The 57,357-nt window shown below is 71.8% G+C and carries 51 protein-coding genes (1 of these 51 running past the window's edge); 40 read left to right on the plus strand and 11 right to left on the minus strand.

Translation table 11 applies throughout. From position 1 onward, the window contains the following. From ACIBST_RS26220 to ACIBST_RS26290, 15 genes are all read left to right on the plus strand, one after another. Positions 1-1,497 carry the 3' portion of an alkaline phosphatase D family protein gene (locus ACIBST_RS26220; RefSeq protein ID WP_397175332.1) on the plus strand. Its footprint begins 174 nt before the window's first position, so the window shows 1,497 of its 1,671 coding nt (coding positions 175-1,671); the start codon falls outside the window, past its left edge; the stop codon is at positions 1,495-1,497. 87 nt (positions 1,498-1,584) lie between these two features. Next, entirely contained in the window at positions 1,585-2,019 is a 435-nt protein-coding gene (locus ACIBST_RS26225) for a MarR family transcriptional regulator (RefSeq protein WP_352361412.1), read from the plus strand. 9 nt (positions 2,020-2,028) lie between these two features. Further along, entirely contained in the window at positions 2,029-3,225 is a 1,197-nt protein-coding gene (locus ACIBST_RS26230) for an MFS transporter (protein WP_397175334.1), read from the plus strand. A gap of 47 nt (positions 3,226-3,272) precedes the next feature. Then, on the plus strand, positions 3,273-3,896 hold the full coding sequence (gene pdxT / locus ACIBST_RS26235; protein WP_397175336.1) for a pyridoxal 5'-phosphate synthase glutaminase subunit PdxT: 624 nt from the start codon (positions 3,273-3,275) through the stop codon (positions 3,894-3,896). Between the two features lie 3 nt (positions 3,897-3,899). Continuing rightward, positions 3,900-4,649, plus strand: a complete 750-nt coding sequence (locus ACIBST_RS26240; protein WP_352322550.1) for a YebC/PmpR family DNA-binding transcriptional regulator — start codon at positions 3,900-3,902, stop codon at positions 4,647-4,649. A 177-nt stretch (positions 4,650-4,826) separates the two neighbouring features. Then, positions 4,827-6,485 (plus strand): carbohydrate ABC transporter permease, encoded by a 1,659-nt coding sequence (locus ACIBST_RS26245; protein ID WP_397175338.1) that lies wholly within the window; start codon positions 4,827-4,829, stop codon positions 6,483-6,485. 11 nt (positions 6,486-6,496) lie between these two features. After that, entirely contained in the window at positions 6,497-7,669 is a 1,173-nt protein-coding gene (eis, locus tag ACIBST_RS26250) for an enhanced intracellular survival protein Eis (RefSeq protein WP_397175340.1), read from the plus strand. A 105-nt stretch (positions 7,670-7,774) separates the two neighbouring features. Beyond that, positions 7,775-8,296 carry a crossover junction endodeoxyribonuclease RuvC gene (ruvC, locus tag ACIBST_RS26255; RefSeq protein ID WP_397175465.1) on the plus strand — a complete coding sequence of 174 codons (522 nt, stop codon included), beginning with the start codon at positions 7,775-7,777 and terminating at the stop codon, positions 8,294-8,296. A 77-nt stretch (positions 8,297-8,373) separates the two neighbouring features. Beyond that, positions 8,374-8,994, plus strand: a complete 621-nt coding sequence (ruvA, locus tag ACIBST_RS26260; protein ID WP_358285749.1) for a Holliday junction branch migration protein RuvA — start codon at positions 8,374-8,376, stop codon at positions 8,992-8,994. Positions 8,995-9,042: 48 nt separating this feature from the next. After that, positions 9,043-10,074: a Holliday junction branch migration DNA helicase RuvB gene (gene ruvB / locus ACIBST_RS26265; RefSeq protein ID WP_397175341.1), complete on the plus strand. Its 1,032-nt coding sequence runs from the start codon at positions 9,043-9,045 to the stop codon at positions 10,072-10,074. A gap of 212 nt (positions 10,075-10,286) precedes the next feature. Further along, positions 10,287-10,673: a preprotein translocase subunit YajC gene (gene yajC, locus ACIBST_RS26270; RefSeq protein WP_397175343.1), complete on the plus strand. Its 387-nt coding sequence runs from the start codon at positions 10,287-10,289 to the stop codon at positions 10,671-10,673. 91 nt (positions 10,674-10,764) lie between these two features. Further along, positions 10,765-12,519, plus strand: a complete 1,755-nt coding sequence (gene secD, locus ACIBST_RS26275; protein WP_397175466.1) for a protein translocase subunit SecD — start codon at positions 10,765-10,767, stop codon at positions 12,517-12,519. 1 nt (position 12,520) lies between these two features. Next, complete coding sequence (secF, locus tag ACIBST_RS26280; RefSeq protein ID WP_397175345.1) at positions 12,521-13,510, plus strand: protein translocase subunit SecF; 990 nt, start codon at positions 12,521-12,523, stop codon at positions 13,508-13,510. Between the two features lie 231 nt (positions 13,511-13,741). After that, positions 13,742-14,260 (plus strand): adenine phosphoribosyltransferase, encoded by a 519-nt coding sequence (locus tag ACIBST_RS26285; RefSeq protein WP_364340890.1) that lies wholly within the window; start codon positions 13,742-13,744, stop codon positions 14,258-14,260. A 172-nt stretch (positions 14,261-14,432) separates the two neighbouring features. Beyond that, positions 14,433-16,622 (plus strand): bifunctional (p)ppGpp synthetase/guanosine-3',5'-bis(diphosphate) 3'-pyrophosphohydrolase, encoded by a 2,190-nt coding sequence (locus ACIBST_RS26290; protein WP_357703285.1) that lies wholly within the window; start codon positions 14,433-14,435, stop codon positions 16,620-16,622. Positions 16,623-16,637: 15 nt separating this feature from the next. On the opposite strand, the gene ACIBST_RS26295 is transcribed toward ACIBST_RS26290, so the two are convergent. From ACIBST_RS26295 to ACIBST_RS26305, 3 genes are all read right to left on the minus strand, one after another. Continuing rightward, positions 16,638-17,726, minus strand: coding sequence for a cupin domain-containing protein (locus ACIBST_RS26295; protein WP_397175346.1), 1,089 nt, complete (start codon positions 17,724-17,726; stop codon positions 16,638-16,640). 40 nt (positions 17,727-17,766) lie between these two features. Next, entirely contained in the window at positions 17,767-18,996 is a 1,230-nt protein-coding gene (locus ACIBST_RS26300) for a DUF349 domain-containing protein (RefSeq protein WP_397175347.1), read from the minus strand. 62 nt (positions 18,997-19,058) lie between these two features. Next, positions 19,059-19,946, minus strand: coding sequence for a peptidylprolyl isomerase (locus tag ACIBST_RS26305; protein ID WP_397175349.1), 888 nt, complete (start codon positions 19,944-19,946; stop codon positions 19,059-19,061). 123 nt (positions 19,947-20,069) lie between these two features. Here ACIBST_RS26305 and ACIBST_RS26310 point away from each other — a divergent pair, with 123 nt between their 5' ends. Genes ACIBST_RS26310 through aspS form a run of 3 tightly spaced genes read left to right on the plus strand, consistent with a single transcriptional unit; the run spans position 20,070 to position 23,739 of the window. Beyond that, positions 20,070-20,747 (plus strand): MBL fold metallo-hydrolase, encoded by a 678-nt coding sequence (locus ACIBST_RS26310; protein WP_397175350.1) that lies wholly within the window; start codon positions 20,070-20,072, stop codon positions 20,745-20,747. Beyond that, entirely contained in the window at positions 20,747-22,006 is a 1,260-nt protein-coding gene (gene hisS, locus ACIBST_RS26315; protein WP_397175351.1) for a histidine--tRNA ligase, read from the plus strand. Before ACIBST_RS26310 ends, hisS begins: the two co-directional genes overlap by 1 nt. Continuing rightward, a complete protein-coding gene (gene aspS / locus ACIBST_RS26320; RefSeq protein ID WP_358285771.1) occupies positions 22,003-23,739 on the plus strand; it encodes an aspartate--tRNA ligase in 1,737 nt (578 codons plus the stop codon). Before hisS ends, aspS begins: the two co-directional genes overlap by 4 nt. Before the next feature lie 60 nt (positions 23,740-23,799). Here the strand turns inward: aspS and ACIBST_RS26325 are convergent, their stop codons facing one another. Then, positions 23,800-24,690, minus strand: a complete 891-nt coding sequence (locus ACIBST_RS26325; protein WP_397175353.1) for a peptidylprolyl isomerase — start codon at positions 24,688-24,690, stop codon at positions 23,800-23,802. A 169-nt stretch (positions 24,691-24,859) separates the two neighbouring features. Between ACIBST_RS26325 and ACIBST_RS26330 the strand changes: the two genes are divergently transcribed. The 18 genes from ACIBST_RS26330 to ACIBST_RS26415 all read left to right on the plus strand — a co-directional run bounded on the left by ACIBST_RS26330 (position 24,860) and on the right by ACIBST_RS26415 (position 43,199). Then, a complete protein-coding gene (locus ACIBST_RS26330) occupies positions 24,860-25,360 on the plus strand; it encodes a hypothetical protein (protein WP_397175355.1) in 501 nt (166 codons plus the stop codon). 9 nt (positions 25,361-25,369) lie between these two features. Beyond that, positions 25,370-26,671, plus strand: a complete 1,302-nt coding sequence (locus ACIBST_RS26335; RefSeq protein ID WP_364340872.1) for a replication-associated recombination protein A — start codon at positions 25,370-25,372, stop codon at positions 26,669-26,671. 31 nt (positions 26,672-26,702) lie between these two features. Beyond that, on the plus strand, positions 26,703-27,449 hold the full coding sequence (locus ACIBST_RS26340; RefSeq protein WP_397175357.1) for a cyclase family protein: 747 nt from the start codon (positions 26,703-26,705) through the stop codon (positions 27,447-27,449). A 184-nt stretch (positions 27,450-27,633) separates the two neighbouring features. Further along, a complete protein-coding gene (locus ACIBST_RS26345) occupies positions 27,634-28,008 on the plus strand; it encodes a DUF948 domain-containing protein (protein WP_352327837.1) in 375 nt (124 codons plus the stop codon). After that, complete coding sequence (locus ACIBST_RS26350; protein ID WP_352327836.1) at positions 28,005-28,235, plus strand: hypothetical protein; 231 nt, start codon at positions 28,005-28,007, stop codon at positions 28,233-28,235. Before ACIBST_RS26345 ends, ACIBST_RS26350 begins: the two co-directional genes overlap by 4 nt. Before the next feature lie 22 nt (positions 28,236-28,257). Beyond that, complete coding sequence (gene alaS, locus ACIBST_RS26355) at positions 28,258-30,930, plus strand: alanine--tRNA ligase (protein ID WP_397175359.1); 2,673 nt, start codon at positions 28,258-28,260, stop codon at positions 30,928-30,930. Between the two features lies 1 nt (position 30,931). Next, positions 30,932-31,414, plus strand: a complete 483-nt coding sequence (gene ruvX / locus ACIBST_RS26360) for a Holliday junction resolvase RuvX (protein WP_352327834.1) — start codon at positions 30,932-30,934, stop codon at positions 31,412-31,414. A 97-nt stretch (positions 31,415-31,511) separates the two neighbouring features. Then, entirely contained in the window at positions 31,512-32,915 is a 1,404-nt protein-coding gene (mltG, locus tag ACIBST_RS26365) for an endolytic transglycosylase MltG (protein WP_397175361.1), read from the plus strand. 211 nt (positions 32,916-33,126) lie between these two features. Then, complete coding sequence (gene mltG / locus ACIBST_RS26370) at positions 33,127-34,284, plus strand: endolytic transglycosylase MltG (RefSeq protein WP_397175362.1); 1,158 nt, start codon at positions 33,127-33,129, stop codon at positions 34,282-34,284. A gap of 82 nt (positions 34,285-34,366) precedes the next feature. Next, complete coding sequence (locus tag ACIBST_RS26375; protein WP_397175364.1) at positions 34,367-35,311, plus strand: shikimate dehydrogenase family protein; 945 nt, start codon at positions 34,367-34,369, stop codon at positions 35,309-35,311. 300 nt (positions 35,312-35,611) lie between these two features. Further along, positions 35,612-36,241, plus strand: a complete 630-nt coding sequence (gene infC / locus ACIBST_RS26380; RefSeq protein WP_397175468.1) for a translation initiation factor IF-3 — start codon at positions 35,612-35,614, stop codon at positions 36,239-36,241. Between the two features lie 124 nt (positions 36,242-36,365). Continuing rightward, the gene (gene rpmI, locus ACIBST_RS26385; RefSeq protein ID WP_397175366.1) at positions 36,366-36,560 is read left to right on the plus strand and encodes a 50S ribosomal protein L35; all 195 of its coding nucleotides are present in this window, start codon (positions 36,366-36,368) and stop codon (positions 36,558-36,560) included. A gap of 24 nt (positions 36,561-36,584) precedes the next feature. After that, positions 36,585-36,971: a 50S ribosomal protein L20 gene (gene rplT / locus ACIBST_RS26390; protein WP_397175368.1), complete on the plus strand. Its 387-nt coding sequence runs from the start codon at positions 36,585-36,587 to the stop codon at positions 36,969-36,971. Between the two features lie 76 nt (positions 36,972-37,047). Continuing rightward, the gene (locus ACIBST_RS26395; protein WP_397175370.1) at positions 37,048-37,851 is read left to right on the plus strand and encodes a TrmH family RNA methyltransferase; all 804 of its coding nucleotides are present in this window, start codon (positions 37,048-37,050) and stop codon (positions 37,849-37,851) included. Positions 37,852-37,901: 50 nt separating this feature from the next. Continuing rightward, positions 37,902-38,993 (plus strand): ATP-binding protein, encoded by a 1,092-nt coding sequence (locus ACIBST_RS26400; protein WP_352364892.1) that lies wholly within the window; start codon positions 37,902-37,904, stop codon positions 38,991-38,993. 150 nt (positions 38,994-39,143) lie between these two features. Beyond that, entirely contained in the window at positions 39,144-40,184 is a 1,041-nt protein-coding gene (gene pheS / locus ACIBST_RS26405; protein ID WP_397175470.1) for a phenylalanine--tRNA ligase subunit alpha, read from the plus strand. Then, positions 40,184-42,739, plus strand: a complete 2,556-nt coding sequence (locus ACIBST_RS26410; protein ID WP_397175372.1) for a phenylalanine--tRNA ligase subunit beta — start codon at positions 40,184-40,186, stop codon at positions 42,737-42,739. The genes pheS and ACIBST_RS26410 overlap by 1 nt, the downstream gene beginning before the upstream one ends. A gap of 226 nt (positions 42,740-42,965) precedes the next feature. Beyond that, positions 42,966-43,199, plus strand: a complete 234-nt coding sequence (locus ACIBST_RS26415; protein WP_352327924.1) for a hypothetical protein — start codon at positions 42,966-42,968, stop codon at positions 43,197-43,199. A 66-nt stretch (positions 43,200-43,265) separates the two neighbouring features. On the opposite strand, the gene ACIBST_RS26420 is transcribed toward ACIBST_RS26415, so the two are convergent. The 4 genes from ACIBST_RS26420 to ACIBST_RS26435 all read right to left on the minus strand — a co-directional run bounded on the left by ACIBST_RS26420 (position 43,266) and on the right by ACIBST_RS26435 (position 47,384). Further along, a complete protein-coding gene (locus tag ACIBST_RS26420; protein ID WP_397175374.1) occupies positions 43,266-44,573 on the minus strand; it encodes an MFS transporter in 1,308 nt (435 codons plus the stop codon). A gap of 98 nt (positions 44,574-44,671) precedes the next feature. Further along, entirely contained in the window at positions 44,672-45,031 is a 360-nt protein-coding gene (locus ACIBST_RS26425) for a nuclear transport factor 2 family protein (RefSeq protein WP_397175376.1), read from the minus strand. 51 nt (positions 45,032-45,082) lie between these two features. Further along, complete coding sequence (locus ACIBST_RS26430) at positions 45,083-45,496, minus strand: hypothetical protein (RefSeq protein WP_397175378.1); 414 nt, start codon at positions 45,494-45,496, stop codon at positions 45,083-45,085. Between the two features lie 226 nt (positions 45,497-45,722). Next, positions 45,723-47,384 carry a class I adenylate-forming enzyme family protein gene (locus tag ACIBST_RS26435; protein WP_397175380.1) on the minus strand — a complete coding sequence of 554 codons (1,662 nt, stop codon included), beginning with the start codon at positions 47,382-47,384 and terminating at the stop codon, positions 45,723-45,725. Between the two features lie 262 nt (positions 47,385-47,646). On the opposite strand from ACIBST_RS26435, the gene ACIBST_RS26440 reads away from it, so the two are divergent. The 4 genes from ACIBST_RS26440 (at position 47,647) to ACIBST_RS26455 (ending at position 52,350) form a co-directional block, all read left to right on the plus strand. Next, positions 47,647-49,308, plus strand: coding sequence for an endo-1,4-beta-xylanase (locus ACIBST_RS26440; protein WP_397175382.1), 1,662 nt, complete (start codon positions 47,647-47,649; stop codon positions 49,306-49,308). Between the two features lie 121 nt (positions 49,309-49,429). Further along, on the plus strand, positions 49,430-49,999 hold the full coding sequence (locus ACIBST_RS26445; protein WP_397175384.1) for a dienelactone hydrolase family protein: 570 nt from the start codon (positions 49,430-49,432) through the stop codon (positions 49,997-49,999). A 228-nt stretch (positions 50,000-50,227) separates the two neighbouring features. Next, positions 50,228-51,277 (plus strand): TOMM precursor leader peptide-binding protein, encoded by a 1,050-nt coding sequence (locus tag ACIBST_RS26450; protein WP_397175386.1) that lies wholly within the window; start codon positions 50,228-50,230, stop codon positions 51,275-51,277. After that, positions 51,274-52,350 carry a hypothetical protein gene (locus tag ACIBST_RS26455; protein WP_397175388.1) on the plus strand — a complete coding sequence of 359 codons (1,077 nt, stop codon included), beginning with the start codon at positions 51,274-51,276 and terminating at the stop codon, positions 52,348-52,350. The genes ACIBST_RS26450 and ACIBST_RS26455 overlap by 4 nt, the downstream gene beginning before the upstream one ends. A 46-nt stretch (positions 52,351-52,396) precedes the next feature. Here ACIBST_RS26455 and ACIBST_RS26460 read toward each other — a convergent pair whose 3' ends face one another. From ACIBST_RS26460 to ACIBST_RS26470, 3 genes are read right to left on the minus strand one after another with little or no spacing between them, the layout of a single operon-like run. Beyond that, entirely contained in the window at positions 52,397-55,564 is a 3,168-nt protein-coding gene (locus ACIBST_RS26460; protein WP_397175389.1) for a helicase HerA domain-containing protein, read from the minus strand. Then, positions 55,546-56,181: a hypothetical protein gene (locus ACIBST_RS26465; RefSeq protein WP_397175391.1), complete on the minus strand. Its 636-nt coding sequence runs from the start codon at positions 56,179-56,181 to the stop codon at positions 55,546-55,548. Before ACIBST_RS26465 ends, ACIBST_RS26460 begins: the two co-directional genes overlap by 19 nt. 3 nt (positions 56,182-56,184) lie before the next feature. Then, a complete protein-coding gene (locus ACIBST_RS26470; protein ID WP_397175393.1) occupies positions 56,185-57,336 on the minus strand; it encodes an endonuclease domain-containing protein in 1,152 nt (383 codons plus the stop codon). Positions 57,337-57,357: the final 21 nt, after the last annotated feature.

Genomic DNA, 57,357 nt, shown 5'->3' on the forward strand with positions numbered 1-57,357 from the left:
GAGGGGTTCGTGCTGTGGACCAGGCTGGCGCAGAACCCGCTGGCCGAGGACGGCTTCGGCGGCATGCCGCAGCGCCCGTTCCCGGTGCGGTGGCAGGTCTACGCCGACGAGCGCGGGCGGCGCGTCGTCCGGTCGGGGGTGGCCGTCGCCGTGCCGGAGTGGGGGCACAGCGTGCACGTCGAGGTCGACCGGCTGAGCTCGGACCGGGACTACTGGTACCGCTTCCGCGTCGGCCCGTACGTCTCGCCCATGGGACGCGCGCGCACGGCCCCGCACCCGCTGTCCTACGGCGGCGCGCTGTCGATGGCCTTCGTCTCCTGCGCCCAGTACGAGCACGGCTGGTTCACCTCCTACCGCAGGCTGGCCGAGGAGCACCCGGACCTGATCCTGCACCTGGGCGACTACCAGTACGAGTACACCAAGAACACCTACACCATCCCGGGCGGCAACGTCCGCGACCACGAGGGCCCCGAGACCGAGACCCTGGCCGGCTACCGCCAGCGGCACGCCCAGTACAAGGCCGACCCCGACCTGCAGGCCGCGCACGCCGCCGCGCCCTGGCTGGTCGTCTGGGACGACCACGAGCTGGACAACAACTGGGCCGACGAGGTGCCGGAGAAGCCGGAGGTGCCCCAGCCGGACTTCCTGGCCCGCCGCGCCGCCGCCTTCCGCGCCTACTACGAGAACATGCCGCTGCGCCGCACGTCGATCCCGCGCGGCATCGACATGCAGCTCTACCGGCGGATCCGGTGGGGCAGGATGGCCACCTTCCACATGATGGACACCCGCCAGTACCGCGACGACCAGGGCTGCGGCGACGGCTACCGCGACTGCCCGGCCGCCGTGGACCCGGCGCGCTCGATCACCGGCACCGCGCAGGAGCAGTGGCTGATCGACGGCTTCCACCGCTCGCGCGCCCAGTGGGACATCCTGGGCCAGCAGGTGTTCTTCGCCCAGCGCGACAACAACGCCGGCCCCGCCAAGATCACCTCGATGGACGCCTGGGACGGCTACGTCGCCTCCCGCCGGCGCATCACCCAGGGCTGGGTGGACGCCGAGGTCCGCAACCCGGTGGTGCTGACCGGCGACGTGCACGCCCACTGGGCCAGCGACCTCAAGCTCGACTACGACGACCCGACCGGGCCCACCGTGGGCTCGGAACTCGTGGCCACCTCCATCACCACGGGCGGCGACGGCGCGGACTCCGACCCGGCGACGCATCCGTACCTGACGATCAACCCGCATCTGAAGTTCTACAACAACCAGCGCGGATACGTGCTGACGAAGATCGAGCGCGACCTGCTCACGGCCGACTTCAAGGTCGTGCCGCAGGTGCGCGAGCCTGGGGCGCAGGCGTACACGCGGGCGACGTTCGTGGTGGAGGACCGGGTGCCGGGGGTGCGGCAGACGTACCTGCGGCCGCTGGACCCGGCGATCGGCGCCAGGAAGCAGGTGACGGTGGAGGACACCGTCCGGCTGGAGACCGAACGCCCGTAGCCCTGAGGCAGGCGGCGTCCCCGGGGGCTGGGGCGCCGCCTTTTCTTCGCCCGGAATATTAGCCAGGCTAAGTTAGTTGGGCTAAGTATGAGGGACGATCCCACCCAGATGGCCGAGCAGGTCTCCAAGGTGCTGCGCCACCTGGTCCTGCTGCTGCGCCGCTCCAGCGCCGGCCAGCCCGTCACCACCCAGCAGTACGCCGTGCTCGGCTCGCTCGAACACGGCCCGCGCCGGATGACCGAGCTGGCCGAGGAGCACGCCGTCCAGTTGCCCACCATGACCGTGCAGATCAACCGGCTGGAGTACGCGGGCCTGGTGGCGCGCGGCTCCGACCCGGCCGACGCCCGCGTCAGGACGGTCGAGCTCACCGGCGAGGGCCGCGACCGGCTGCACGCCGTGCGCCGGGCCAGGATCGCCCGCCTCGCCCAGGACCTGGCCGCGCTCACCGACGACGAGCGCGACGTGCTCGCCGCGGCGCTGCCCGTCCTGGCCAAGCTCGGCATCGACAGAACCACCCAGTAAGGGGACAACATGCAAACCGGCGGCGGAATCCTGCGCCAGCCGATGTCCGTCTGGGCCACCGCGTTCGCCGCGGTCGTGGCCTTCATGGGCATCGGCCTCGTCGACCCCATCCTGCCCTCCATCGCCCAAGGGCTGCACGCCACGCCCAGCCAGGTGTCCCTGCTGTTCACCAGCTACTTCCTGGTCACCGCCGTGGCCATGCTGATCACCGGCTGGGTCTCCAGCCGCATCGGCGGCAAACGCACACTGCTGGCCGGGCTGGCGCTGGTCGTGGTGTTCGCCGCGCTGGCCGGCACCTCCGGCAGCGTCGCCGAGCTCGTCGGCTTCCGCGCCGGCTGGGGTCTCGGCAACGCCCTGTTCGTGGCCACCGCGCTGGCCGTCATCGTCGGCGCGGCCAGCGGCGGCGCGGAGTCGGCCATCATCCTGTACGAGGCCGCGCTCGGTCTCGGCATCTCCGCCGGCCCGCTGGTCGGCGCGCTGCTCGGCGACTGGAACTGGCGGGCGCCGTTCTTCGGCACCGCCACCCTGATGGCCGCCGGTTTCGTGCTGATCGCCACCCTGCTCAGGACGGGGCCGAAACCCGCGGTCAGGACCAGGCTCAGCGCCCCCATCCGGGCCCTGGCCCACGGCGGGCTGTCCACGACCGCCTTCACCGCCCTGTTCTACAACTTCGCCTTCTTCACGATCCTCGCCTTCACCCCGTTCATCCTGCACATGTCGCCGTACGGCATCGGCGCGGTGTTCTTCGGCTGGGGCGTCTGCGTGGCGCTGGCCTCGGTGTTCGGCGCGCCGCCGCTGCAGCGCAGGATCGGCTCGGTGAACGTGCTGCACCTGGCCCTGGGCCTGCTCGCGATCTTCCAGGTCGGCATCGCCGTGTCGGGGACGGCCGGGGCGCACACCGGGATCATCGTGTTCACCGTCCTGTCCGGCATCCCGATCGGGCTGAACAACACCGTCTTCACCGAGTCGGCCATGGAGGTCTCCGACGCCCCGAGGCCCGTCGCCTCGGCCGGGTACAACTTCGTGCGCTGGATGGGCGGCGCGCTGGCGCCGTTCGTCGCGACCAAGCTCGGCGAGGAGATCGGCATCGCCGTCCCGTACGTCGTCGGCGCCGCCTGCTGCGCGATCGGCATGGCCTTCCTGTACGCCCGCCGCCACCACCTGAGCGCCCTGGCCCGCGTGGACGCCGTCCAGGCCGTCGCCTGACCGGGCTTTTACGCCAGAGTGCTCTGGCAGGAAGATGCCGGGCCATCATGGTGTTGAATTGTCGGAAACCGGACCTTGACGGAAGGATCGCTGTGCCCACGATCGGTGTACTCGCTCTCCAGGGGGACGTGCGCGAGCATGCGCGCATGCTCCAGGAGGCCGGCGCGTCGGCCGTCGCCGTGCGCCGCCCCGCCGAGCTCGACGCGGTCGACGGCCTGGTGATCCCCGGCGGCGAGTCGACCACCATGTGGAAGCTCGCCGACACCTTCGACATGCTGGAACCGCTGCGGATGCGGATCAAGGAGGGCCTGCCCGCCTACGGCTCGTGCGCCGGCATGATCATGCTGGCCGACCGCATCGAGGACGGCATCGAGGGCCAGCAGACCATCGGCGGCATCGACATGGTGGTCAGGCGCAACGCCTTCGGCCGCCAGGTGGACTCGTTCGAGTCGGACCTGGACTTCGCGGGCGGACGCGTACACGCTGTGTTCATCCGTGCTCCGTGGGTGGAATCGGTCGGCGCCGACGTTCAGGTGCTGGGCACGGCCGAGCCTGGGGATAGGATCGTCGCGGTCCGTCAAGGGCCGTTGCTCGCGACCTCGTTCCACCCCGAGCTGACCGGGGACACGCGCGTGCACCGTTACTTCGTAGACATGGTGAGGGAGCTCTAGGTAATGTCCGGCCACTCCAAATGGGCGACGACGAAGCACAAGAAGGCCGCGCTCGACGCCAAGCGCGGCAAGCTGTTCGCGAAGCTCATCAAGAACATCGAGGTGGCGGCACGGACCGGTGGCCCTGACCCGGACGCCAACCCCACACTCTTCGACGCCATCTTCAAGGCCAAGAAGAACTCCGTGCCCAACGACAACATCGAGCGGGCGCGCAAGCGCGGCGGCGGCCTGGAGGCCGGCGGCGCCGACTGGCAGACCATCATGTACGAGGGCTACGCGCCCGGCGGCGTCGCGGTGCTCATCGAGTGCCTCACCGACAACCGCAACCGCGCCGCCTCCGAGGTCCGCGTCGCGCTGACCCGCAACGGCGGCTCGCTGGCCGACCCGGGCTCGGTGTCGTACATGTTCAACCGCAAGGGCGTCGTGATCGTGCCCAAGAACGGCCTCGACGAGGACACCGTCCTGATGGCCGTGCTCGACGCGGGCGCCGAAGAGGTCAACGACATGGGCGACTCCTTCGAGGTCGTCTCCGAGGCCGGCGACCTCGTGCCGGTCCGCAAGGCGCTGCAGGAGGCGGGCATCGACTACGACTCGGCCGAGTCGAGCTTCCTGCCGACGATGAGCGTGCCGCTCGACGAGGAGGGCGCCAAGAAGGTGTTCCGCCTGATCGACGCGCTGGAGGACAGCGACGACGTCCAGAACGTCTACGCCAACTTCGACGTCTCCGACGACGTCCTGGCCGCCCTGGACTGACCCCGCGCCACCGAGGGCCCGGGGGCGACTCCGGGCCTTCGCCCTTTTCCGGGGCCGGTTTCCGCCCTTGACCTGGCACTTGCCGGGCACTTGCCGGGCCCGGGGGTGTTCGACACCAAATGCCCACCCGGCCGTTACGCGTGCGCCCGCGCCCCGACGCGGCTAGGGTCGGGCGACGTGAATTCCCCCATCCCACCGACCCCGGTCCCCATGCCCCCGGTCGCCCGGCCCCCGGCGCCCTACCGCGCGCTGGGCTGGCTGCTGGCCGTGCCCGCGCTGCTCGGCACCCTGATCACGCTGGTCCTGCCGACGGTCCAGACGATCGTGCTCAGCCTGCACAGCGGCGGCGTGCTGCAGCCGAGCAGGTTCGTGGGCCTGGACAACTACGGCAAGGTGCTGGGCGGGGAGGACTTCTGGCGGGCGCTGGGCTTCACGCTCTCGCTGACCGTGGGGCCGCTGCTGGTGGCCGTGGTCGTGGGGCCGCTGCTCGCCCTGGCGCTCGACCGCGGCGGCCCCGTGGTGCGGCGCGCGGGCCTGGTCGCGATGTCGCTGGCGATCGTCACGTTCTCGCCGATCGGCGTGGCGGCGGCCTGGCTGCGCGGGACGTCGCCCGACGGTCCGGGCCTCGCCACCCTGGTCGAGGGCCTGCGGGACCCCGCCACGGCCCCGGGGACGCTGCGGCTCGTCGTCGTGGCCGCCACCTTCGGGATGGTGTGCGCGCTGGCGCTGACGGCGTTCCTGCCCGCGCTGCGCGGCGGCACCGCCGGGCGCGCCACGCTCGTGGTGGGGGTGCTGGTGGCGCTGGCGACCATCGCCGTGGGGGCGCAGGCGTTCTCGATCGGCATGGCGCTCACCCGGGGAGGCCCTGAGCGCGCCACACAGACCCTCGCGGGCCTCCAGTACGACTTCGCCTTCAGAATGGCCCAGTTCGGCCCTGGGGCGGCCGTCGCGGCCCTGACGGGCGTGCTTCTCGGCGGGCTCGGCATCGTCGCGGTGGTCGTCGCGGTGGCCGCCCGCCTCCGTGTCACCCTGCTGCCGAAGCGGGATCGGCGTGGAGCGTTCCCCGACCCGGGCTCCGGGCCCGCGCGGGCCGGCGGCGGTGGCGCCGTCGTCGGCGTCGTCGCGCTGGTGCTGGTGGTGGCCGTCGGGCTGGTCTGCGCCTGGCCGTGGATCTCCGGCGTGCTCGCGGGCGGCGACGGCGCCGGCTCCGGCGGGCTGCGCGCGCAGGTCAACACGTGGATCCCGGCCGTGGCCGGCGCGCTGGTGTCGGTCGGCGTCGCCTACCTGGCCGCCCTCGGCATCGGCGGCCTGCGTCCCCTGGGCGCGCGCAGCGAATGGCTGCTGCTGCCGTTCGCCCCCTGGCTGTTCGTCGGCACCGGGCCCCTCGGCGTGGCCGACTGGCAGAACATGCGCAACCTGCGCCTCGTGGACACCTTCTTCGCCCTGTTCCCGCCGCTGCTGGTCAGCGTCCCGGCGCTGCTGGTGCTGACGCTGCTGTGCAAGGGGCTGGCCGAGCGCGACGACAGGGACTTCTTCGGCGGCGTCCTGCTGCCGTCGCTGCCCATGGCGGGCGTGCTGGCCGGCGCCGTCACGCTGGTCAACGCCCAGGACGTGCTCTGGCCGCTGCTGGTGGCCCAGAGCCCGGAGCTGTTCACCGTGCCCGTCACGCAGCTGGGCCGGCTCGGCGGCTTCCACGACGTCCCCGACGTCGGCGCGAGCACCCCGCTGGTCGTCGTCGCCGTCGCGCTGGCCGCGGTCGTGGCCGCCCAGCTCCGGTACCTCGACAGGCTCGCCATCAGCGTAAACGGTTCGCGACCCGCCCGTACCAGCCCGTAGGTTGAGGGGTTGTGGAAATTCGCGATCTCACCCCCGACGACCTCGACGACGTTCTCGACCTGCGTAAACGCTCCTTCGGCCCGATCTCCGGCGCGGAGGCCGAGCGGTGGCGCCACACCGTGACGCCCACGCTCGGCGAGGGCCGCTACCTGGGCGCGTTCGAGGGCGGCAGGCTCGCCGCCTCGGCCCGGCTGCGCGGCTTCACCCAGTGGTGGCACGGCCGTCCGCAGCCCATGGCCGGCGTCGCGGGGGTCACCGTCAACCCGGAGGATCGCGGCCACGGCGTCGGCACCGCCATCATGCGCGCCGTCATCGACCGCGCCGCCGCCCACGGCGACGCCGTCTCGGCGCTCTACCCGGCCACCACGCCCCTGTACCGCTCGCTCGGCTACGAGCACGCCGGAGCCCGGCACATGATCACGCTGCCCGCCGAGTCGCTGCGCCGCATCCGGCCGTCCGGCGAGGTCGAGCTGCGCAGGATGGGCCCCGGCGACGCCGCCGAGGTCCTCTCCCTGCTCCACCGGACGCACGCGGCGGCCCGCTCCAGCGGCCCCGTCGCCTGGGACGAGAACGCCTGGCGCGTCTGGCTGTCCAACGAGGACGACTTCCTCTACCTGGCCCCCGACGGCTACCTCGTCTACCGCTGGAACGGCGACGACATGCACGTCGAGAACCTGGTCGCCGGGTCGGGGGAGACGGCCAGGGCGCTGTGGTCGATGGTGGGCAGCTCGTCGTCCATCGCCAGGAAGGTCACCGCGCCGGTCGCCCCCGACGACCCGGTGCTGTGGCTGCTCGGCGAGCGCTCGACCGACCACGTCACGCAGGTGCGCTGGATGTTGCGGGTGCTCGACGTGGCCGCGGCCGTGGAGCGCAGGGGATTCCCCGCCGCCGTCACGGGCGGGGCCGTGGTCAGCGTGGACGACCCGCTGCGCGGCGGCGGCTCCTACCGGCTGGAGTTCTCCGGCGGCTCCGGCACGGCCGTCCCGGCCGACGGCGGCGGCGGGGGCGGGGGCGGCGGGGGCGGCGGGGGCGCGGCGCTTAGCGTGGGCGGCTTCTCCGCCCTGTACGCGGGCGTGCCCACCGCGACGCTGCGCAGGACCGGCCTGATGTCCGGCGACGACCGTCACGACGAGCTGCTCGACACGGCCTTCGCCGCCAAGCCGTACATGCTCGACTACTTCTGACGGGCCCGCCCGCCGTTCGCGGCGGGCGATTCACGGTGCGCGGCCAGCTCAGCCGGGGTAGAGTCTCGTGCCGAACAGATGTTCGGCGGCGCGGGAGGCAAGCCGGTGCGGGTGATGGGCGTCGATCCGGGGCTGACCCGGTGCGGCCTGGGCGCGGTCGAGGGCCGGCCGGGCGCGCCGCTGTCGCTGGTGGCCGTCGGGGTGGTGCGCACGGGTTCCGGCGAGGAGCTCGGCACCCGGCTGGTCGGCATCGAGGCCGGCATCGAGCGGTGGCTCGACGAGGTCCGTCCCGACGCCGTGGCCGTGGAGCGCGTCTTCGCCCAGCACAACGTCCGCACGGTCATGGGCACCGCGCAGGCGGCCGGGATCGCCGTGCTGTGCGCGGCCCGGCGCGGGCTGCCCGTCGCGCTGCACACGCCCTCGGAGGTCAAGGCCGCCGTCACCGGCAGCGGCACGGCCGACAAGAAGCAGGTCGGCACGATGATCACCCGGTTGCTGCGGCTGGCCGAGATGCCCAAGCCGGCCGACGCCGCCGACGCGCTGGCCCTGGCCATCTGCCACATCTGGCGCGGCGGCGCCCAGCACCGGCTGGCCGAGGCCATGGCCCGCGCCGGCAAGGGGCGCTGACCCGTGCGGCAGGCACGGGCCGACCGTTTCATGGAGTTCGTGGCGTTCGTGGAGTTCGTGAAGAAGGAGATCGAGTCGTGATCGCGTCGGTGGCGGGCAGGGTGGCGTCGGTCGCGCCCGACGGGGCCGTGATCGAGGTCGGGGGCGTCGGCATCCTCGCCCACTGCACCCCCGGCACGCTGGCCACGCTGCGCGTGGGCGAGCAGGCCAGGCTGGCCACGTCGCTGGTGGTGCGCGAGGAGTCGCTGACCCTCTACGGCTTCGCCGGCGACGACGAGCGGGCCGTCTTCGAGATGCTGCAGACGGCCAGCGGCGTCGGCCCCAAGCTGGCGCTGGCGATGCTCGCCGTCCACACGCCCAACGCGCTGCGGGTGGCCGTGGCCGCCGCCGACCTCAAGGCGCTCACGCGGGTGCCGGGCATCGGGCAGAAGGGCGCCCAGCGCATCGTCCTGGAGCTGAAGGACCGGCTCGGCACCCCCGAGGAGGCCGTCAACGCGGCGATCGGCGGGGAGCGGCGCGCCGCCCTGTGGCGCGAGCAGGTGCATTCCGGCCTGGTGGGCCTGGGCTATTCGAGCAAAGACGCCGACGAGGCCGTGGCCGGGGTCGCGCCCGAGGCCGAGGCCGACCTCGCCGCCGGTCGCCAGCCGCAGGTGGCCGCGCTGCTGAAGGCCGCGCTGCGGTCCCTCAGCGTGAGATGATCATGAAGTTCGAGACGACGCCCCGGCGCGCGGGAAGGAGCGGTGGCCATGGACTATGAGCGCGAGCTGGTCTCCGCCGACGCCGGCGGCGACGAGCTGCAGATCGAGGCGGCGCTGCGGCCCAAGCGGCTGGGCGAGTTCATCGGCCAGGGCCGGGTGCGCGAGCAGCTCTCCCTGGTGCTGGAGAGCGCCATGCGCCGGCAGCGTCCGCCCGACCACGTGCTGATGAGCGGGTCGCCGGGCCTGGGCAAGACCACCCTGGCCATGATCATCGCGGCCGAGCTCAACATGCCGCTCCGCATCACCTCAGGCCCCGCCCTTGAGCGGGCCGGCGACCTCGCCGCCATCCTGTCCACGCTGACGGAGGGCGAGGTGCTGTTCATCGACGAGATCCACCGCATGGCCAGGCCCGCCGAGGAGATGCTCTACCTGGCCATGGAGGACTTCCGGGTCGACATCGTCGTGGGCAAGGGGCCGGGCGCGACCGCGATCCCGCTCGACATCGCGCCGTTCACGCTGGTCGGCGCCACCACGCGGGCCGGGCTGCTGCCGGCGCCGCTGCGCGACCGGTTCGGGTTCACCGCCCACATGGACTTCTACGAGGTCGGCGAGCTGGAGCAGGTGCTCCACCGGTCGGCGCGGCTGCTCGGCGTCGTCCTGCCGGAGGAGGGCGCCCACGAGATCGCCCGGCGCTCGCGCGGCACGCCCCGCATCGCCAACCGGCTGCTGCGCCGCGTCCGCGACTTCGCCGACGTGCGCGCGGGCGGCGTGATCGACCGGGACATCGCCTCGGCGGCGCTCAATCTTTACGAAGTCGACGCCGAAGGGCTCGACCGGCTCGACCGGGCGGTGCTCGGGGTGCTGCTGCGCAAGTTCGGCGGCGGTCCCGTCGGCCTTTCCACCCTCGCCGTGGCCGTGGGGGAGGAGCCCGAGACCGTCGAAGTGGTGGCCGAGCCGTTCCTCGTCCGTCAGGGGCTGCTGGCCAGGACCCCGCGCGGCCGGGTCGCGACCGCTTCCGCCTGGACACACATGGGTATGACACCGCCGCCGGACGCTTTCGGGGCCGCCGTTTCACCGTGATCACGAAACGGTTGCAACCATTTCAAATCGGGAACTTCCCCGCGCGCCGAATCGCTGCCTCGTTGCCGCGTTTCATAACAAGCGCCTACACTCCGTGGCTTGGCTGGCTGTGTAGGCTGACGGGCTGAGCGGCGCGGCCCGAGAGCTACGCAACGGAATTTCCGGCGCGAGGCCGGTGTCAAATTCTTGAACGACTATGGAAGGTCGCCCCTATGGACATGGGACAACTCGGAAGCATCCTGCCGCTGATCCTTCTGGTGGTGGTGTTCTACTTCCTGCTGATCCGTCCGCAGCGCAAGCGCCAGCAGGAAGCGCAGCAGATGCAGAACTCCTTGACCCCGGGCGCCCGCGTCATGACCACGACCGGCCTGTTCGCCACGGTCGTCGCGGTGGACAACGAGGACGTCGTGCTGGAGGTCGCGCCCGGCATCGAGACGCGCTGGGTCAAGGCGGCCATCGGCCGTGTGGTCCAGCCCGGTGACGCCCCGGTGGTGGCCGACGAGCCGGCCACGACCGACCTGGCCGACGGTGACGCCAAGGAGTCCGACGCGACCGTCGAGCCCAACGGCGATCAGGGCTCCAGCAGCAAGCAGTCCTGACTAAGCTCTGCGACAAACCCCTATCTGAGAGAATCGACGACCAGTGGCCCGACCGACCAGCCGCCACAGCCGACCAGGGCGCACGCTCTTGGTGCTGCTGGCGCTCATCCTCGCCCTGGGCGGGACGATGTTCCTGCAGAAGGCGTTCACGCCCAAGCTGGGACTCGACCTCGCCGGCGGAACGACGGTGACGTTGTCACCCGTGACCCAGTCCGGTCAGTCTCCGCCTGAAGAGATCCTCGACCGCGCGGTCAACATCATCCGCGACCGGGTCAACGGCACCGGCATCTCCGACGCGGAGGTCGCCAAGTCCGGCGACAACATCATCATCTCCATCCCGGGCGTCGGACAGAGCGAGGCCATCAAGCTGGTCGCCACCACGGCGGAGCTGCGCTTCCGCCAGGTGCTCGCCATGGAGGCCACGCAGGTCCCGCAGAACCTGACCACCGAGGCGCCCACGCCGGGCGCCTCGCCGTCCGCCAAGCCGTCCTCGTCGGCCAGGCCGTCGGGCAAGCCGTCCGGCACGCAGTCGGCGACCACGCCGAGCGCGTCCCCGACGGGCAAGGCGCTGTCGTCCGCGCTGACCGCGCCGACGCCGGGCGCCACGCCCGAGGCCACGCAGACCGGTCGCGACCAGACGGCCCAGAACCAGAACCAGACGGGCCAGAAGCAGAACACCAAGGGCAAGAACGCCACGCCGACGCCGTCGCCGAGCACGCCGCCCACGCAGCCGAACCAGGACCCCAACGCCGGCATCAACACGCAGGGCATCGACCCCGCGGTGCTGCAGCAGTTCCACAAGCTCGACTGCGCCGACCCCAAGAACCGCGGCCAGGGCGTCCAGGACGACCCCAACAAGCAGTACGCGGCCTGCGAGACCGACGGCAGCTACAAGTACGTCCTCGACGTCGCCAAGGTCGTCGGCACCGACATCGACACCGCCTCGGCGGGCGTGCGCCAGGGCACCGTGGAGTGGATCGTCCAGCTCGACTTCAAGAGCAAGGGCGCGGGCGAGTGGAGCAAGCTCACCACCACCGCCTACAACGCCCAGGAGCCGCGCAACAAGGTGGCGGTCGTCCTCGACGGCGTGGTCATCACGGCCCCCAACATCATCAGCCCGATCCCCGGCGGCCGCGCCGAGATCACCGGCGGCTTCGACCAGGTCAGCGCCACCAACCTGGCCGACCAGCTCAAGTACGGCGCCCTCCCGCTGAAGTTCCAGCGCAGCTCGATCGACACCGTGTCCTCGACGCTCGGCGCCGACCAGCTCGAAGGCGGCCTGATCGCGGGCATCATCGGCCTCGGCCTGGTGGTCGTCTACTCGCTGCTGTACTACCGCGGCCTCGGCATCGTCGCGGTGCTGAGCCTCGTCGTGGCCTCGATCCTGACGTACACGGCGGTGGTCGTGCTCGGCCACAACGCCGGCTTCCGGCTCTCGCTGCCGCACATCATCGGCCTGGTGGTCTCGATCGGCATCACCGCCGACTCCTTCATCGTGTATTTCGAACGCATACGTGATGAGATGAAGGAAGGTCGGCGGACGCTTCGCGCGGCCGTCGAGGTGGCCTGGGTCCGTGCCCGGCGCACGATCCTGATCGCCGACGCCGTCATGTTCATCGCCGCCATCGTCCTGTACTTCCTGGCGGTGGGCGGTGTGGCCGGGTTCGCCTTCGCGATGGGCCTGACCACGCTGATCGACATCGTGGTGGTGTTCCTGTTCACCAAGCCGTTCATCGCCCTGCTGGCGAGGCTGAAGTTCTTCGCCAAGGGGCACCCGCTGTCCGGCCTCGACGCAGAGCGCATGAGCACCGAGCCGGCCGCCACGACCACTCCGCAGGAGGCCTGAGATGGGACTGGGGCGTCGCCTCTACCGCGGCGAGATCGATGTCGACTTCGTCGGCAAGTGGAGGCTCTGGTACAGCCTGTCCGGCCTGCTGCTGCTCGTCTCCCTGGCCGGCATCCTGTTCAACGGGCTCAACCTGGGCGTCGAGTTCAAGGGCGGGACGGTCTTCACCTTCCCGGCCAGCAGCGGCACCGTCGAGGAGGTCCGCGAGGACTTCCGCACGCAGGGCGCCCACCAGGTGATCGTGCAGCGGGCCCGCGACAACTGGCGGGTCACCACCGAGACCCTGACCGAGTCGACGCTCAACCAGATGCAGACCACGATCGCCAAGGAGTACAAGGTCCCGGTCAAGGACGTCAGCGTCCAGTCGATCGGCGCCTCCTGGGGCGGTGAGGTCTCCCAGAAGGCCTGGATCGGCCTGGGCGTCTTCATGCTCGCGATCATCCTGTACCTGTCGATGGCGTTCGAGCCGAAGATGGCGTTGTCGGCGATCGTCGCGCTCATCCACGACCTCGTCATCACCGCCGGCGTCTACGCCTGGTCGGGCTTCGAGGTCACGCCGGCGACGCTGCTGGGCTTCCTGACCATCCTCGGGTACTCGCTCTACGACGCGGTCGTGGTGTTCGACATGATCAAGGAGGTCACGGCCAAGCTGGGCACGACCTCCAAGATGACGTACTCGATGGCGGCCAACAACGCGCTCAACCACACGCTGATCCGGTCGCTGAACACCTCGCTGGTCGCGATCCTGCCGGTGGCGGCGATCCTGTTCATCGGCACCACGCTGCTCGGCGCGGGCACGCTGAAGGACCTGTCGCTGGCCCTGTTCGTCGGCATGATCGTCGGCACCTACTCGTCCCTGTGCGTGGCCACGCCGATGCTGGTCACGCTCAAGGAGCGGGAGCCGAAGTACCAGGCCATCGCGCGCCGGCTCGCCTCCACCACCGGCAAGGGGGCGAAGGGTTCCAAAAGCGCAGCCGTAGCGAAGGGCTGAGCCCGCGTCCGCGGCTCGTCCCGGCGCCCCCGTCCGTCAGGGCGGGGGCGCCGTCGCGTTCAGAGGGGCCTTGCGGCGCCGGAGGAGGGCCGCGGGGTTCCCTGTGCCGGGCCTGTCCCGGCGGGCGTCTCAGGCCCGTCACAGGCCGTCCGGGACGTCCTGCGGTCCGAGGAGGGTCCGGAGTAGGCCATCATGGAGCGCGGCACCCACGAGGAAGGCGATGGAAGCACGATGAGCGAGCTCAGCCAGTTGATCCTGGACCGGATCAGGGACGTCCCCGACTATCCCAAGCCCGGCGTGCTGTTCAAGGACATCACCCCGCTGCTCGGCGACCCCGTCGCGATGGCGGCCGTGGTGGACGAGCTGGCCGGCCTCACCGAGGTGGACAAGATCGTCGGCATCGAGGCCAGGGGCTTCATCCTGGCCGCGCCGGTGGCCTACCGGGCGGCGGCCGGGTTCGTCCCGGTGCGCAAGAAGGGCAAGCTGCCGGCCGCGACGCTGGAGGAGTCCTACGACCTGGAGTACGGCTCGGCCACCATCGAGGTGCACCGCGACGCCTTCGCGCCCGGCGACCGGGTGCTCATCGTCGACGACGTGCTGGCGACCGGCGGCACGGCCAAGGCCACCATCGAGCTCGTCGAGCGGGCCGGCGCGCACGTGGTCGGCATCGCGGTGCTGATGGAGCTGGCGTTTCTCAAGGGACGCGAGCGGCTGCCGGCCGTCGACCTGCACTCCCTGGTGATCGTCTGAGACGGCCCGAGCGAGTCCGGGTCCACAGCCTGGATACACTGGGGGGATCTGGACTCGAACGTGAGGAGTCTGAGTGCCCCGTGATGTGGTCGCGCCCGACGTAACCGACGCTGGTAATGCCGACGCGCCCGGCGTTCCTGCGGTGCGTCGACGGCGGTTTGGGGGTGGGGCCATGAATCCGGTGCTGGAGCCGCTGTTCCGCACGGTCCGGGCCACCCATCCCAAGGCCGATCTGCGCCTGATCGAACGCGCCTACGACATGGCCGCCTACCACCACCGCGACCAGAAGCGGAAGTCGGGCGACCCGTACATCACCCACCCGCTCGCCGTGGCGACGATCCTGGCCGAGCTGGGCACCGACGACGAGACGTTGTGCGCCGCGCTGCTGCACGACACCGTCGAGGACACCGCCTACAGCCTCGACGAGCTGCGCGGCGACTTCGGCGACACGATCGGCTCGCTGGTCGACGGCGTCACCAAGCTCGACAAGGTCAAGTTCGGCGACGCGGCGCAGGCCGAGACCGTGCGCAAGATGGTCGTGGCGATGTCGCGCGACATCCGCGTGCTGATCATCAAGCTCGCCGACCGGCTGCACAACATGCGCACCATGCGCTACCTGCCCGAGCACAAGCGCCACCAGAAGTCCCGCGAGACGCTGGAGATCTTCGCGCCGCTGGCCCACCGGCTCGGCATGAACACGATCAAGTGGGAGCTGGAGGACCTCGCGTTCGCCATGCTCTACCCCAAGCGCTACGACGAGATCGCGCGCATGGTGTCCGAGCGCGCGCCGCGGCGCGACCTGTTCCTGCAGGAGGTCATCGAGAAGGTCTCCGGCGACCTGCGCGAGGCCAAGATCCGCGCGGTGGTCAAGGGCCGGCCCAAGCACTACTACTCCGTCTACCAGAAGATGATCGCCCGCGACGTCGCCTTCGACGACATCTACGACCTGGTGGGCATCCGGGTCCTGGTCGACAGCGTGCGCGACTGCTACGCGGCGCTGGGCACGATCCACGCGCGCTGGAACCCGGTCCCCGGCCGGTTCAAGGACTACATCGCGATGCCCAAGTTCAACATGTACCAGTCGCTGCACACCACGGTGATCGGTCCCGAGGGCAAGCCGGTCGAGCTGCAGATCCGCACGCACGCGATGCACCACAGGGCCGAGTACGGCGTGGCCGCCCACTGGAAGTACAAGGAGGAGGTCGGCGCGCCGGGGCCCACCGGCAAGGTCAAGCCCGGCAGCGACATGGCCTGGCTGCGCCAGCTCCTCGACTGGCAGAAGGAGACCTCCGACCCGGGCGAGTTCCTGGAGTCGCTGCGCTTCGACCTGTCGGTCTCCGAGGTCTACGTGTTCACCCCGAAGGGCCAGGTCATCGCCCTGCCCGAGGGCGGCACGCCGGTCGACTTCGCCTACGCCGTCCACACCGAGGTCGGCCATCGCTGCATCGGCGCGCGGGTCAACGGGCGGCTGGTGCCGCTGGAGTCGCGGCTCGGCAACGGCGACACCGTCGAGATCTTCACCTCCAAGTCGCCCGACGCCGGGCCGTCGCGCGACTGGCTGAAGTTCGTCAAGTCCGGCCGGGCCCGCAACAAGATCCGGCAGTGGTTCTCCAAGGAGCGCCGCGAGACCGCGATCGAGGCGGGCAAGGAGGCCATCGGCCGCGCCATGCGCAAGCAGGGCCTGCCGCTGCAGCGCCTGATGTCCGGCGAGGCGCTGCTGGCGCTCGCCCGCGACCTGCGCTACCCCGACGTCTCGGCGCTCTACGCGGCCGTGGGGGAGGGGCACATCGCCGCGCAGGCGGTCGTGCAGAAGCTCGTGGCCTCGATCGGGGGCGTGGAGAGCGCCGAGGAGGACATCGCCGAGACGTCCCTGCCGACCCGGCTGCGCGGCCGTCCGCGCGGCGGCGGCGCGGGCGTGGTCGTGGCGGGCGACGCCGACGTGTGGGTGCGCCTGTCCAAGTGCTGCACGCCGGTGCCCGGCGACGAGATCGTCGGCTTCGTCACCCGCGGCCACGGCGTGTCGGTGCACCGCGCCGACTGCACCAACGTCCAGCAGCTCAGGGAGCAGCCCGACCGGCTGGTCGAGGTGAGCTGGTCGCCCGGCGACGACAGCGTGTTCCTGGTGGCCATCCAGGTCGAGGCCCTCGACCGGCCGCGCCTGCTGTCCGACGTCACGCGCACCCTGTCCGACCAGCACGTCAACATCCTCAGCGCGTCCGTGACGACCTCGCGCGACCGGGTGGCGATCAGCAAGTTCACCTTCGAGATGGGCGACCCGAAACACCTGGGCCACGTGCTCAAGGCGGTGCGCAGCATCCAGGGCGTCTTCGACGTCTACCGGGTGAGCGGCGCCGGCAGCTGAGCGACCGGCCGGGGGTCAGCCCTTCAGGTCGGGCAGGTTGACCACGATGGCCTCCTGCGTGCTGCGCGCGATCACCACGACGGCCTCCCGCTCGGGGTCGGGGTTCTCCTCGCGGTGCGGGGTGTAGGGCGGCACGTAGACGTAGTCGCCGGGGGCCGCCTCGATGCGCCGCTCGCGGCCGTCCTGGAGGAAGACGAAGCGCGGCGTGCCGCTGACGACGTAGATGGCGGTCTCGGAGGCGCCGTGGTGGTGGTCGGAGGAGCGGGTGGCGGGCGCGACGTGCGTCTGGCCCATCCACAGGGCCGAGGAACCGGCCGTGGCCCCGCTGACGGCGGCCAGCCTGCGCATCCCGGCGCTCTGCGCCGTCTCGCCCGACAGCGCGTCTGAGGCGATGTGACGCAGCGGCAGGTGGAAGGGGTCGCCCTCGGCCCGGTAGCCCTCCCAAAGGCGCCCTCCGGCCCGTTCCAGGACGCCTGAGGCCACCGAGGTCAGCAGCGCCGGGTCGGAATGGGCCGCCAGCAGCTCGTCGGCCAGCGCCGGGTCGTGCCCGCGCAGCTCGCGCAGCAGCCACTTGCCGTTGCCCCGCCACCTGCCGCCCACGTCGAGGGCCAGCCTGGCGGTCTCCTGGACCACCTGCCAGCGGATGAACAGCTGCTCGCCGGGGTCGGTCGCGCCGGCCAGGTCGTCGAGCAGGTCGGACAGCGCGTACCGGGCCTGCTCGGCGCGGGCGGCGGCCAGGTCGCCCGGACCGGCGGCCAGCCGGTCGCCGAGCGCCGCCTGAAGGTCGCTGGCCCGGCCGCCGGTGCGGTCGACCAGCACCGCGCCGTCGGCGCACATGCGGGCCACGCCCGGCTTGCGCTCGGCCAGGTCGCGGTCGACGTAGGCGTCGAGGCTGGTCTCGCTGTGGACGTACAGCTCGACGGGCCAGCCGTGCCAGCGCAGGGACTCGCGGTAGGGCACGGCCAGCCCGTCGAGCACCACCACGACGTCGAGGTCGGAGGTGCTGGTGCGGCGCTCGGTGAGCACGCTGCCGCCGACGAAGGCGTACAGGGCGCCGGGGAACAGGTCGTCGACGAGGGCGCGCGCGACGCTGACGGGGTCCATGCCGTCAGCGTAGGACCCCGGCCGCCTTCCGAAGATCGGTTCAGCTGAACTCGGTCAGCGTGCGCTCGGCCTCCTCCAGCCACGAACGGCGGGCGACCAGCGCCTCCTCGGCCTCCTTGACGTCCTTGGCCCGGCCGGCGGCCTGCGCCTTGGACAGCCGCTTCTCCAACTGCTCGATGGAGGCGCGCAGCTGGTCGACCGTGCTCTGGGCGCGGGCCCTGGCCTCGGGGTTGGACCGCTTCCACTCGGCGTCCTCGGCCTTGCGCACGGCCTCGTCGATCTTGCGCAGCCCGCCTTCGAGCCGGTCGCGCTGCTCGCGCGGCACCGGCCCGGCGGCCTCCCAGCGCTCCAGGACGTGCCGCAGCGCCGCCCTGGCCGTGCGCGCGTCGGTGACGGGGAGGATCTTCTCGGCCTCGGCCAGCAGCTCCTCCTTGACCTCGGCGTTGGCCGCCAGCGAGGCGTCGCGCTCGGCGAAGACCGCGGAACGGGCCTGGAAGAACTGGTCCTGGGCGGCCTTGAAGCGGCCCCACAGCTCGTCCTCGGCCTCGCGCGAGGCGCGCCCGGCGGTCTTCCACTGCTGCATCAGCTCGCGGTAGATCGCCGCGGTCGTGCCCCAGTCGGTGGAGCCGGCCAGGGCCTCGGCCTCGGCCACGATGCGCTCCTTGGCCGCGCGCACGCCCTCGCGCTGCTCGTCCAGGCCCGCGAAGTACTGCTTGCGGCGCTTGGCGAAGGCGGTGCGGGCGGCCGACAGGCGCTTCCACAGCGCGGCCTCGGTGACCCGGTCGATCCGGTCGGCGGCCTTCCACTCCTCCACGAGCTGGCGCAGCCGTTCGCCGCCCGACTTCCAGTGGGTGGTCTCGTCGGCGATGCGCTCGGCCTCGTCGACGATGCGCTCCTTGACCGCCCTGGCCTCGGCGCGCGCCTGGTCGCGGGCGGCCTTGACCTCCTCGCGGCGATGGCCGACCAGCTCGGTCAGGCCGTCGAGGCGGGCCGTCAGCGCGGCCAGGTCGCCCACGGCGTGGGCGTCGGCGACGGCCTCGCGCAGCTTGGCGATGCTCGCCTCGGCCTGCGCGGGCGCCAGGTCGGTGCCCTTGACCCGCTGTTCGAGGAGCTGCACCTGGCCGGACAGCTCGTCGTACTTGCGATGGAAGTAGGCCAGTGCCTCTTCGGGTTCACCGGCCTGCCAGGAGCCGACGGCCCGCTCTCCCTCAGCCGTACGCACGTAGACGGTGCCGTCGTCGTCTACCCGGCCCCACGGGTCGGTGCTCACCGTGTCCTCCCGCACTATCCATCAGACCCTTCGGGACTACTTCGTCCCTAGTTTGTATTACGTCAGCTCTTGCCGGCGATTGTCACGTCTTTGATTTCGAGGGTTTGCTTCGGTGCTCCGGTCCCATCTCCCATGTCAGCGATGACGCCCGCTTTGTTCACCTTGTCCAGGATGTCGAGCCCCTTGGTGATCGTACCCACCGGCGTGTAATCCGGGGTGAGTCCGAGATCGCCGTAAACGAGGAAGAACTGGCTCCCCGTGCTGCCCGGCGCCGAGGTCTTCGCCATCGCCACCGTGCCGCGCTTGTACGCGGCCCCCTGGAGGTTCTCCTCGGCCATCACGTAGCCGGGGCCGCCCGCGCCGTCCTGGCTCTTGCCGTCGGCCTTGGCCGTCGGGTCGCCGCACTGCAGCATGGGGAACTTGTCGCTGCCGAGCCGGTGGCACTTGCTGCCGTCGTAGAACTTCTTGCTCGCCAGGAAGGCCAGCGAGTTGGTCGTGCACGGCGCCTTGGCGTTGTCGAGCTCGACCACGATGTCGCCCAGGTTCGTGTTGAGCGTCATCGTCTTCTTGGCCGGCTCGGTCTTGACCTTGGCCGGCGGCATGCCGACGTCCTTGACCTGGCCGCCGGCGGCCTCCTTGACGTAGTCGCAGGTGCCGGTCGCCGCGTTGTACGGCTTGGGCCCCGTGCTGGCCGCGGCCGACGCGGTGTCCTGCGGGGCCGAGGCCGAGGGCGAGGCGGACGCCTCGGTCGTCGAGCCGCCGCCGCCGAGCAGCGCGACCGCGGCCACGATGCCGCCCACCACGACCACCACGCCGACCGTGGAGCCGATGATCGCGGTGCGCTTGGCCTTCTGCTCGCGCTCGATGCGGCGCTGCATCTGCCGCTCGTAGTGCTCACGTGCCAGCTGCTTCTGCCGGTCCTTGCCCGTGGCCACCGCTTTGCCTCCCATAGTCAATCAACTGAGGTGGGCGAATCGTATCGGCCAATGGGTAATGATTCGCAGCCCGGCGACCCGCACCGGTACCCTTCGGTTACATTCCCATTGGCTTTTCGACGAGATCACCTGAGGCAGATGCTCATCGCAGGCTTCCCCGCAGGGGCCCTCCAGACCAATTGTTACGTCGTCGCGCCCGCGGCCGGCGAGGAGTGCGTGATCGTCGATCCGGGCCAGGACGCGGCCGAAGGCGTCGACGAGCTGCTGCGCGAGCACCGGCTCAAGCCGGTCGCGGTGCTGCTCACGCACGGCCACCTCGACCACGTGTGGTCGGTCGCCCCCGTCTGCGGCGCGCGCGACGTCCCCGCGTGGATCCACCCCGACGACCGCCACCTGCTGAGCGACCCCTCGGCCGGCTGGGGCGGCGGCGTCTCGCTGTTCGGCGACATCCGGCTGAGCGAGCCCGACGACGTGCGCGAGCTGTCCGACGGCGCGCGGCTCAGCCTGGCGGGCCTCGATCTCGTGGTCGACCACACCCCGGGCCATACCAGGGGGTCGGTGAGCTTCCGGCTGCCCGGCGACGAGATCATGTTCTCGGGCGACCTGCTGTTCGCCGGCTCCATCGGCCGCACCGATCTTCCCGGCGGCGACTACGCGACCATCCTGAGCAGCCTGGCCACCAAATGCCTGCCGCTGCCTGACGATACGGTCGTCCTGCCGGGCCACGGACCACAGACCACGATCGGCCGCGAGCGCGCCACCAACCCTTACCTGAAGGAAGCGGCGCCGCAGGCCGGTCCCACACGAGGGATCTAATGAGCTTCCAAGCACCCAAAGGCACCTTCGACTGGCTGCCGCCCAGCTCCGAGGCCATCCTGGCCGTGCGCGAGGCGCTGGCCGCGCCGCTCCGGCAGGCGGGCTACGGCTACGTCGAGACCCCCGTCTTCGAGGACACCGAGCTGTTCAAGCGGGGCGTGGGCGAGTCCACCGACGTGGTGTCGAAGGAGATGTACACCTTCCCCGACAAGGCGGGCAGGTCGCTGACCCTGCGCCCCGAGGGCACCGCCTCGGTCGTGCGCGCCGTGCTCCAGCACAACCTGCACAACGGCCAGCTCCCGGTCAAGCTGTGGTACTCCGGCAGCCAGTTCCGCTACGAGCGTGCCCAGAAGGGCCGCTACCGCCACTTCTGGCAGGTCGGAGCCGAGGCCCTCGGCTCGGAGGACCCGGCGCTCGACGCCGAGCTGATCCTGCTGGGCGCGCGCGGCTTCGCCTCGCTCGGCCTGCGCCAGGTCAGGCTGCTGCTCAACTCGCTCGGCGACAAGAACTGCCGCCCCGCCTACCGGGCCGCGCTCCAGGACTTCCTGCGCGGGCTCGACCTCGACGAGGAGACCAGGGCCCGCATCGACATCAACCCGCTGCGGGTGCTCGACGACAAGCGGCCCGAGGTGCAGGCCCAGCTCACCGGCGCGCCGCTGGTGGTCGACCACCTGTGCGCCGCCTGCAAGGCCTACCACGAGGAGGTCCGCTCGCTGCTGACCGCCTCGGGCGTGGCCTTCGAGGACGACCCCCGGCTGGTGCGCGGGCTCGACTACTACACGCGCACCACGTTCGAGTTCGTGCACGGCGGGCTCGGCTCCCAGTCGGCCGTCGGCGGCGGCGGCCGCTACGACGGGCTCAGCGAGATGCTGGGCGGGCCGCCGCTGCCCAGTGTCGGCTGGGCGCTCGGCGCCGACCGCACGTACCTGGCCATGGAGTCGGAGGGTCTGCTCGGCGAGGCCGCGCCGGGCCGCGTCCAGGTGTACGGTGTCCCGCTGGGCGACGACGCGCGCCGCCGCATGTTCCTGCTCGTCTCCGAGCTGCGCGAGGCGGGCGTCAGCGCCGACATGGCCTTCGGCGGCAAGGGGCTCAAGGGAGCGATGAAGGGCGCGGACCGATCCGGCGCCCGCTTCGCGCTGATCCTGGGCGAGCGAGACCTCGCGGCCGAGGCCGTGCAACTGAAGGACCTGACCACCGCTGAACAGACCCAGGTGCCGCTGGCCCAGGTCGCCGACGTTTTGAAAGGGAAAGTGCAGTGATCCGCACGCATACGGCCGGGTCGCTCCGTGAGGAGCACGCCGGGCAGCAGGTGACGCTCGCAGGATGGGTGGCCCGCCGCCGTGACCACGGCGGCGTGGTCTTCATCGACCTGCGCGACGCCTCCGGCTCGGCGCAGGTGGTCTTCCGCGAGGAGGACCACGCCCACGACCTGCGCGCCGAGTACTGCGTGCAGGTGGTCGGCCAGGTCAGGGTGCGCCCGGAGGGCAACGAGAACCCCGAGCTGCCCACCGGCGCGATCGAGGTCGTGGCCGAGCGGGTCGAGGTGCTGAGCGAGTCCGCGCCGCTGCCGTTCCCCATCGAGGGCAACGTCGGCGTGTCGGAGGAGGCCCGGCTCAAGTACCGCTACCTCGACATCCGCCGCCAGCAGGTGGCCGCCGCCATGCGCACCCGCTCCAAGGCCACCTACCTGGCCAACGAGGTGATGCACGAGCTCGGCTTCGTCTACGTCGAGACCCCGACGCTGACCCGCTCGACCCCCGAGGGCGCGCGCGACTTCCTGGTGCCGGTCCGCCTCCAGCCCGGCAACTGGTACGCCCTGCCGCAGTCGCCCCAGCTGTTCAAGCAGCTCCTGCAGGTCGCCGGCCTGGAGCGCTACTACCAGCTCGCCAAGTGCTACCGCGACGAAGACCTGCGGGCCGACCGCCAGCCCGAGTTCACCCAGATCGACGTCGAGATGTCCTTCGTCGACCAGGAGGACGTCATCGAGGTCGGCGAGAAGCTGGTCGGCCGCCTGTGGCGGGAGATCCTCGGCTACGAGATCCCCATGCCGCTGCCGCGCATGACCTACGCCGACGCCATGGCCCGCTACGGCTCCGACAAGCCCGACCTGCGCTTCGGCCAGGAGCTCGTCGAGATGACCGACTACTTCTCGGCCACCTCCTTCCGCGTCTTCCAGGCCGACTACGTCGGCGCGGTGGTCATGCCGGGCGGCGCCTCGCAGACCCGCAAGGAGCTCGACGGCTGGCAGGAGTGGGCGCGCAGCCGCGGCGCCAAGGGCCTGGCCTACGTGCTGGTCCAGGAGGACGGCACGCTCGGCGGCCCGGTCGCCAAGAACCTGTCGGAGCAGGAGCTGTCCGGCCTGGCCGCCAAGGTCGGCGCCGCCCCCGGCGACGCGATCTTCTTCGCCGCCGGCGCCCGCTCGGCCTCCCGCGACCTGCTGGGCGCGGCCCGCCTAGAGATCGGCCGCCGCTGCGGCCTGATCGACGAGTCGCAGTGGTCGTTCCTGTGGGTGGTCGACGCCCCCATGTTCGAGGAGGACGGCGAGGGCGGCTGGACGGCCGTGCACCACCCGTTCACCGGCCCCAAGCCGGAGTGGGCCGACAACTTCCAGGACCACCCGGGCGAGGCCCTGGCCTACGCCTACGACATGGTCTGCAACGGCATGGAGATCGGCGGCGGCTCGATCCGTATCCACCGGGCCGAGATGCAGCAGCGGGTCTTCGACGTGCTCGGCATCTCCAAGGAGGAGGCCGAGAGCAAGTTCGGCTTCCTGCTCGAGGCGTTCAAGTACGGCCCGCCCCCGCACGGCGGCATCGCCTACGGCTGGGACCGGATCTGCATGCTGCTGTCCGGCGGCGACTCGATCCGCGACGTGATCGCGTTCCCGAAGACCGCCTCCGGCTTCGACCCGCTGACCGGCGCGCCGACGCCGATCACGGCCGACCAGCGCAAGGAGGCGGGCGTCGACGCCCAGCCCAAGTCCGAGGCCTGACACGACGACGGCGGGCGCCCCCCTTGTCCGAGGGGAGCGCCCGCCGTCGCGTTCCGCGTGCTACCTCACGGTGACGCGCTTGATGATGATCGGGTTCTTCGGCGCGGTCGAGCCGCCGTCGCCCACGATGTCGTCGCCGTTGACGATGACGCCGTCCTTGGCGACCTTCTCGATGATCTCCAGGCCCGAGCGGACCATGCCGAGCACCGAGTACTGCGGCTCCAGCTGGCCGTTCTCGTCCGACAGCGAGATGGCGAACTGGCTGCTGTTCTGCCCCGCCGCGCCGTCGGGCTGGGTCAGGAACACCACGCCCCTGGTGTAGGACATGCCGCCGACGGCCTCGTCGCCGTACACGTAGCCGGCCGTGCCCTGGCCGTCGGTCGGGTTCCTGCCGTCGGCCTTGGCCTGCGGGTCGCCGCACTGCAGCAGGAACAATCCGGCCGTCTCCGGCGTCACCAGGCGGTGGCACTTGGTGTTGTCATAGAAGTGCTTCTTGGCCAGGAACGCCATCGAGTTGACCGAGCACGGGGTCGCGTTCGCGTCGACGTCGATCACGATGTCACCGTGGTTGGTGCTCACGGTCATCGTCTTGAGCTTGAGGTTGGGCCGCTTGCCCGGCAGGCCGACGAACTTGTTGGGCGCGGAGTCGTCCCGCTTGTAGGTGCACGACACCTTGCCCGCCTGCTTGGGCGGCGCGGTGCTCGGCAGCGCCGTCGGCGCGGGGGAGCTGGTGCTGGCGGAGGGCGAGGGCGTGCTCGCCGCCTCGGCCGTCTTCTTGTCGTCGCCCATCAGGGTGGTCGCGGCGAAGATGCCGCCCGCCACCACGACGACGGCCACGCCCGCGCCGATGAAGGTGTTCCGCCTGGCTTTGGCGGTCTGCTCGGCCGCGCGCCTCGCCTGCCGCTCCTTGTGCTCCCGGGCCAGCTCGCTCTGGCGGTCGTCGCCGCTCACCGGTTGTCTCCTTCATCTTTGCCGACACATGACCAAACAACTCCGCGAATGCTACCGGCCTCCGATATGTGCCGGGCGTAAGTGGCGTAAGCCGCAGAGTGGGGCAAGTGAGGAGAGAACCATTTCGCAGGCAGATACGTAGTCCCGGTGAGCCCTCCAAGGAGTGATCGTGTTCGACCAGATACTCGGCCTGCCGGCCCATCCGCTGATCGTGCACCTGGCCGTGGTCCTGACGCCGCTGCTCGTCCTCGTGGGCGGGGCGTACGCGCTGGCGCCGCGCGTGCGGGCCGTGACGGCGTGGGCGGTGGTGCTGCTGGCCGTGGCCGCCCCCGTGGCGGTCCTGGCGGCCAAGGAGAGCGGGGAGAGCCTCAAGCGGGCCCGCTTCACCGGCGTGGACGGCCCGCTCGGCGCGCGCGTCGCCGTCCACGAGGGCTTCGCGACGCCGCTGCTGCTGGCGGCGGCCGGGCTCGCCGCCGCCTGCCTGGCCCTGGTGTACGCCACCACCCCCGCGCGCGGCTCGCTCACCTCGGACCGGTTCGGCAGGCCCGTCACGCTGGCGCTGTCGGCGCTGACGGTCGTCCTGGCCGTCGTGGCGGGCTACTTCTGCTTCCGGGCGGGCGACTCCGGGGCCAGGGCCGTGTGGGCCGCGGCGGGTCTGACCGGCGTGTAATCTCGCGTTGTGGATAGCCTGTTCGATTCGGCGGCTGAGGAGGCCACCCCGCAACCCCTCGCGGTGCGGATGCGCCCGCGCACCCTCGACGAGGTGATCGGCCAGCGGCATCTGCTGGGCTCCGGCACCCCGCTGCGGCGGCTGGTCGAGAGCGAGGCCCCCATGTCGCTGTTCCTGTGGGGCCCGCCCGGCACCGGCAAGACGACCCTGGCCTACGTCGTCTCCAACGTCACCAAGCGCCGCTTCGTCGAGATCTCCGCCGTCTCGGCCGGCGTCAAGGACGTCCGCGCCGCCATCGACAACGCCCGCCGCGAGCTGGGCATGAGCGGCCGGCAGACCGTGCTGTTCGTCGACGAGGTCCACCGCTTCAACAAGGCCCAGCAGGACGCGCTGCTGCCGGCGGTGGAGAACCGCTGGGTCACCTTCATCGGCGCCACCACCGAGAACCCGTACTTCTCCGTCATCTCGCCGCTGCTGTCGCGCTCGCTGCTGCTCACGCTGGAGTCGCTGTCCGACGACGACGTGCGCGCGGTCCTGGAGCGCGCGGTGGCCGAGCCGCGCGGCCTGGGCGGGCGGGCCCGGCTCGCGCCCGAGGCCCTCGACCACCTGGTGCGCCTGGCCGGCGGCGACGCGCGCAGGTCGCTGACCTACCTGGAGGCCGCCGCCCTGCTGGCCGACGACATCACCGTCGAGGTGGTGGAGAAGGCCGCCGACAAGGCGGCCGTGCGCTACGACCGCCAGGGCGACCAGCACTACGACGTGATCAGCGCGTTCATCAAGTCGATGCGCGGCTCCGACGCCGACGCGGCCCTCCACTACCTCGCCCGCATGATCGAGGCCGGCGAGGACCCGCGCTTCATCGCCCGCCGCATCGTCATCTTCGCCTCCGAGGACGTCGGCATGGCCGACCCCACCTGCCTGCAGACGGCGGTGGCCGTGGCCCAGGCGGTGCAGCTCATCGGGCTGCCCGAGGGGCAGATCAACCTGGCCCACGCCGTCATCCACTGCGCGATGGCGCCCAAGTCCAACGCGGTCGTCAAGGCCATCGGCGCGGCGGTCGGCGACGTCCGCAAGGGCCTGATCGGCCAGGTCCCCGGCCACCTGCGCGACGCCCACTACCCGGGCGCGGCCAAGCTCGGCCACGGCGGCGGCTACAAGTACCCCCACGACTTCGACCACGGCCTGGTGCGCCAGGACTACGCGCCCGAGCAGGTGCGCGACCGCCGCTACTACGAGCCCACCAGGCATGGCGCCGAAGCCCCGGTGGCCGACCGCTGGGCCCGCATCCGCGACTTCCTGCGCGGCTCCTGAGCCCGGCCCGCGCGCTAGATTGATCGCCACCATGACCGACCACCGCGCGAGCTTCGACGCCCGCATCACCTTCGGCAACGGCGGCGACCTGGCCGTCCACGGCTTCCGCGTCGACCTGCCCGGTCCCGACGCCTCCGACGACGAGATCGCCGCCCTGTTCGTGGCCTCGCTCGGCCTGCTGATGACCGACGGCGTCGAGCTCGACAACGTCGAGATCTTCGCCGAGCCGCACAAGGGCACCAGGGGCGGGCCCTCCGACCGCGCCGCGCAGGCCGCGCCGTCGGCCGGGGGAGCGCTGGTCGAGCTGACCCGCCCGCCCGGCGGCGGCACCTGCCTGGTCGCGCCCGGCGGCGGCCTGACCGGCCTGCCCCTGGCCCGCACCGCCGAACTGCCCGCCGTGGTGGTGCGCGTGGCGGGCGCCGGGGTGCGGGAGGTGGGCGTGGGCGCGGTGGCCGCCTTCGACGTGCGCGGCAGGGCGGTGCTGCTGCACACCGGCGCGCCCGGCGGCGGGCGGCTCACCCCGGAGGCCGCCGCGTGGCTGGCCGGGCGCGGCGCGTCCCTGGTCGGCACCGACGCCGACGGCCTCGACGGCCCCGAGGGCGTCGCGGGTTCGGCTGCTCTCGACGTGCTGCTGGCGGCGGGCGTGCCGGTCGTGGAGCGGCTGGCCGGGCTCGACCGGCTGCCGCCCACCGGCGCGGTGTTCACGGCCGCGCCGCCGCGCTCGGAGGGCGCCGGGCGGGTTCCCGTACGCGCCTTCGCCCGCGTCCCCGAGGCGTGACAGGAAGCCTCACAGGAGGCGGGCCAGGCGGTGGAACGCCTGGTCGGAGCGGCATGTGCTCGGTCACGGAAGTGTCCGCAGGTGGCCTCGCCGCCGGATCCGGCCCGTTTTCCTCACTAACGTTGTCGCCGGGACGCGATAGGGTTCATGCCGTTCCGGCCCAGCGTACGAGGGAGATGAGCGGATGCTTACCGCTGGAGAGGTCGCCGGGCTGATCGCGGCCACGGGCTGGATTGTCCTGGTCTGCGTTCTCGCCATGGTGCTCGTCAAGCTCGCCAGGCTGCTCACCGAGACCACCAAGGCGGTCTCCGACCTGAACAACCGCCTGGTGCCGCTGCTCGACGACGTGAGCGTCACGGTCAACGAGACCAACAGGCAGCTCGTCGCCGTCGAGGCCATCGCCCAGGACGTCAAGCAGGTCAGCGCGCACGCCGCCAAGCTCAGCGCGGTGACGCAGACCATCTTCACGGGCCCGTTGATCAAGGTGTCGTCGCTCGGCTACGGCGTGCGGCGCGCCATCGAGGCCCGCCGGCCCGCCCGGGTGAGGCGGTCCCGGTGATCAGACGGCTGTTCTACCTCTCGCTCGGCGCGTTCCTCGCCTTCTGGGTGATGCGCAGGCTGCAGGCGCTGCACCCGACCCACGTCGTACGGCGCACCGCCGACGGCGCGGCGGGGATGCTCGCGCGGGTGAGAGACTTTACCTCTGACGCGCTCGGCGAGGCCGCCGAGCGCGAAACCCAGTTGCGGGCGCGCTTCGGGCTCGACAACGCTGAAATCGACAACTGACTACCAGCAAAGGATGGCCACAATGGAGTCGGCAGAGATAGCCCGCCGCTTCCTGCGCTTCTTCGAGGAGCGTGGGCACAAGGTCGTGCCCTCGGCCAGCCTGATCGCTGAGGACCCCACGCTACTCCTGGTTCCTGCCGGTATGGTGCCGTTCAAGCCGTACTTCCTGGGGCAGCGCAAGCCTCCGGCGTCACGGCTGGCAACCGCGCAGAAGTGCGTGCGCACGCCCGACATCGAAGAGGTCGGCAAGACCACCCGGCACGCCACCTTCTTCCAGATGCTCGGCAACTTCTCCTTCGGCGACTACTTCAAGTCCGAAGTGATCCCGTTCGCGTGGGAGCTGCTCACCAGGTCCGAGTCCGACGGCGGTTTCGGCTTCCCCGAGGAGCGGCTGTGGGCCACCGTCTACCTTGAGGACGACGAGGCCTACGACATCTGGCGCAACAAGGTCGGCGTCCCCGAGAACCGCATCCAGCGCCGCGGCCTGGAGGACAACTACTGGCACATGGGCGTGCCCGGCCCCGGCGGCCCCTGCTCGGAGATCTACTACGACCGCGGCCCCGAGTACGGCAAGGAGGGCGGCCCCGTCGCCGACGAGGACCGCTACCTCGAGGTCTGGAACCTCGTCTTCATGCAGTACCAGCTCAGCCAGGTCCGCACCAAGGTCGACTTCGACATCTCCGGCGAGCTGCCGGCCAAGAACATCGACACCGGCATGGGCCTTGAGCGCATGGCGACGATCCTGCAGGGCGTCGACAACCTCTACGAGATCGACACCACCTACAAGATCCTCGACAAGGCGGCCGAGCTCACCAAGACCCGCTACGGCCGCGACCACCGCGCCGACGTGAGCCTGCGCGTGATCGCCGACCACGTGCGCACCGGCACCATGCTGGTCGCCGACGGCGTCATGCCCGGCAACGAGGGCCGCGGCTACGTGCTGCGCCGCATCCTGCGCCGCTCGGTGCGCAACCTGCGCCTGCTCGGCTCCGGCGACGAGCGCTACATGCACGAGCTGACCGACGTCGCGATCAACGTGATGGGCGAGCAGTACCCCGAGCTCAAGGCCGACGCGCCGCAGATCCACGCGGTCATCGACGCCGAGGAGACGTCCTTCCTCGGCACGCTCCGCACCGGCACCGCGATCTTCGACGTGGCCGTCGAGGAGACCAAGCGCAAGTCCGGCTCGACGCTCTCGGGCGACCAGGCCTTCCAGCTCCACGACACCTACGGCTTCCCCATCGACCTCACCCTGGAGATGGCGGCCGAGCAGGGCCTGAAGGTCGACGAAGAGGGCTTCCGCCGCCTGATGAAGGAGCAGCGGCAGCGGGCCAAGGCTGACGCGGCGGCCAAGAAGACCGGCAACGCCGACATCTCCGTCTTCGGCCACCTGCTGGAGAAGGCCGGCAAGATCGACTTCCTGGGCTACGACGAGACCGAGGCCGAGACCACCGTCGTCGGCATCCTGGTCGACGGCGTCAGCGTGCCGGCGGCCGGCGCGGGCACGACCGTCGAGATCGTGCTCGGCCGCACCCCGTTCTACGCCGAGGGCGGCGGCCAGCTCGCCGACCAGGGCGTCATCCGCACGGCGGGCGCCGAGGTCGAGATCCTCGACGTGCAGTCGCCGCTCAAGGGCCTGATCGTCCACCGCGGCAAGATCCGCAGCGGTGAGCTGAAGGCGGGCGACGAGGCGCAGGCCGAGATCGACGTCGAGCGCCGCCGGGCCATCTCGCGCAGCCACAGCGCCACCCACCTGGTCCACCGCGGCTTCAAGAACGCCCTGGGCGAGACGGCCGCGCAGGCGGGCTCGGAGAACTCCCCTGGCCGCTTCCGCTTCGACTTCACCGCGGCGGGCGCCGTCCCGGCCAGCGTGCTGCGCGACGTCGAGGACGAGGTCAACGCCGTCCTGATCAACGACCTCAAGGTCAACGCGTTCTACACCTCCCAGGCAGAGGCCAGGGCGATGGGCGCGCTGGCGATGTTCGGCGAGAAGTACGGCGACGAGGTCCGCGTGGTCGAGATCGGCGACTACTCGCGCGAGCTGTGCGGCGGCACCCACGTTCACAGCTCCGGGCAGCTCGGCCTGGTCAAGGTGCTGGGCGAGCAGTCGGTCGGCGCGGGCGTGCGCCGGGTCGAGGCGCTGGTCGGCATCGACGCCTTCCGCTTCCTGGCCCGCGAGAGCGTGCTGGTGGCCCAGCTGTCCGAGCAGCTCAAGGCGCGCCGCGAGGAGCTGCCCGAGCGCATCGAGGGCATCGTCACCCGCCTGCGCACCGCCGAGAAGGAGCTGGAGAAGGTCCGCTCGGCGCAGGTGCTCCAGGTGGCCGGCGAGCTGGCGTCCCAGGCCCGTGACCTGCACGGAGTCTCCGTGGTGACACACCGCGCGCCTGATGGCACCGGCGCCGACGACCTGCGTAAGCTCGCGCTTGATGTGCGTGGCAGATTCCCGGCCGACCGGCCGGCGGTCGTGGTGATCGCCGGCGCCCCCTCCGACCGGCCCGTGGTGGTCGCCGCGGTCAACGAGGCGGGGCGCGAGCGGGGGCTCAAGGCCGGAAGGCTGGTCGGCGTCGCCGCCAAGGCTCTTGGGGGTGGCGGTGGCGGCAAGGACGATGTCGCGCAGGGCGGCGGTACGCGGCCCGAGGCGATCGGCGACGCGCTCGGCCTGGTCGAACAGGCCATCGGCGAGCAGATCGGATGACATGAGGTTCGGTTCGCGGATCGGCGTCGACGTCGGTTCCGTACGCATCGGCGTGGCGCGCAGCGATCCCAGCGGGACGCTGGCCACGCCGGTCGAAACCGTGCGCCGGGGCAAGGGCGACCTCGACCGCCTCGCCGAGATCGTCGCCGAGCACGAGGCGATCGAGGTGATCGTGGGGTTGCCCACGTCGCTGTCCGGGCGTGAGGGGCAGGCGGCCGGGCTGGCCCGCGCGTTCGCCGCCGAGCTGGCCGGCCGGCTGGCGCCCACGCCCGTGCGGCTGTTCGACGAGCGGCTCACCACGGTCGCGGCCCAGCACGGGCTGCGGGCCAGCGGCGTACGCGCCAAGAAGCAGCGCGGGGTCGTCGACCAGGCGGCCGCCGTCGTGCTGCTCCAGGACGCCCTCGACTCCGAACGCGCCACCGACAGACCACCAGGCAGGCCCGTCGAACCGCCCCCCGCGGCGGCCGACGGACCTGCCTCATGACCGGGCGGCGCCACGAGGCCCGTCATGAGGCCCGTCACGGGGGCACGGTTCGTGCCCCGATGCCGCCCGCCGGGCGTCCGACCGGCGAGGTGGCCGGGTGAACACCACCCCCGACGACGACGCCGGCGAGGTGATCCCGTTCGCGCGGGCGGACGCCGAGCAGGAGACGCAGCCGCCCCCGGCGGCCGAGGAGCACCCTGGAGACGGCCCGTGGTCGGCGGGCGAGCACCCTGTCGGGAGCGGCCCGCGGTCGGCGGGCGAGAACTCTGCCGGGAGCGGCTCGCGGCCGGTGAGCGGCGACTCCGCCGGGAGCATGCCTCACCCGGAGGGCGAGGAGTCTGCCGGGAGCACCCCGGCAGGTGAGGAGTCTGCCGGCGGCGGCCGGCACCCGGTGGGTGAGGAGTCTGCAGGCGGTGGCCAACGGCCGGTGGGTGAGGGGTCTTCCGGGAGCAGTCGGTCGTCGCGCCGTGGCAGGGCGCTGGGCAAGGCCGGGCTGGTCTCCGCCGCGCTGATCGCCGCCCTGGTGGCGGCGGGCGCGGGCGTGCTGACGGTGGTCAGGCCGTACCTGAGCCCCGAGGACTTCGAGGGCACGGGCAGCGGGACGGTCACCGTGCGCATCCCGCCCGGGGCGAACGCCGAGGACATCGGCACCGCGCTGGCCGACGCCGGCGTGGTGGCCAGCTCGCGTTCGTTCGTGAACGCGGCCCAGGAGCGGGCCGTGGCCAACCGGCTGCGTCCCGGCCACTACCGGCTGCGCAAGGGCATGGCCGCGGGCGCGGCGCTCGACCTGCTGCTCGCGCCCGCCTCCCGGCTGGTCAGGCGGGTGGCGGTGCCGGAGGGGCTGCGCGCGGGCGAGGTGCTGCGGCGTGTCGCCCAGCTGGCCGCGCTGCCGCTGAAGGAGCTGCAGAGCGTGGACAAGAGCCTGCTCGGGCTGCCTTCGTACGCGCCCGGGATCGAGGGTTTCCTGTTCCCCGCCACCTACGACGTCGAGCCCGGCGACAAGGCGGTGGACGTGCTGGCCGCCATGGTGGAGCGGTGGGGCGTGGCCGCCCGGCAGATCCACCTGGCGGAAGGGGCCCGGCGGCTCGGCCTGACCCCGCTGGAGGCGCTCACGGTCGCCAGCCTCGTGCAGGCGGAGGGCGGCACCGACGCCGATTACCCCAAGATCGCCAGAGTGATCTACAACAGACTCAAGAGCAACACGCCGCTGGAGCTCGACACCACGGTCCTGTACGCGCAGAACCGCCGGTCACTGAAGGTCACGGAGAGCGACACCAAGGTGAACTCGCCCTACAACACCTACCACCGCCGCGGGCTGCCGCCTGGGCCCATCGCCAATCCGGGAGAGAAGGCGCTGCTGGCGGCCCTGAACCCGGCTGCGGGTGATTGGCACTGGTTTGTGACGACGGATCCGGCGCATAGAATCACCAAATTCACCAACAAAGAGAGCGAGTTCGTGAGATACCGGGAAGAGTTGAACAAGAACCTCGGGACGGACTGATGTTCGGCGGGACCCCCCCTGTGCCCGCGCAAAAGCCCCATACCGGGTCATGCGCCCTCTTCCCATCCCCTAGCATGGCTACCCAGAGTGATCTCCGCTGGTCGTGGGAGCATGCCCGGCGGATCCCCCCGTTTCGCCCGGTGAGCCTCGCCGGTTCGGCACAACCGCTTGACGCCGAACGGGCCGTACCGGGAGATTGGCCAGCGCATCTATGAGCGATCTCGATCTGAACTCCCTGCTCGGCACCGAGGACGACGAGGGCCGGTCCCGGCGCCGTACCCGCGGCTCCGGCAAGCGCGGCGGCAGCCGCCGGCGGCGCAGACGTCGTAACCGGGGCGGATTCATCGCGCCGTTGCTCGCCTTCGTCGTGCTGGCGGGCATCATCGGCGGCGGCGGCTACTACGGCTACCTGTGGGTCAGCGACGCCCTCGTGCCCGACGACTACACCGGCCAGGGCACCGGCGAGGTGATCGTCGAGATCAAGGACGGCCAGAGCGCGTCGGAGGTGGCCGAGGAGCTGGTGCGGCTCGGCGTCGTGGCCAGCGCCAGGGCGTTCAGCACCGCCATCGGCAACGCCGGCAAGAGCGGGTCGCTCCAGCCCGGCCAGTACAAGATGCGCAAGAAGATGTCGGCGGCCGGCGCGGTGGCGATGCTGAGCCCCGAGAACAAGCTGCTGGCCAAGGTGGGGGTCAAGGAGGGCCTGCGGCTGTCCGACACGCTGACCACGCTGGCCAAGGCGACGGGCAAGCCGGCCAAGGGCTTCGCGGCCGCGGCCAAGGAGACCGCCGACCTCGACCTGCCGTCGTACGCCAAGGGCAAGCTGGAGGGCTACGCCTTCCCGGCCACCTACGAATTCCCGCCCAACGCCACCCCGGGCCAGATCCTGGGCGCGATGGTCAAGCGGTTCAACCAGACGGCCGACGAGGTCGACCTCGAAGGCGGCGCCAAGGCCCTGGGCCGCAAGCCCCAGGACATCGTGGTCATCGCCAGCATCATCCAGGCCGAGGCCGGCCGGTTCGAGGACATGCCCAAGATCGCCCGCGTCATCTACAACCGGCTCGACCGCGACCCGGAGATGAAGCTGGAGATGGACAGCACGGTCATGTACGCGCTCAACAAGTACCGCACCGCCGCCACCATCGCCGAGACGAAGACCAAGAGCCGGTACAACACGTACATGTACCTCGGCCTGCCGCCGGGCCCGATCTCGAACCCGGGCCAGCACGCCATCGAGGCGGCGCTCAACCCGGCCAAGGGCGACTGGCTCTACTTCGTCGCCACCGACCCCAACAGCCGCGTCACCAAGTTCGCAACCACCGAGGCCGAACGCCAGGCGCTGCTGGCCGAGTACAAGCGGAACGGCGGCTGACCTCCGCCGCGGGAGCCGCCCGGCGATCGGCGGCCCCCGCGGCGTGGTAGGAGTAGGGACCGTGTTTCCGGAAGGAGTGTCGATGCGGGCTGCGGTCATGGGCTCGCCGATCGGGCATTCGCTCTCGCCCCACCTGCACAGGGCCGCCTACGCGGCGATGGGGCTCGACGGGTGGAGCTACGAGGCGATCGAGTGCGACGAGGCGCGGCTGCCCGCCCTGCTCGCCGGGCTGACCCCCGTGCGCGGCCAGCAGGGGGCCGAGCAAGGCGCTGAACAGGGGGCTGAGCAGCACGGCGGTGAGCATGGTGGCACTGAGCGGGGCGGCGGTGGCGCTGAGCAGGGCGGCGGTGAGCGCGTCTGGGCTGGGCTGTCGCTGACGATGCCGCTCAAGCGGGCCGTGCTGCCGCTCCTCGACACCGTCTCCGACCTGGCCGTCGAGGTGGGCGGGGCCAACACCGTGGTCTTCGCCGACGGCCTGCGCCACGGGCACAACACCGACGTTCACGGCATCGAGCAGGCGCTGGCCGAGGCGGGGGTGCCCGCGCCGCGGTCGGCGACCGTGCTGGGCGGCGGGGCCACGGCCGCCTCGGCGCTGGCGGCCCTGCGCAACCTGGGGCTGTTCGCGGCCACGCTGCTGGTCCGCGACCCGGCCAGGGCAGGGGAGACCGCCGAGGTGGCCGAGCGGCTGGGCGTGACGCTGGCGGTGGAGACGTTCGGCAAGCTCGACGCGTACACCGGGGTGGACCTGGTGGTCTCCACGCTGCCCGCGGGGGCCGCCGACGCCTTCGCCGGACGGCTGGCCCGCGTGCCGGCGCTGTTCGACGTCGTCTACGCCCCCTGGCCCACCAAGGCGGCCACGGCGGTCCGCGACGCGGGCGGCACGGTGGTCGGCGGCTTCGCGATGCTCCTGCACCAGGCGGCGCGCCAGGTGGAGCTGATGACCGGCCGCCCGGACGTGCCGGTCGAGGCCATGCGCGCGGCGGGCGAGGCCGAGATCGCCCGGCGGGCCGCGGCCCGTCCACACTGATCTTCCCGGCGATTACCCGCGCCGGCGGGAAGATTCGAGGCGCGGGCGTGGTTGTGGTAATGTAGCTCTCTGATCGGTCCGGCATGCCTTGCTGGACGCGCAAGCGGAGGTCTCCCTCCCACCCGAGTCGCCGAAAGGTGGCCGGGTCCAGGATCACGCCGGACTCTCCGGGGAGCTCGAGGCCACGAAGCCACAGAGCTCAGTGGCCCCGCATGCGCGACGTGCGGGGCTTTTCGCGTCTTCGGCGCGGAAGGCCCCCGCCACGACGAGCACGTAGGGATCGCAAACCTAGGAGGCCCCATCAGCACTGAGCCCCGCATCAACGAGCGTATCCGAGTTCCCGAGGTTCGCCTCGTGGGCCCGAACGGCGAGCAGGTCGGCATCGTCAGCATTCACGACGCGCTGAAGCTCGCCCAGGAGGCCGACCTCGACCTCGTCGAGGTCGCGGCCACGGCTCGACCGCCCGTGTGCAAGCTCATGGACTACGGCAAGTTCAAGTACGAGTCCGCGATGAAGGCGCGCGAGGCGCGCAAGAATCAGGCGCACACGATCATCAAGGAGATCAAGCTCCGGCCGAAGATCGACCCGCACGACTACGAGACCAAGAAGGGTCACGTGGTGCGGTTCCTCAAGGCGGGGGACAAGGTCAAAGTCACGATCATGTTCCGCGGGCGTGAGCAGTCCCGGCCGGAGCTCGGCTTCCGGCTGCTGCAGCGGCTGGCGGAGGACGTCCAGGAGCTCGGGTTCGTGGAGTCCCAGCCCAAGCAGGACGGCCGTAACATGATCATGGTGATCGGTCCGCACAAGAAGAAGGCCGAGGCCAAGGCCGAAAAGGCTGCCGCCAAGGCGCAGCGTGGCGGTGAGGAGCCTTCCGCCTCGGAAGCGGAGTCTTCCGTACCGGAAGCGGAACCTTCCGTACAGGAAGCGTGACCCGCGGCTGGGGTTAGCCTTACACCACGCGCCCCAGCAGCCACCGGCAGACGAACAAGCCGCGACCGGGCCGGCCAGCACCGGCCCGGCCACCGGCACGACCGAATTGAGGAGAGACGGCGACATGCCGAAGATGAAGACGCACAGCGGTGCGAAGAAGCGGTTCCGGCTCACCGGCACCGGCAAGCTCAAGCGCCGCCGCGCCAGCCGCGCGCACTACAACGAGTGGAAGTCGTCCACGCTGACGCGCCGTCTCAAGAATGAAGTCGTCGTTTCGCCGGCAGACTCGAAGAAGATCAAGAAGCTGCTCGCCAAGTAGCGCGGAACCCCCGGGGAGAAGAACATGGCACGCGTGAAGCGGGCGCTCAACGCCAAGAAGAAGCGCAAGGTCGTCCTTGACAGGGCGAGCGGTTACCGTGGCCAGCGGTCGCGGCTGTACCGCAAGGCCAAGGAGCAGATGCTCCACTCGATGACGTACGCCTACCGGGACCGCAAGGACCGTAAGGGTGCGTTCCGCCGTCTGTGGATCCAGCGGATCAACGCCGCTGCCCGCGCCAACGGCATCACGTACAACCGCCTGATCCAGGGCCTGCGTCTGGCCAACATCGAGGTCGACCGCAAGATCCTCGCTGACCTCGCGGTCAACGACGGCCCGACCTTCGCCACGCTCGTCGAGGCCGCCAAGAAGGCGCTCCCGTCGAACGTGAACGCTCCGGCCGCCGCGAGCTGAGGTCGCCTTCAGACACAGAGGGCCCACCGTCACGGTGGGCCCTTTTGCTGTATCCACGCACGATCAGGGGGAGAGCATGGCCGGGTCCGAGCTGACCAACGTGAAGTCGCCGAGGGTGAAGGCCGCACGCAGGCTCACCAAGCGCGCCTTCAGGGAGCAGGACCGCAGGTTCCTGGCCGAAGGGCCGCAGGCGGTGCGCGAGGCGCTCAAGCTCGACGGGGTGACGCTGGAGCTGTTCGCCACGGCCGAGGCCGAGCTGCGGCACGCCGAGCTCATCACCCAGGCCACGCTGCAGGGGGTGCCCGTCCACCGGGCCAGCGGCGAGGTCATGTCGGAGCTGTCCCAGACGGTGACCCCGCAGGGGCTGCTGGCGGTGTGCCGGCTCGTGCACGTGCCGCTGGAGGAGGCGCTGGCCGGGGAGCCGAAGCTGGTCGCGATGCTGGCGCACGTACGCGACCCGGGCAACGCCGGCACCGTCATGCGGGCCGCCGACGCCGCCGGGGCGGACGCGGTGATCTTCACCGACGCCTCCGTCGACCCCTACAACGGAAAGTGCGTACGCGCCAGCGCGGGCAGCCTGTTTCATCTTCCGGTCGTCATCGGTGCACCGGTCGCCGCCGCCGTGCGTCAACTGAGGGAGCGGGGCATGCGCGTGCTGGCGGCCGACGGCGCGGGCAAGCACACGCTCGACGACGTGGATCTTTCCGGACCGACCGTGTGGATCTTCGGGAACGAGGCCTGGGGACTGCCGGAGGAGATACGCGCCGAGGCGGACGATGTGGTCAGAGTGCCCATCTACGGACAGGCTGAAAGTCTCAACCTGGCCACCGCCGCGGCCGTGTGCCTTTACTCCTCCGCCAGGGCTCAGCGAGTGCCCTAGGCGGCCGGAAACCCGCTATTGTCGGCGTTGTAGGCGGAGGAGGCGAGGTCGTGCACGGCGCAGAAACCGACGGGCGAGTCGTGGCCGCCGCGTGCACGATCTCCATCGACGACCTCCCCGACGGTCTTATCGTGACCGACCGATATGGGTGCGTGCTGGCCGTCAACCGGGCCGCCGCCCGGCTCACCCGCGTCGCCATGGAGCGCGCCGTGGGCCGGGAGATGAACGAGGTCTTCCCCTTCCGCGACCACGACGGGCGCGAGTGGTGGAAGGCGCTCGACCCCGAGGGCGGGCTGCGTACCAGGACCAGGGTCCCCGAGCGGCCGCTGCACCTGCCGGGCGGCCAGGAGCTCTACGTCGCGGCCCGGCTGGTGCGCGAGCCCGAGCGCGGCGGCGAGGTCGAGCGGGTCACCATCACCCTGCGCGACGGCGGCGCCCGCGCCCGGCTGGAGCGCAGCCGCGCCGACCTGGTCTCCACCGTGGCCCACGAGCTGCGCTCGCCGCTGACCAGCGTCAAGGGCTTCACCGCCACCCTGCTGGCCAAATGGACGCGCTTCACCGACGAGCAGAAGCGCGTCATGCTGGAGACCGTCAACAACGACGCCGACCGCGTCACCCGGCTCATCACCGAGTTGCTCGACGTCTCGCGCATCGAGTCCGGGCGGCTGGAGGTGCGCCGCCAGGTCGTCGACGTGCCGGCCAGGGCGCGCCGGCTGGTCGCCGGCCGGGTCGCGGCGGGCGACTCCGAAGACCGCTACCGCCTGATCGTCGGCGACCGCCTGCCGGAGATGTGGCTCGACCAGGACAAGATCGACCAGATTCTGGGTAATCTGGTGGAGAACGCGGTGCGCCACGGGCGTGGCACCGTGACGATCGAGATCGAGTCCGTCGGATGGGGAGTGGCCGTGTCGGTGCGCGACGAGGGCGAGGGCATCGAGCCCGAGCTGGCTCCGCGCGTCTTCCGGCAGTTCTGGCGCGGCGGCAACAGCCGCAGGCGCGGCGGCACCGGGCTCGGCCTGTTCATCGTGAAGGGCCTGGTCGAGGCGCACGGTGGCACGATCACCGTGCAGCGCGCGCCCGAGGGCGGCGCGGAGTTCCGATTTACCGTGCCCACCGGCACACCCGACTTCGCCACGGTCTGAAGCCCCGAGCGGCTCGAGACCCGTCGGAGTCGGTCCGGTGGGCGGGCCCCACTAGACTTTTTTCCGCTCAAGCCCTGGATACGGAGCTCACTCTTGTCTGACTACGACCCCGTCGAGGTGACGCCGTTGCATGCCGACGAGCTGTCCCGCATGGAGGCCGACGCCCTCACGGCGATCAAGGCGGCCGACAGCCTCGACGCACTCAAGCAGGCCAGGCTGGCGCACGCGGGCGACCGCTCGCCCATCGCCCTGGCCAACCGCGAGATCGGCGCCCTGCCGCCGGCCGCCCGCGCCGAGGCCGGCAAGCGCGTCGGCGGCGCCCGCAGAGCGATCAACGAGGCGCTGGCCGCCCGCCAGGCCGAGCTGGAGGCCGAGCGCGACGCCCGGGTGCTCGTCGAGGAGACCGTCGACGTCACCCTGCCCTGGGACCGGCGGCCGCGCGGCGCCCGTCACCCGCTGACCACGCTGCAGGAGCGCATCGCCGACGCGTTCGTCGCCATGGGCTACGAGGTCGCCGAGGGCCCCGAGCTCGAAGGCGAGTGGTTCAACTTCGACGCGCTCAACATCGCCACCGACCACCCCGCCCGCTCCGAGCACGACACGTTCTTCGTGGACTCCACCGAGTCGGGCATGGTGCTGCGCACCCAGACCTCGCCGGTGCAGATCCGCGCGCTGCTCCAGCGCGAGCTGCCGGTCTACGTCATCTCGCCGGGCAAGACGTTCCGCACCGACGAGCTCGACGCCACCCACACCCCCGTCTTCCACCAGACCGAGGGGCTGGCCGTCGACGAGGGCCTGACCATGGCCCACCTGAAGGGCACGCTCGACAGGTTCGCCGAGGTCATGTTCGGCGAGGGCATCACCACCCGGTTCCGGCCGAACTACTTCCCCTTCACCGAGCCGTCCGCCGAGATGGACCTGAAGTGCTTCGTCTGCCGCGGCGCCTCGGCGGTCCCCGGCAACCCGCCGTGCCGCACCTGCAAGTCCGAGGGCTGGATCGAGTGGGGCGGCTGCGGCATGGTCAACCCGCGGGTGCTCATCGCCTGCGGCGTCGACCCCTCGCGCTACTCCGGGTTCGCGTTCGGCATGGGGATCGAGCGCACGCTGATGTTCCGCCACAACGCCGAAGACATGCGAGACATGATCGAGGGGGACGTGCGCTTCACGCTCCCGTTCGGAATGGAGATCTGATGAAGGTCCCGCTCTCCTGGCTGCGGGAGTACGTCGATCTCCCGGCGGCCACCGCGCACGAGGTGGCCGACAGGCTCACCATGGCCGGGCTCAAGCTCGAGGCCATCACCTCCTACGGCCACGACGTCAAGAACGTCGTCGTCGGCGAGGTGCTGGAGATCGAGGAGCTCACCGGCTTCAAGAAGCCGATCAGGCACTGCAAGGTCGAGGTGGGCGAGGCGACGCCGCGCGAGATCGTCTGCGGCGCCACGAACTTCGTGGCCGGCGACCGCGTCCCCGTCGTGCTGCCCGGCGGCGTGCTGCCGGGCGGGTTCGAGGTGGGGGCGCGCAAGACGTACGGGCGCATGTCCGAGGGCATGATCTGCTCCGAGCGCGAGCTGGGCCTCGGCGACGACCACAACGGCATCATGGTGCTGCCCGCCGGCACGCCCATCGGCACCGACGTGGTCGAGCTGCTCGGCCTGCGCGACGACGTGATCGAGCTGGAGATCACGCCCGACATCGGCTACGCGCTGTCCGTCCGCGGCGTGGCCCGCGAGGTGGCCACCGCGTTCGGCGTGGCCTTCCGCGACCCGGCCGACGTCGAGGTGCCCGCCGAGACCGAGCCGTCCTGGCCGGCCTCCATCGGCGACCCGACGGCGTGCGACCGGTTCGTGCTGCGCGAGGTGCGCGGCTTCGACCCGGCCGCCCAGAGCCCGCTGTGGATGCGGACGCGGCTGACCCGCGCCGGCATGCGTCCGGTGTCGCTGGCCGTCGACATCACCAACTACCTGATGCTGGAGCTGGGCCAGCCGCTGCACGCCTTCGACCGGTCGAAGCTGACCGGCGAGATCGTCGTCCGGCGGGCCCGGGAGGGCGAGCGGCTGGAGACGCTCGACCACGTCGTGCGCGAGCTCGACCCCGACGACATCCTCATCACCGACGAGTCGGGCCCGATCTCCATGGCGGGCACGATGGGCGGCCTGGAGACCGAGATCTCCGACGGCTCGACCGACATCGTCATCGAGGCCGCCCACTTCTCGGCCACCGGCATCTCGCGCGAGTCGCGCCGGCACGGGCTGGTCTCGGAGGCGTCCAAGCGGTTCGAGCGCGGCGTCGACCGGGAGCTGCCGCTGGTCGCCTCCTGGCGGGCGGTCCGCATGCTGGCCGAGCTGGGCGGCGCGACCGTGCAGCCCGGCGTGACGCACGCCGAGGTCGACGTCACTCCGGCGCGCATCGCGATCCCGGCCGGGCATCCGTCGGCCGTGGCGGGCGTCCCGTACTCCAAGGAGGTCGTCGTCGGCCGCCTGGAGCAGGTGGGCTGCCTCGTGGCCGACGGCGACGACCCGGCCGTGCGCCAGGGCGGCGTCGACCCGACCGGCGTCGTGACCGGCGGCGAGCTGGCCGCCAGGCTGGCCGTCACCGGCCCCGACATGATCACGGTCACCCCGCCGTCGTGGCGGCCCGACCTCACCGACCCCAACGACCTGGCCGAAGAGGTCATCCGGCTCGAAGGCTACGACCGGCTGCCGTCGGTGCTGCCCAGCGCTCCGGCGGGCGCCGGGCTGACCGAGGCGCAGCGGCTGCGCCGGCGGGTCGGCCGGGCGCTGGCCGAGGGCGGCTACGTCGAGGTGCTCAGCTACCCGTTCATCGGGGCCGACGACCTCGACCGGCTGCAACTGCCCGCCGACGACGCGCGGCGCCGGGCCATGCGCCTGGCCAACCCGCTGTCGGAGGACGAGCCGCTGATGCGCACGACGCTGCTGCCCGGCCTGCTCAAGACGCTGGTCCGCAACGTCGGGCGCGGCTTCGGCGACGTGGCGCTGTTCGAGACGGGCGCGGTCTACCGGCCCAGGGAGAACGCCCCCGCCGCCGCTCCGGTGCTCGGCGTCTCGCGCCGTCCCACCGAGGAGGAGCTGGCCTCGATCGAGGCGGCGCTGCCCGACCAGCCGCTGCGGGTCGCGGTCGTGCTGGCCGGGGAGTTCGAGCGGTCCGGCTGGTGGGGCGCCGGCCGGCAGGCCTCGTGGGCCGACGCCGTGCAGGCCGCCCGGCTGGTCGCCGCCGAGTCGCGGGTCGAGCTGTCCATCAGCGCCGACCAGCACGAGCCCTGGCACCCGGGCCGGTGCGCCGCCCTGTACGTGGGCGACACGCTGGTGGGGCACGCCGGTGAGCTGCACCCGCGGGTCATCGAGGCGTACGGGCTGCCGCCGCGCACCGCCGTCATGGAGCTGGAGCTGTCGCGGCTGGAGTCGGGCATGCCGGGGCCGGTGCAGGCGCCGCCGGTGTCCCCGTACCCGGTGGCGACGCAGGACGTGGCGCTGATCGTGCCCGACTTCACGCCGGTGGCCGACGTGGAGGCGGCGTTGCGCGACGGGGCCGGCGAGCTGCTGGAGTCGGTGCGGCTGTTCGACGTCTACGCGGGTGAGCAGGTGGGCGAGGGGAACAAGTCGCTCGCCTACACGATGCGGTTCCGGGCGGCGGGCCGTACGTTGACGGTCGAGGAGACGACGGCGGCCAGGGACGCGGCGGTGGCGATGGCGGCCGACCGCGTGGGCGCCCAGCTCCGCAGCGCCTGAGCCGACCACGGGGGGCCGGTACGGATCGCCGTACCGGCCCCCTTTCGGCATGTGGTGGAGAGCGTCGTGAGGTCGATGTCGAACGGCACGGTCAGCACCACCTCTACGGCGAGGACGGCATCCTCCGCCTGGTAGCAGGTCACCTCTTCGTCGGAAGGTGCTTCGGGCCCGAGAACGATCAGGTCGGTCATCTCCTAACCGTTCAACTCGCGGGAGAATGTGGGGCATGAGGCAGTTGCTGGTGTTCGGCGAGCGTGGGGACGCCGAGGAGGTGGCCGAGACGCTGGGGGAGTGGTTCCCGGGGCTCGGGGTGCCGCGGGTGGTACGCGAGACGCTCGCCGGTGAGGACGACGCCGAGGACGCCCAGTGGCTCGTCGTCGTGGAAGGGCTCGACGAGCAGGCTCTCGGGCAGGTGGATGAGCTGGTGGAGCGGTACGACGGCTGGCGGGAGCCGGAGTAGCGCCGCCCCGGCCGGTGAGACGGCCGGGGCGGGCGGGCGGGCCGGTCAGGCCGAGATGGGCAAGGGTCAGGCCGGGGTGGGCTGGTCGGATGACTGCTCGATGCGGCGGGCGCGTTCGGCGAGCGCGTGTTCGTCGGTTCTGGCGTCGTAGCGGCGGAACCTGGGCAGGGCGGCGGCCAGGCCCAGGACGGCGCCCACGCACAGCAGGCCGCCCGCGCCCAGCGAGAAGCGGGTGCCGCCGAAGTTGGCCATGAGGCTCGCGCGGGCGTTGCCCAGCATCGGGCCGCTGGCGTACGACAGCAGCTCGATGCCCGCCAGCCGCCCGCGCAGCTCCTGCGGGATGGTCTGGTTCCACATCGTCGTACGGAAGATGCCGCTGATCATGTCGGCCGCGCCGGCGAGCGCGATGCACAGGAAGACCAGCCACACGCTGGGGGCCAGCGCGGTCAGCGTCATCGCCACGCCCCACAGCGCCGCCGCGACGATCACCCCGAGGCCCTGCCGCTGGACGCGGGCCGTCCAGCGGCCGGTCACCGAGGCGGCCAGGGCGCCCACGGCGGCGGCGGAGTACAGCAGGCCGAGCGACTCGGGCGAGCCCAGCTCGTCGGCCAGGAACGGGAACAGCGCGTTGGACATGGCGAACACCATGGCCGCGATGTCCACCAGGTAGGTGCCCATGAGGTCGCTGCGGCCGGTGGCGTACCGCACGCCCTCGACCAGCGAGCTGAGCGAGGCGGGCGCGGCGTCCTCGACGGGCGGCAGCGACCTGATGCGCCACAGCAGCGCCAGGGAGAGCACGAAGGTGGCCGTGTCGATGGCGTAGGCGACGTGCGTGCCGAGGTGCACCAGCAGCAGGCCGCCCAGCGCCGGGGCGACGATCGCGCCGACGTTCCAGCGCAGGCTGTTCAGCACCGCCGCGGCGGCCTGGTGATCGTGCCGGACCACCTGCTGCATCACCGCCTCCAGACTCGGACGCTGCAGGCAGGCGATGCCGGTGGACAGGGCGCCCATCACGTACAGGACCCAGACCTGCGGGTGGGGGAGCATCGCGTTGACCACGAGGGCGGCGGTGGTGACCAGCAGGCCCAGCTCGCTCAGCACGATGATCCGGCGGCGGTCGAGCGCGTCGGCGATCGCGCCGCCCCACAGTCCGCACACCACCATCGGCACGAACTCCGCCAGGCTCATCATCCCGACAGCGACGTAGGAACCGGTCAGCTCCTTCATCTGGTACGGCAGCGCCACCATCGTGATCATCGTGCCGAACATGGTGACGACGCCGGCGCCGAACAGCAGGCGGTAGTCGCGGGAGTCGCGCAGCGGGCTCAGGTCGGGGGAGAGGTGACGGAGCAGGCGCATGAGTGGGGCTGGCACGAGGTCTGATTGTCCGACCACGTCCGCGATGAAGGCAAATCATTTAGGGACGGCGAAGGCCCCCGGGGGGAACCGGGGGCCTTCGCGGGAGGGGGGCGTCAGGCGGCGGGCACCTTGTCGAGGAAGCCGAGGACCCTGCGGATCCGGCCGTCCTCGGCCAGCTCGACCACGTCGAAGCCGACGGCCAGGGGCTCGTCGCCGGCCGGGCCGAGGTGCCAGGTGAAGCGGGCGATGTGGTGGTGGGCGTCGAACACCTCGCCCGGCGTGAACACCAGGCCGGGGAACATGCCCTGCGCGCCCTCGATCACGGCGGCGATCCCGGCGTGCCCGGCCACGTCGGCCATCGGGTCGGTGTAGGTCGCGTCCTCGGTCCACAGCTCGGCGACGGCCTTGGCGCGGGCGTCGGCGTCGGTCTCGTTCCAGGCGGCGAGGTAGCGCTCGACGAGCTCGGCGGTCATGATGATCTCACTTTCTTCCAGGAGTTCTTTCAACGGTTCTCAGGAGAGGTGCTAGCGGCGGGTCCGGCGCAGGCCGGTGATCTGCAGCTCGGCGAACAGCCCCACGACCAGGGCCTGGGCGATGGCCCAGACGGCGCCGAGCGTGCTGAACTCGACCGTGCCGGTCACGACGGCGGCCACACTGGCCAGGGTCCAGACGATGTTCAGGCCGATGACGACCCTGACGGCGGCCGGGTTGATCGCGGGGCGCGAGGCCAGCAGGCCGACGGCGGCGCCGTACACGAGCAGGAAGATCCCGATCTCGCGCAGCAGGCCCGGCCCCGGGCCGAGCAGGTCGCTCGCGGGGCCGGCCAGGGCCAGGTAGACCAGCCCGTTGACGCCGGTGACGCCGGTGACGACGGCGTCCGCGGCGAGCGCGAGGCGCAGGAACCTGGTCCGGTCAGCGGTGACGGTGAGGGCGGTCATCTTGGCTCCTTCAAGTGCTGGTTGCGACACTTGAACGATGTCAGCCGGGGCGTAGGGGCCGCGATTACGCGCCAGGTAATGAAGTCCGCGAACCGGCCGCCGACCTGCGGGTTCTTAGGAGAAAAAGAACGGGGCGCCTCCTTGCGGAGACGCCCCGGAGGGGGTTTGAGGGGGGCGAAGCCCCCGGGACGGGGTTCGGGGTGGGCGGCGTCCAGGCGGGGGACCGTCAGGAGCCGAGGACCTCGCGGCGGAGGTGGGTTTTGAGGATCTTGCCGCCGGGGTTGCGGGGCAGCTCGCCCTCGCGGAACCACACGTGCGCCGGGATCTTGAACTTGGCGATCCGGTCCGCCAGGAACGAGCGCAGCTCCTCGGCCGTGACCGACTGCCCCGGCGCCGGCCGGATCACCGCGCCGACCTCCTCGCCCAGCTCGTCGTGCGGGACGCCGATCACCGCCACGTCGTCCACCGCCGGGTGCTCGAACAGGGCGGCCTCGACCTCGGCGCAGTAGACGTTCTCGCCGCCCCTGATCACCATGTCCTTGGCGCGGTCCACGATGTAGACGAAGCCCTCCTCGTCGATCCTGGCCAGGTCGCCGGTGTGCAGCCAGCCGTCCACGAACGTCTGCGCCGTGGCCTCGGGCTGGTTCCAGTAGCCCATGATCACGTTCGGGCCGCGCACGCAGAGTTCGCCCACCTCGCCGGCGGGCAGCTCGGCGCCCATGGGGTCCACCACGCGCACGTCCACCACGGCCGAGGGCAGGCCGATGCTGTCGGGCCTGGCGTGGTACTCGGCGCCGCCGTTGCCGATGGCCAGGGCGGTCGTCTCGGTCATGCCGTAGCCGTTGGAGGGGGCGCGGTCGGGCAGGTTCGTGGTGATGCGCTCCAGCAGCTTGGGCGGGGCGGGGGCGCCGCCGTAGCCGAGGGTGGTCAGCGACGACAGGTCGTACTTGCCGAAGTCGGGGTGCGACATGAGCTGCCAGGCGTTGGTCGGCACGCCGATCATCGTGGTGACGCGTTCCCGCTCGATCAGCCGCAGCGCCTGCTCGGGGTCCCACTTGTACATGAGCACCACGCCGCCGCCGGTGAACATCGACGTGGTCATGCCGGAGAAGCAGCCGGTGACGTGGAACAGCGGCACGGTCAGCAGCGTCACCCGGCGCACGCTCGCCGCCGCGCCCGCGTCCTTGCCGGCCATGGTGACCGAGCGGACCAGGCCGTAGGCCACGGTCATGGGGGACTGGCCGAGGTTGCGGTGGCTGCCCAGCGCGCCCTTGGGCCGGCCGGTGGTGCCGGAGGTGTAGAAGATCGTCGCCGGGTCCTCGGGGGACAGCTCGACGTCGGGCAGCCGCACGTCGGCGGTGACCTCGCCCAGCACGTCGGCGAACGACCGCGCGCCCTCGGGCGCCTCGCCCCTGGTCACGATCATCGGCACGCCCGTGGAGGCCAGCCTGACCGCCCGCTCGCCGTCGGCGATCAGCACCTTGGCCCCCGAGTCGTGCACGCCGTAGGCCAGCTCGGCCTCCGTCCACCAGGCGTTCAGCGGTACGGCGATGGCCCCGGCGGCCAGCGCGGCCGAGAACGAGACCACCCATTCCGGGTAGTTGCGCATGGCGATGGCGACGCGGTCGCCCTTGGTGACGCCGTACTCCTCGACCAGGCGGCAGGCCAGGGTGGCGGCGCGGCGGAAGTGCTCCTCGAAGGTGATGTGCTCGTCCTCGTAGGCCAGGAAGACCTGCTCGCCGTGGAACCTGCTGGTCTCCAGCAGGGCGCGGAAGTGTGCCGGCGCGTGCTTCCACGTGCGTACCCCGGTGTCGCCGATCTCCTCGGTCTCGAAAAGCTGGCCGGGGCCGGTGAGCTGGGCTTGGACCTGGGCGTGCGAAAGGGACATGCGCAGAACTCCCGCATCAGACGATTCTTCTGGACTTTCACAGTACCGACCGGTAGGTACGTCGCGCTAGAGCAGCCAAAACCCTGGAGGCAGGCGCCCGTGAAAGTTTCACGTAGAAGCCGATATTTTTCGCTTGCGAACTGCTCTTTTGACGGCGGCAGGCGATCGGCATTGACCGCTCTCTCGCATGTCAATACCGTCTGCGATGCGGTCCGCTGGGGATCGAAAAGTTTCGGAATCGAGTGCCTGCCTCCGGAGGTAGATGCCCGTGGTCTCGTCACTGTCCGTCAGAGTCCTCGCCCTGCTGGGGATTCTCGCAGCATTCCTCCTCCCCGCCACCTCGGCCGGCGCCTCGGCGCCCCTGCGCACGCACGCGGCCGCCAAGGGCAAGTTCATCGGCACGGCGCTCGCCACCAGCCCGCTGGCCGGCGAGACCTCCTACCGGAACATCGCGGCGACCGAGTTCAGCCAGGTCACCGCCGAGAACGCGATGAAGTGGGAGTCCACCGAGCCCAGCCAGGGCCAGTTCACCTACTCCGGCGCCGACGCGATCGTCGCCTTCGCCGCCCAGAACGGCCAGCAGGTGCACGGCCACACCCTCGTGTGGCACAACCAGACGCCGGGCTGGGTGCAGGGCCTGAGCGCGACCGCGATGCGCGCGGCCATGCAGAACCACATCGCCAACGTCGTCGGCCACTTCGCCGACAACCCGGCCGTGGTCTCCTGGGACGTGGTCAACGAGGTCTTCGAGGACAACGGCAACCTGCGCACGTCGTTCTGGTACAACACGCTGGGCTCCGGCTACATCGCCGACGCCTTCCGCGCCGCCCGCGCCGCCGACCCCGACGCCAAGCTGTGCATCAACGACTACAACACCGAGGGCATCAACGCCAAGAGCACGGCGATCTACAACCTGGTCTCCTCGCTGCGCCAGCAGGGCGTGCCCATCGACTGCGTCGGCTTCCAGTCCCACCTGGCCATCCAGTACGGCTTCCCCGGCGACTTCCAGCAGAACCTGCAGCGCTTCGCCGCCCTCGGCGTCCAGGTCCGGATCACCGAGCTGGACGTGCGCATGCAGACCCCCAGGGACGCCACCAAGGACGCCACCCAGGCCACCTACTACCGCAACGTCGTCAACGCCTGTCTCGCGGTGACCGCCTGCCAGGGCGTGACGATCTGGGGCTTCACCGACAAGTACTCCTGGGTGCCCGACACCTTCCCCGGCCAGGGCGCCGCGCTGATCTACGACGAGAGCTACCAGCAGAAGCCGTCGTACACCGCCGTGCACGACGCCCTGGCCGGGGGCAGCAGTACCGACACCACCCCGCCCAGCACGCCCGGCACGCCCACGGCCGGCAACGTCACCGCGAACTCGGCCACGCTCACCTGGGCCGCCTCCACCGACACCGGCGGCAGCGGCCTGGCCGGCTACGACGTCTACCGCGAGCAGGGCAGCACCGACACCCGGCTCGGCCAGTCCACCGGCAACAGCATCAACCTGACCGGGTTGACCGCGGGCACCCAGTACCAGGTCTACGTGCGGGCGCGGGACGGCGCGGGCAACCTGTCCGGCGACTCCCCGGCGGTCACCTTCACCACCCTGACCGGGGGCGGCGGAGGCGGCTGCACCGCCGCGGGCACCGTGCAGACCCAGTGGAGCGGCGGGTACGTCATCCAGCCGGTGACCGTCACCAACACCGGCACGTCCCAGGTCAACGGCTGGACGGTCACCTTCACCCTGCCCGCCGGGCACACCCTGACCGGCTCCTGGAACGCCGCCGTCACCGTCAGCGGGCAGAACGTCACCGCCAGGAACGCCGGGTACAACGGCACCCTCGCGCCCGGCGCGAGCACCAGTTTCGGGTTCCAGGTCGCCAGGCCGGGCGGCGACACCGCGACGCCGTCCGCCTACACCTGCTCCTGACCGCGCGACCCCCCGGGCGGACATGGCCACCGCCCGGGGATCCGCGCGCCGGGGCGGGGGCACGGGAGGGTGCCCGAACGGGGCCCTTGGTGGGGCCTGCGCGCGGTGGTACACAGTGCACATGGCAGAGATCATCCTGTTGCACTCCGCACAGGGCCTGCGACCGGGGGTAATGGGGGCCGCGGAGGCGCTTCGCGCGGGCGGGCACGTCGTGCGCACGCCCGACTACTACGACGGCGAGGTCTTCGACGACCTCGAATCCGGGCTGCGCAAACGGGACGCGATCGGCTTCGACGAGCTCGCGCGCCGCTGGCGGGAGATCGCCGCGCAGGCGCGCGGGCCGGTCGTGTTCGCCGGGTTCTCGCTGGGCGGGTTCGGGGCCCAGCTCCTGGCCGCCACGCACCCGCTGGCCCGGGGGCTGCTGCTCTACCACGGCTGCGCGGCCGTGGCCGAGGTCAGCGCGCGGGGGTGGCCGGTCTCGGTGCCGGTGCAGCTCCACTACGCGGAGGGCGACCCGTGGGTGGACGCCGGTGACGTCCGCAGTCTGCGGACGGAGCTGGGACCGTTATTCGAGTGCTTCATTTATCCGGGAAATGTGCACTTGTTCGCCGATCCCGATCTTCCCGGATACTCGGAAGAGTCGGCCGCGCTTATGTGGAAACGATCCCGCGACTTTATTGCGCGGATATAAGACGATTTCGCGGATATTTCGTACTTGGGTCTATCAAAAGGGGCGATCTTTACTTTATGATCTCATCGGCCCATCAAGATCGACGGAAGGATCGCTCATGACGATCGAGATCAAGAAGGTCGAAGAAGTCGAGACCACCGGAAACAGCAACAGCTGCTGACCTCTTCGGGCCTCCCGCGACGCGGCCCGACCCCGCGGGAGGCCCTCACTCGCCCGGGAGCCGCCTTCATGCCCAGGATTCAGGTGAATCCGGTCTTCCCCCTGTTCATCGACGACGCCCGCGGGCGCGTACGGCTCGGCGACTTCCCCCCGACCGGCCAGATCCTCGACCCGGCGCCGCCACCCCTGCGTCGCCTGCTGCGCCTGTGCGCCGAGACCCCCGTCGAGCAGTCCGACCTGTACGACCTCCTCGACGACCTCACCCCCGCCGAGATCGACTCGGCCGTCGAACAGCTGCGCGCGGCCCGCTTCCTGGTCACCGACACCGAGCTCGTCACGCTCGCCGCCGACGCCCGGCTGTCCAGGTTCGCGCTGTTCATGGCCATGTTCCAGCCGGCCGACCGCGCCGTGGCCGCGCTCGGCGACCTCGCCGGCCGGCACGTGGCGGTGCTCGGCGCCGGCGCGATCGGCGGCCAGGTCGCCCTGCACCTGGCCACCTCCGGCGTCGGCCGCCTGACCCTGCTCGACGACGACCGCGTCGAGATCGGCAACCTGCACCGCCAGCACCTCTACACCGTGCGCGACCTCGGCGAGCCCAAGACGGCCGCGGCCGCCCGCAGGCTGCGCGAGCACTGCCCGGACGTCCGCGTCACCCGCGTCGAGCGGCGCATCACCGGCCCCTCCGACGTCGTCACCGGCGCCGACCTCGTGGTCAACACCGTCGACACGCCGCAGCCGCACATCCGCCGCTGGGTCAACGAGGCCTGCGTGCGGGCCGGCACGCCGTTCGTCACCGGCGGCTTCAACCAGCACGTCGGCCTGCTCGGCCCGCTGGTCGTGCCCGGCAGGACCGGCTGCCTGGCCTGCCAGGAGGCCGCCCTGGCCGCGCGGTACGGCTCCACCGTCCTGCCCGCCAACGACAACCCCGGACGGGCCATCCCGTCGTTCGGGCCGTTGTGCGGGATCGTGTCGGGCATGCTCGCCGCCGAGGTGATCCGCTTCCTGACCGGCACCGGCGCCCCCGCCGTCGAGGGCCGCAGCCTCTGGCTCGACCTGCTCACGCTGACCACCACGGCCTACGACTTCGACCGCCGCGACGGCTGCCAGGTGTGCGGGTGAAGGCCGAGCCGCTGACGGACCTGTCGTTCCTCAGCGTGGTGGCCGACGGCCCGGACGACTACGTCATCGGCAACGGCGAGACGTTCGTCAACGTGCCCGGCGTGGCGGCGGCCGTGGTCGAGGCGCTCGACGGCACCAGGACGGCCGCCGAGGCCCGCGCCCTGGTCCTGGCCGAACGCGGCCTGGACGTGGACGTCGCCGAGTTCGTGACCGGGCTCGGCGCGGCCGGGCTGCTCAGCCGGCCCCGGCGTCCGCCCAACCTGTGGGACCGGATCAGGCCCGGCCACGTGGCCTGGCTGTTCTCCCGCCCGGCGCACGCCGTGCTGGCCGCGCTGACCGTCTGCGCCCTGGCCGCCGCGGTCGCCAGGCCCGGCGTGCTGCCGTCGTTCTCCTCGCTGGTCTGGTCGGACAGCCTCACCTTCACCGTCGCCTTCGCCGCGGGCTCCTGGCTGCTGGTGCTGGTCCACGAGCTGGGCCACATCGCGGCGGCGCGGTCGCTCGGCGTGCGGGCCGAGCTGTCGCTCGGCACCCGCCTGCAGTTCCTCGTCGTGCAGACCAGGATCACCGGCATCTGGGGCGTGCCCAGGCGCGCCCGCTACCGCGCCCACCTGGCGGGCATGCGGGTGGACTGGTTCCTCGCCTGCGCCGGGACCTGCGTCCTGTACGCCGCCGACCTGCCCGTGGTGCGGCTGGTCGTGGTCATCTGCCTGTCGCAGATCGCCTGGCAGTTCCTGTTCTTCATGCGCACCGACGTCTACTACGCCATCGCCAACGCCGGCGGCAACAAGAACCTCATGGCCGACGCGCAGGCGTACCTGCGGGCGCGGCGCACCCGCACGGCGCCGCGCGGCGTCCGGGTGTACGCCTGGTTCCTGGTGGCGGGGCGGGTGCTCGGGCTGGCCTTCTTCGCGCTCTACACGGTCCCGGTGACGGTCGCCGTGTGCCGGCGGGCCGTCGAGGAGCTGCCGGGCTGGCAGCCGGTCGCCGCCCTGGCCGTGGTCGGCGCCGGCTGGGCGCTCTACCTGGCCGTCCTGGCCCGCCGCCTGCTCGCCTCGGCCCGCCGATCCTCCTGAGACGGCACGGTCCCGGCCGCCCCCTCCGCGGCCGGGACCGTGGCGATCAGGCGCCCCCGCGGCTCCTGGCGACGACCTCCTCCGTGGTGAGCGGCGCCTTCGGGTGGTGCGTCAGGCACATGGGCACCCGCGCCTTGGCGAACCCGCCGCCCTCACCGGCCACGTAGAACTCGCCCGCGCCCAGCCGGGAGATGTCCGGCACGTCGCCGCCGCCCTTGAACTGGGCCATCTCCCTGGCCGCGCTGATCTGGATCGGGGCGTTCAGCAGGCCGAAGAACTGCGTGGCGCAGTTGCCCGGGATCTGGTTGTGCAGCCCCTTGGGCGCCTGCGTGGCGAAGACCAGGCCCAGGCCGTACTTGCGGGCCTGGGAGGCGAGCAGCACCGTGCTGCGGGTGGAGACCGACGCGCCTCCCGCCGCGGGGGCGAACGTCTGCGCCTCGTCCATGACGAACAGCGCGCCCAGCGGGCGGTCCTGGGCGGGATGCCGCTTGAACCAGACGAACAGCTCCATCTGCAGCCGGCTGACGAAGCTCTGCCGCTGCTCCAGGCCCGGCAGCCCGGCCAGGCTGATCACCGAGACGCGGGCCCGCCTGCCCGGCGGCGGCGTCACCAGCAGCCCGGGATCGACCGGCTCGCCGGCCCCGCCGAACAGCGGGTCGTTGTCCATCGCCGCGGTCAGCGACTGGGACAGGTCGGCCGCGATGCGCCGGGCGCTGGCCAGCTCGCTCACCCCGTCCGGCAGGTCGGCCAGGTACGCCGCGAACCCTCTCAGACTGGTCGCGCCGCCGCCTCCGTAGGCGGCCAGGGCCCGCCGGAGCACGGCCTGCCCGCGCAGCGCCTTGTCGGTGTTGGCGTCCAGCCTGACCCGCGGCACGATGAACGCGACCGCGGCCTCGACCGCCTCGGCGAACTCGTCGGGGTCGCCGGCCAGGCTCGCCAGGTCGGGCAGCGGCTGGAAGCTCAGCGGGCGTCCGCCGGTCCGCCCCGGCGTCCAGACGGTCACGTCGGTGGCCGCCAGGTACTCCTCGGCGCGGCGGGCGTCGCCCTGCGCCCACGTGCGCGGCGGCTCTGGCCAGGGCTCGTCCAGCCGGGCCAGGTCGTTGTTCGGGTCCAGCACGATCGAGGAGACGCCGCGCAGCGCGCACTCCTCGACCAGCCGCCTGATCAGCACGGTCTTGCCGGAGCCGGAGCCGGCGAAGATCGCGGTGTGCTTGCGCAGCGCCTCCAGCGCGATCGTCACCGGCTCGCCGTCCGCGATCCGCCGCCCGATCGTCAGGGAGCGGTCCTGGTCGCCGCCGTCCCTACTCCGCGCCACGACAGGGGGCCCGGGGGCCGGGCCGGCGGGAACGCTCCACGCGTCGGCCAGCGCCTCGGTGAGGAAACCGATCCCGGACGTCGGCCGCCGCGCGGCGAGCCAGGCGGCCAGGTCCGGCGGGCTCTCCGCGACCAGCGCCCGCAGCGCCGCCAGGACCAGCAGGTCGTGGCGGCTCATCCGCAGCGTCCTGCCGCCCGCCCGCTCGAAGGCCGCGACGGCCGCCTGCGTCGCCGTCCCTGGCGACCATGGGGTGTCGCGCAGCAGGAACAACCGCCGTTTGGGCACCTCCGCGTCGAGCCCGGCCGCCACGCACGCCTTGCGGAGGCGGTTCAGCGCCGCGTTGCCGTGCGTCGCGCTGACCGCGCGGAAGGCCCAGTGGACCTCGTCCTCCCTGCTCTCGTCGAGCGTGCGGCGCAGCCGGGCGTGCAGCGGGGGCTTGGCGCTCGGCGGCGGGTCCACGCTGAAGGCCCGGCCGGCCGGACCCTGCTCGGCGATCCACGCGTGCAGCCCGGCGGCCAGCAGGGCGGGCATCGCGGTGTCCTCACCGGCCTGGTCGATCACCGGAGCCTGCGCGGCCTCCAGCAGCTCGGCGAAGCGGGCGTCGAGCGCGCCGAGATCGGCGGGGACGGCGGGGACGGCATGGTCGGCGGGGACGGCATGGTCGGCGGGGCGTGCGGGCGGCCGGGTTCGCGGGGCCGCCTCCGCCGCGAACCCGGTCAGCTCCCTGACCTCGCCGTCCATGAGGCAGGCGTGGACGTGCCGGTCGATCCGGATGAGCAGCTCGCGCGGCGTGAACCCGGGCGCCTGCTCGAACGCCTCCGGCCGGACCGGCCAGGTCGGGTAGGGCGGCTTGACGCCCGCCTCGCCGTACTGCACCTCGAAGCGCGTGGCGACCAGGGCGCGGGCGGTGGCGGCGTCGGGGATGGTCATGAGCTGGGCCGCCTGGCGGAAGCGGTCGCGCACGGTGTCCACCGCGACCCGCTCGATGAGTGCCCACGTGGCGGGGATGCAGGTCACGACCGTCAGCGTCCGGCGGGTGACCTCGCGCAGCGCCATCAGTCCTCCCGCGATGCGCTCGATCATGAGCTGCTCGGCCGGGTCGTGCTCGGCGGGGCCGGAGGTGGTGGCGCGGGACTGGGCGACGAGGGGGTCGATCTGGTCCACCGCGACGATCGTGGGCCCGGTGAGCGCCATCAGCCGCGACAGGTCCCGGACGATCTCCTGCGGCGTGCGCCCGAGCTGCCGGATGCCCCAGCGGGCCCGCTCGCCCGGCTCGCCCTCGGGCGCCGACGACAGGTACGACTCCCCGAGGTCCTGAAGGCCCGGATCGTCGCCGGCCAGCAGGACCAGGGCGCGCGCGGCGTCCTGGCTGTCGCGGCCGACCTGGCCTGCGACGCGGCGGAACGCGGTGACGAAGGCGTCCAGCTCGTCCCTGGTCAGGCCGCGCTTGCCGGTGATCGAGCGGCGGGCCATGCGGGACAGCCCCGCCATGATGGCCAGGCGGTCCAGGAGCACGGTGAGCTGCGTCTGCCCGTCGTGGCGGGGCCGGGAGAGGCTGTCCAGCAGGGAGACCACGATGCTCTCCCAGAACCCCTTGGCGTCCAGCAGGCCGACCAGGACGAAGTAGCCGTCCTCGCGCTGGGCGCGTTCGCGCAGCCAGCCGAGCAGGTGGGTCTTGCCGGTGCCGCGCTGGCCCTGCACGACCACGCCGATGGGGCTGCTCTCGGGCCGGTGGGCGGCCTCGGCCAGCCCGTCGAGCAGGATCTTCGTCGACGCGCCGTGCAGGCCCTCGACGTGGAAGGGGGAGCGGCGCCACACGTCGTCGGCGCCCTCGGTGTAGTTGAACGTCAGCGCGGCCAGGTCCGCGAGGCCGCCGCCGCTCACAGGTCGCCGATCCACAGCAGATGCTTGTCCTGCCCGCCTATGATCACCGCCGCTTCGCGGTCCTCGGGCGTGAGCGTCTTCTGGTTCGACTCCGGGACCAGGTTGACGTCCGGGAGGCGTTCCATCAGGACGAGCGTCTCGTCCACCTCGTGCCTGGGCACGGCGGGGAGCAGCCGCCGGAGCGGGGTCAGGCTCACCCACGAGCCGGGCGCGGCGGCCAGCTCGGCGTACGCGGCCCGGATGCGCGACTCCAGGCCGGCGGGAAGGACGTCCGGTTCGGGCTGGAAGATCTCCGACAGCCGCTGGTCGGTGCGCCGCATGAACCGGGGCAGCCATTCGAGCAGGGCCCGCGCGATGGCCCCCGACGAGCCGGTCTGCGGCGGGATCGCCCCGGCCCGCAGGTCCTCGGCCAGCCTGGCCCAGCCGGAGTCGGTGAGCACGTGCACGAAGGCGCGTCCGCGCCGGGGCTGCCGGCTCTCGACCAGCTTCAGGTCGTTGAGCTTCAGCCGCCGCTGACCGTCGATGGTCAGCTTGTAGTGCTCCTTGAGCTCGCTGTTGGAGACCTCGCGGGCTTCGACGGCCAGCACCAGCAGGGCAGTGAACTCGGGCAGGGTCAGCCCTTTGTCCGGCATATCTCATCCTTCCGCTCTGCGGCGGTTCCGCAGAAACTGGCCGATCTGACGGACGACAGTGTCCATGTCAGTCATCACCTGAGCATCGGGAAAGCGCAGCACGGCGTAACCGTCGAGTTGCAGGAGCACGTCCCGCTGCCGGTCGGCGGCGAACTTGGCCGGAGCCCGGTGGTCGGGGCCGTCGATCTCCACGACGCACCGCTCCCGCTCCCAGAGCAGGTCCACCCGGATCGGCACGGCCAGCGGGCCCGGCCGGTACGTCTGGTTCCAGGCCCGGCCCCCGGCCCACGCCCGCCCGGACAGGGCGGCCTCCAGCGCCAGCTCGCTCGCGCTGCCCGGATGCGGCCTGCCCGCCACCGGCGGATACGCGACGGCGGGCGCCCGATCGGCGGTCGCCGGAACCAGGACGGCCTCCCGGACGCCACCTGCGACTGCCGGGAGCGGGCCCGTGGCGGCCGGGCTCGCAGAGGAGGGGTTCGCGGTGAGCGAGTTCGCGATGAGCGGGGTGGCGGTGAGCGGGTTCGGGGTGAGCGGGTTCGCGGGGAGCAGGGGGGCGGGGAGCGGGTTCGGGGTGATCGGGGTGGCGATCGTTCGCACGCGGTCGTCGTGCAGGGGCGCGCCCGTCAGCCAGACGCCGGCCCGGCCCCGGTGCGCCAGCCACTCGCACCCGGCGACCAGCACGTCCCGGGCCGCCGCACCGAGCCCGTCCGGCACCCGCACCAGGACCGCCAGCCGGGCCCGGCCGAAGCTGTCGGCCAGCACCCTGGCCAGCCCCGCCGCCCGGACCTCCGGCGCCAGCCCGCTGGGACCGCCCGTCAGCGCCCGCCGGGCCAGCTCGGCGAGGAAGGGGCCGAAGTGGCCGGTCACCGAGGCCCTGCGCAGGGCCAGCGCCCGGACCGCGGCCACGTTCACCCCGGACGGGCCCTCGACGCCCTCGGCCCCCGGCAACCAGGCCGGGAACAGCGCGATGGCCGCCTTGTCCAGCTCACGCAGGACGGAGGCGGCCAGGTCGGCGACGGAACGTTCCTCGGCGGCGAAGTAGGTGACGACGGCCGGGGCGTCGTCCGGCAGGGGATCGAGGGCCGGCGCCAGGGCGTCGGGGTCGGCGTCGAGCCGTACCACCTGGCCGATCGGCAGCTCTGCCCACGACGGCACGGCTTCCCTGCCCTCACAAGA

Origin of the sequence: Nonomuraea sp. NPDC049684 (genome assembly GCF_044465345.1) — a bacterium.
Taxonomy (GTDB): Bacteria; Actinomycetota; Actinomycetes; order Streptosporangiales; family Streptosporangiaceae; genus Nonomuraea.

Coding starts and splice junctions, on each gene's coding strand:
- secF (WP_397175345.1), top strand. CDS start 12,521: ATGGGACTGGGGCGTCGCCTCTACCGCGGCGAGATCGATGTCGACTTC.
- ACIBST_RS26340 (WP_397175357.1), top strand. CDS start 26,703: ATGACCGACCACCGCGCGAGCTTCGACGCCCGCATCACCTTCGGCAAC.
- ACIBST_RS26345 (WP_352327837.1), top strand. CDS start 27,634: ATGCTTACCGCTGGAGAGGTCGCCGGGCTGATCGCGGCCACGGGCTGG.
- ACIBST_RS26415 (WP_352327924.1), top strand. CDS start 42,966: ATGAGGCAGTTGCTGGTGTTCGGCGAGCGTGGGGACGCCGAGGAGGTG.
- ACIBST_RS26285 (WP_364340890.1), top strand. CDS start 13,742: ATGAGCGAGCTCAGCCAGTTGATCCTGGACCGGATCAGGGACGTCCCC.
- ACIBST_RS26310 (WP_397175350.1), top strand. CDS start 20,070: ATGCTCATCGCAGGCTTCCCCGCAGGGGCCCTCCAGACCAATTGTTAC.
- ACIBST_RS26395 (WP_397175370.1), top strand. CDS start 37,048: ATGGCCGGGTCCGAGCTGACCAACGTGAAGTCGCCGAGGGTGAAGGCC.
- ACIBST_RS26440 (WP_397175382.1), top strand. CDS start 47,647: ATGCCCGTGGTCTCGTCACTGTCCGTCAGAGTCCTCGCCCTGCTGGGG.
- ACIBST_RS26425 (WP_397175376.1), bottom strand. CDS start 45,031: ATGACCGCCGAGCTCGTCGAGCGCTACCTCGCCGCCTGGAACGAGACC.
- rplT (WP_397175368.1), top strand. CDS start 36,585: ATGGCACGCGTGAAGCGGGCGCTCAACGCCAAGAAGAAGCGCAAGGTC.
- ACIBST_RS26295 (WP_397175346.1), bottom strand. CDS start 17,726: ATGGACCCCGTCAGCGTCGCGCGCGCCCTCGTCGACGACCTGTTCCCC.
- ACIBST_RS26240 (WP_352322550.1), top strand. CDS start 3,900: ATGTCCGGCCACTCCAAATGGGCGACGACGAAGCACAAGAAGGCCGCG.
- ACIBST_RS26225 (WP_352361412.1), top strand. CDS start 1,585: ATGAGGGACGATCCCACCCAGATGGCCGAGCAGGTCTCCAAGGTGCTG.
- rpmI (WP_397175366.1), top strand. CDS start 36,366: ATGCCGAAGATGAAGACGCACAGCGGTGCGAAGAAGCGGTTCCGGCTC.
- ACIBST_RS26375 (WP_397175364.1), top strand. CDS start 34,367: ATGCGGGCTGCGGTCATGGGCTCGCCGATCGGGCATTCGCTCTCGCCC.
- ruvB (WP_397175341.1), top strand. CDS start 9,043: ATGGACTATGAGCGCGAGCTGGTCTCCGCCGACGCCGGCGGCGACGAG.
- ACIBST_RS26430 (WP_397175378.1), bottom strand. CDS start 45,496: ATGACCGCCCTCACCGTCACCGCTGACCGGACCAGGTTCCTGCGCCTC.
- alaS (WP_397175359.1), top strand. CDS start 28,258: ATGGAGTCGGCAGAGATAGCCCGCCGCTTCCTGCGCTTCTTCGAGGAG.
- pdxT (WP_397175336.1), top strand. CDS start 3,273: ATGGTGTTGAATTGTCGGAAACCGGACCTTGACGGAAGGATCGCTGTG.
- mltG (WP_397175362.1), top strand. CDS start 33,127: ATGAGCGATCTCGATCTGAACTCCCTGCTCGGCACCGAGGACGACGAG.
- ACIBST_RS26465 (WP_397175391.1), bottom strand. CDS start 56,181: ATGCCGGACAAAGGGCTGACCCTGCCCGAGTTCACTGCCCTGCTGGTG.
- ACIBST_RS26450 (WP_397175386.1), top strand. CDS start 50,228: ATGCCCAGGATTCAGGTGAATCCGGTCTTCCCCCTGTTCATCGACGAC.
- ACIBST_RS26435 (WP_397175380.1), bottom strand. CDS start 47,384: ATGTCCCTTTCGCACGCCCAGGTCCAAGCCCAGCTCACCGGCCCCGGC.
- pheS (WP_397175470.1), top strand. CDS start 39,144: ATGGAGGCCGACGCCCTCACGGCGATCAAGGCGGCCGACAGCCTCGAC.
- ACIBST_RS26410 (WP_397175372.1), top strand. CDS start 40,184: ATGAAGGTCCCGCTCTCCTGGCTGCGGGAGTACGTCGATCTCCCGGCG.
- yajC (WP_397175343.1), top strand. CDS start 10,287: ATGGACATGGGACAACTCGGAAGCATCCTGCCGCTGATCCTTCTGGTG.
- ACIBST_RS26445 (WP_397175384.1), top strand. CDS start 49,430: ATGGCAGAGATCATCCTGTTGCACTCCGCACAGGGCCTGCGACCGGGG.
- ACIBST_RS26305 (WP_397175349.1), bottom strand. CDS start 19,946: ATGGGAGGCAAAGCGGTGGCCACGGGCAAGGACCGGCAGAAGCAGCTG.
- hisS (WP_397175351.1), top strand. CDS start 20,747: ATGAGCTTCCAAGCACCCAAAGGCACCTTCGACTGGCTGCCGCCCAGC.
- ACIBST_RS26290 (WP_357703285.1), top strand. CDS start 14,433: ATGAATCCGGTGCTGGAGCCGCTGTTCCGCACGGTCCGGGCCACCCAT.
- ACIBST_RS26230 (WP_397175334.1), top strand. CDS start 2,029: ATGCAAACCGGCGGCGGAATCCTGCGCCAGCCGATGTCCGTCTGGGCC.
- ruvX (WP_352327834.1), top strand. CDS start 30,932: ATGAGGTTCGGTTCGCGGATCGGCGTCGACGTCGGTTCCGTACGCATC.